Source organism: Paracoccus fontiphilus, assembly GCF_017356265.1.
Classification (GTDB): domain Bacteria; phylum Pseudomonadota; class Alphaproteobacteria; order Rhodobacterales; family Rhodobacteraceae; genus Paracoccus; species Paracoccus fontiphilus.
Genome location: NZ_JAFNAW010000014.1, coordinates 1 through 54623, shown reverse-complemented (window position 1 = coordinate 54623; position 54623 = coordinate 1). Strand labels below are relative to the sequence as shown.

Sequence of the window (54623 nt, the reverse complement as noted above, 5' to 3'; positions counted from 1 at the left end):
ATCGGGACGCGCATCACCTCGCGCTTCATGATGAAGGCGCGGCGGGGAACGGCATGGGCGATGACAAGGATGTCGAGGAAGCACTGGTGCTTGGCCGCAACGATGCAATCCCCGGTGGGCGGCGTGCCGCGGATCTCGCAGGACACGCCCAGATGCAGGCGTGCGGCCCACAGCATGTAGCCGATCCAGCGCGTCGCCACCCGGTTCGCGCCCGCGCGGCCGTGCCGCAGCAGGACCGGCAGCCCCGCCAGCCCGATCACGACCGTCGCCAGCGCCACGTGCAGATAGTAAAGGCCGTTCTGGACGTATTGCCAGACCGTCAGGGGGCCTGGAACGGGCGATGCCGCCCGGCCGGTCATCGCACGGCCCCCAGCATCGTCAGGGCGGCCCAGCGGGTCGCGAAAAAGCCCACGGCGGCGGCGATCACGGGGATCAGCAGCGGCAAAAGCCAGCCCCAGCCCTGGAAGCCGAGGCCGGTCAGGAACCCGCCCGCCGCGCTCATCCCCGGCAGCATGGCAATGCCCGCCATGCCGCACAGCGTGCCGACGGTCGCGCCGATCGCGGCGCGCTTGGTGAAGCGGCGCACGAAGGCCGTGGCGATGGTGATGTCGCGCGCCCCGATCAGGCGCAGCACGCGGATCACCTGCCCGTTCGCCGCAAGCGCCGCCTTGGCCGCCAGCGTGATCATCGACGCCGAGGCTGCCCCGATCAGCAGCAGCGACACGATGCCAAGCACCCGCAGCCGGTTCGCCGCCGTGACCAGTGGACGGCGCCATTCGGTGTGATCGTCCAGAACCGCACCGGGCGCCTCGGCCTGCAGGCGCAGGCGCAGTCCCTCGGCATCGAAATCCTCGCCCGCGACAGGCAGTTCGATCAGCGAGGGCACGGGCAGCGCATCGACCGGCATGTCGGGGCCGAACCAGGGGACCAGCAGATCGGCCACCTCGTCGGACGGCAGCAGGCGCGGCTGGCCCGCCCCCGGCGTGGTCGCAAGCACCTGCATCGTGGCCTGCGTCGCCGCGGCCTGCTCGTCCATCGGCGCGCTGACGCGAACCGTCACCGATCCCGCCAGTTCGCTGGACCAGCGCTCCGCCAGACGTCCCGTCGCCAGCGCCAGCGCCAGGGCGAAGACCGCCAGGAAGGCCATCGCGCCCGCCGAAAACAGCGTCAGTTGCGCGGTAAAGCCCGTGGGCGGCACGATCCGGTTGCCCGCCCCGCCGTCGCGCATCAGGCCCTGCCACAGCGCCCCGAGGTTCAGCGCGCGAAAATCACGTCCCTTCACAGATCAGCCCCCGCCAGATGCAATGTCCCGCCCGCGATGCGCAGCACGCGCGCCGCCACCTGCGCCTTGGTCGCGCGGATCAGGTTCAGGTCATGGGTCGCGACCAGAACGGTCTTGCCCGACTTGTTCAACTCGATCAGCAACTGCATCAGCCGCATCGACATGTCCCAGTCCAGGTTGCCGGTCGGCTCGTCCGCCAGCACCAGGTCGGGCGACATGATCACCGCGCGGGCCAGCGCCGCGCGCTGGCGCTCGCCCCCCGACAGCGAGGGCGGCATGGCGCGGGCGTGCTGCGACAGGCCCACCCAGCCCAGAAGGTCTCGCAGCGCCTCCATGTCCACCGGCTGCCCCGATACCGTCAGCGGCAGGGCCACGTTCTCGGCCACCGGCAGGTGGTCCAGGAACTGCGTGTCCTGATGCACGACGCCCACGCGCAGGCGCAGGTCGGCGATCGCGTCGCGCGAAAGCTGCCCCACATCGTCGCCAAAGGCCGTCATCTGCCCCGTGGTCGGCAGCAGGTCGGCATAGCACAGCCGCAGCAGCGTGGTCTTGCCCGACCCGGACGGCCCGGTCAGGAAATGGAACATGCCGGGCTGCAGGCTCAGCGTCATGTTCGACAGCAACTCGGCACCCCCGTGATAGCCGAAGCCGACATCCCGCATCTCGATCAAGCGCCACTCCCTCGTTCTTTCGTTGCCCGGCTTGGAAGGCGGGCCTGCGCTTGATAGAACAGCCACAAGGCGAATGCGAGGGGGTCGGGATGGCGGAAATACGGTTGGTCTGTCCGGGTTGCGCCGCGGAATACCGCGTCCCCGAAACCGCGATCCCCCCCGAGGGCCGAGAGGTCGAGTGCAGCGGCTGCGGCAATGTCTGGGTTGCCACGGCCCAGCCCGCACGGACCGCGCTTGCCGGTTTTCCGGCCCTGGCACCGACCGAGGTCCCCGCCGACCTGCCCCGGCTCAGCCGCCGCCTGCCCGATACCGTGCTGGATATCCTGCGCGACGAGGTCGAGCACGAGCGCCGCGCCCGCGCCGCCGAAACTGGCACGACTCCCCCGGCGGCAGGGCCCGCCGCCCCGCCGCGCCCGGTGGCCGATCCCGAATGGCCCGCGACGACCATCACCCGGCATGTCGATTCCCGGCCAGCCGGGACAGCGTCGACGATGCCGCCACCGCGCCCGGTGGCCGAGGCCCCTGCCCGGCCGCCCCGGCAGGTCGCCCCGGAACCCGTCAAGCCCCTGCCCAAGTCCCTGCCCAAGCCTGAAAATCCCTCGGCCCAGGAGAAGCAGGCATCGCCTGTCGAACGGCCCTCGCCCTCCACTCCTGTTCAGGCGCCCGCCGTCCGGCGCGCACGCGCCGGCTATGCCGCAGGCTTCAGCCTCGCGGCGTTGCCGGCTGCCGCCTGCGTGGCGCTGTATCTGCTGGCCCCCATACTGGCCGACCGGGGTGCCTTCGGCGAAAGCCTGATGCAGCTTCGCGGCCAGGTGGACGAGGCGCGGCTGTGGCTGCAGGACCGCGCGCGTCCCTGACCCGCTGATCAGAACCGGTCCAGCAACCGTCCCAGATAGTCGCGTTCGTCCTGGGGACGGTCCGGCTGGCCGCTGCGGCGGCGGATTTCATCCAGCAGATCGCGCGCCCGTCGGGCCGGATCGGCGCCCTCGGCCAGGGGGTCGCCCCCGGCGATGACGTTGCCATTGCCGTCGCGCTGGCGCCCCAAGGGGTCCAGCGCCGGACGCTGGTCATAGGCCTGCCCCTCGCCCGCGCGGTCGCCGCCGCCGGATTGCTGGCCTTCCTGTCCCTGCTGCTGGCCTTGCTGGCCCTGCTGGCCCTGGCTTTGCCGGTTCAGCATGTCGCCAAGCGCCCGCATCCCCTCGCGCATCGATTCGATGGCGTCCGCCTGGCGCTGCAGGGCGCCGCCGGTATCGCCCTCGCGCAGGGCGCGTTCGGCATCCTCCATCGCGCGGCCCGCCTCGTCCAGCTGCCGGCGCGCCTGGTCACCGCCTTCGGAGCCCTGGCCAGGCAGCAGGCCCTGCTGCTGGCCCAGCTCCTCGCGCAGCTGCCGCTGGCGATCGGCCAAGCCTTGGGCATTGGGCGAAGGCTGGCCCATCTGGCCCTGGCCGAACTGGTCCTGCATGTCGCGGAACGCCTCGTCCGACAGGCGCTGCTGCTCGCGCAGGGTATCGGCCAGGCGGTTCATCGGCTGGTTGCCGCTGCTGCCTTCCTGCCCTTCGCCGCCCTGCGACTGGCGGACCTGCAGGTTTTCCATCATCCGGTTGAACTGTTCCAGCAATTCCTGGGCCTCGGCCATGCGGCCCTCGTTCATCAGGCGCTGGATCTCGTCCATCATCTGCTGGATCTGGTCGCCCGTGATCTGCTGGCCCTGCTGACCCTTGGTGAACCGCTCGGACGGGTCCTGCTGCCCCTGCTGGGCCAGCATGTCGGTATAGGCATCCGTCGCCTCCTTCAGCTCATCCATGAGGCGCTGGATCTCGTCGGGGCTGGCGCCGTTGCGGATCGCCTCGGACAGCTTCTGCTGGGCCTGGCGCATCCGTTCCAGGGCATCCGACAATCCCCCGTCCTCAAGCTGGATGGCAGCCTGCCACAAGGCCTCGGCCAAGTCGTCGCGCGCCTTGTCCGTCAGGGGATCGCCTTCCAGCAGGGTCACGGCGCCGCGCAGCTGCAGATACAGCGGCTGCTCGACAAAGCCTTCGGGCGCCCAGGTCACGGCGCGCAGGATCTCGGCGCTGCGCCCGGCATTGTCGCGCGACCACAGCAGGTCGCGCCGCATCTCGATCAGGGCGGCGGCCATGGGGTCGAAGAACCGCCGTCCCGGCAGCACCGTGCGCATGGGAGCGGCCTCGCCCACCTGCTCGATCCCGTCCAGGGCGCGCAGGCTGACGCTGACCGGCAGGTTCGCCCAAGGGTGGCGGGACAGATCCTCGGTCAACTGGCCCTTGATGTCCTGCCGATTGCCTTTCGGCATGGGCAGGGCCAGTTCCACCGGCTGGCGCGGCTCGGGTTCGATGGCAAGGCCGAAGCGGCGGTCGATGGCGTCCAGGTCCAGCGCAATCACTGCCTGGCCCGACGCGACGCCGTGGTCGTCCTCGGCCTCGAAATCCTGGACCATCCTGCCGTCCGCGCGCCGCACGGGTGCGGCCCCGGCGCGGATCGCCGGAGCGTTATCAGGCAGCACCGTCACGTCGAAGAGACGGCCCGCGACCTCGATGGCGCCTGACTGCTCGGCCCGGAAGCCGGGCGCCTGGGGATCGGCGGCCGTTGCGGGACCGATATCCTGCGTCACCGACGCCCCCTCGCCGTAAAGGCGGAAGGTGACCGCGCTTCCCTTCGGCAGTTCCAGCACCTGCCCCTCGGCCAGGGCGTTGAGATAGATCGTCAGCCGGCGCGTATAGGCCGGGGGCTCCGCCCAGCCTTCCCAGCTTGGCCCGGTCGGCACCGGGTCGGCGAAAAGGGGCCTGGACACGGTGGCGGCCAGCGCCTCTATCCCCTGCCCCATCTGCGCCGCGCCGCCAAAGACCAGCGCCATCACAAGCGCAACCAACCCCGCCAGCCGAAGGGCAAAGGGGTCGCGCCGCGCCAATCCTGCATCGGGGCGAACCGCGCGTGCCCGCGCCGCGCGCGCCTGCATCTGCGCCAGATGCGCCTGCCACAGGGCGCCCTCCCCCCCGATGGCCGCCCGGTCGGACAGCGCCGCCAGTGGGCGCCCGGGCAGGGTGCGATCCAGCCGATCCACGGCATCGGCCATGCGGGTGCGGCGAAAGCGCATCCCGGCCCGGATCGCGGTCCAGACAAGCCCCAGCAGGACGGCGCCGGCCAGCCAGGGCAGCACCGGCACCGGCACCGCTGCCACGATGCCCAGCGCGAAGGCGGCAAAGACCAGCGCCAGCACGGTCGCCAGCGGCCAGAAGGCCCGCGCCGCCTGTTCCCACACCATTCCCCAGCGGGTCAGGTGCAGGGCACGGGCGACAGGCCCCTTCTTCGTTGTCCAAATACCCTCGGGGGTCCGGGGGCCGACAGCCCCCGGCTGCGACGTCACATCGGAGTGCCGCGTCAAAGCCATTCCGGGATGCTATCCCGGGCCAGCATTTCCTCAAACGTCGGTCGCGCCCGGATGACGGCGAAGTGATCGCCGCTGACCAGAACCTCGGGCACCAGAGGTCGGGAATTGTATTCCGAGGCCATCACGGCCCCGTAAGCTCCCGCCGAACGGAAGGCGATCAGGTCGCCTGCCGCCATGTCGGGCAGATGGGCACCCTTCTGGAAGGTGTCGCCCGATTCGCAGACCGGACCCACCACGTCGAAGGGCCTGACCGGCGCGCCGACCGCCGGTTCGCGGACCGGCACGATGTCGTGATGTGCCCCATACATGGCCGGGCGCGCCAGATCGTTCATCGCGGCATCCACGATCAGGAAATCGCGACCCTCGCCCTTCTTCACATAGATCACTTCGCTGAGAAGGACCCCGGCATTGCCGACGATGTTGCGGCCGGGCTCGATCTCGATCTCGCAGCCCAGATCGCCCACCGTCTCGCGGATCACCGCGCCGTATTCGAGCGGCAAGGGCGGGGCATTGTTGTCGCGGCGGTAGGGAATGCCCAGGCCGCCGCCCAGATCCAGCCGGGTGATGGCATGGCCGTCGGCCCGCAGCACGCTGGTCAGGTCCGCCACCTTGGCATAGGCCGCGCGATAGGGGTCGAGGTCGGTCAACTGGCTGCCGATATGCACGTCCACGCCCACCACCTGCAATCCGGGCAGGCGTGCTGCCTCGGCATAGACCTCGCGCGCGCGGGCGATAGGGATGCCGAACTTGTTCTCGGACTTGCCCGTGGCGATCTTCTCATGGGTCCTGGCGTCCACGTCCGGATTCACCCGGATCGCCACCGGCACCGTCGCGCCCATGCTGGCAGCCAGGGCAGACAGCGCGAGCATCTCGGGCTCGCTCTCGATGTTGAACTGGCGGATGCCGCCTTCGATGGCCTGGCGCATCTCGGCCATCGTCTTGCCGACGCCGGAAAAGACGATCCGGTCACCGGGCACGCCCGCCGCCTTGGCGCGCGCGTATTCGCCGCCCGAGACCACGTCCATCCCGGCGCCCAGATCGCCCAGCAGCTTCAGCACGGCCAGGTTGCTGTTGGCCTTGACGGCAAAGCAGACCAGGTGGTCCGTCCAGTCCAGCGCCTGCCGGAACAGGCCGAAGTGCCGTGTCAGGGTGGCTGCGGAATAGACATAGACCGGCGTGCCGACAGCCTCCGCGATGCGCGACAGGGGCACATCCTCGGCGCAAAGCTCACCGTCACGATAGTTGAAGTGATCCACCTACAGCTCCGTGATCACGCCCATGGTGGCGTGCCCGGAAATCGAGACATTGGATTTCGGCGCGGTCTTGGGCGCCGCAGGCCGTTCGGGCGGGCCATCGACGCCGCAGGCCGCCACGGCCATCACCGCCAGAATTGCAATCCGTTTCATGCCAGCTTTCCTTTCCAGCGGTTGATCTGCGCGCGCACCTGATCGGGCGCCGTGCCGCCATAGCTTTGCCGCGACGCGACCGAGTTGTGAACGCCCAATACGCCGAAAACCTTGTCGGTGATCCCCGCATGGACCCCCTGCATCTCGGCAAGCGAAAGGTCGGGCAGGTCGCAGCCCTTCTTCTCGGCCAGGGCCACCAGCGAGCCGGTGACATGATGGGCATCGCGGAACGGCAGGCCAAGCTCTCGCACCAGCCAGTCGGCCAGGTCCGTCGCGGTCGAGAAGCCCGCCGACGCGGCAGCCTCCATCCTGTCGCGGTTGGCGGTCAGGTCGGACAGCATCCCGGTCATCGCGGCCAGGGCCAGCATCAGGCTGTCGGCGGCATCAAAGACCTGCTCCTTGTCTTCCTGCATGTCCTTGGAATAGGCCAGCGGCAGGCCCTTCATCACCGTGAACAGCGCGACCGTCGCCCCCAGGATGCGGCCGATCTTGGCGCGGATCAGCTCGGCGGCGTCGGGGTTGCGCTTCTGGGGCATGATCGACGACCCGGTGGACCACTTGTCCGACATCGACACGAAGCGGAACTGCGCGGACGACCAGATCACCAGTTCCTCGGCCAGCCGCGACAGGTGGACGGCGCAGATGGAGGACGCCGACAGGAACTCCAGGGCGAAATCGCGATCCGACACCGCGTCCAGGCTGTTGGCCATGGGGGCATCGAAGCCCAGCGCCTGCGCGGTCGCGTGGCGGTCGATGGGATAGCCGGTTCCCGCCAACGCCGCCGCGCCCAGGGGCGATTCGTTCATCCGCCGCCGCGCGTCCTGGAAGCGCGACAGGTCGCGCCCGAACATTTCCACATAGGCCATCATGTGGTGGCCCCAGGTCACCGGCTGGGCGGTCTGCAGATGGGTAAAGCCCGGCATCACCCAGTCCGCCCCCGCTTCGGCCTGCGCCAAGGCGGCGCGGATCAGCGCCTGCAGCGCGTCGATCGCCGCATCGCACTGGTCGCGCACCCACAGGCGGAAGTCGGTCGCGACCTGATCGTTGCGCGACCGCCCCGTGTGCAGGCGGCCTGCGGGCTCTCCGATGATCTCCTTCAGCCGGGCCTCCACATTCATGTGGATGTCTTCCAAGGCGGTACGGAAGGGGAAATCGCCCGCCTCGATCTCTGACAAGACGGTGAGCAGGCCTTCCCTGATGGCGTCGGCGTCGCTAGTGCTGATGATGCCCTGCGCGGCAAGCATCGCCGCATGGGCACGGCTGCCCCGGATATCCTGGGCGTAGAGCCGCCGGTCGAATCCGATCGAGGCGTTGATCGCCTCCATGATCGCGTCGGGACCTGCGGCGAAGCGCCCGCCCCACATGCTGTTGGCGGAATCCTGTTGCGGCCGGTCGGTCATTCTCGCGTCCTTCGGAGGTCTCATGCTGCGTTCCGCCCTGCTTTATACGGCACTGCTTTTCGGTGCAAACGCCGCCTTCGCGGGCCCCGTTGACTGGCAGGCCGCCAAGGACGAGGGCCTGGTCAAGCTGGTCCCGATCGAGGAACCCGGGCCCGTGTCGGACATCGAGTACACCGATCCCGACGGCGGCACCCACCGCCTTGCCGACCACAAGGGCAAGGTCGTGCTGCTGAACTTCTGGGCCACCTGGTGCGCCCCGTGCCGCGAGGAAATGCCCTCTCTGGACGCCCTGCAATCCGAGATGGGGGGCGAGGATTTCACCGTCGTCCCCATCGCCACCGGCCGCAACGCGCCCGAGAAGATCGACAAGTTCTACGAGGAAACCGGGTTGAAGAACCTGCCCGTCCTGCTGGATCCACGCCAGCAGCTTGCCCGCGGCATGGGCGTGGTGGGCCTGCCGGTCACGGTGCTGATCGACCGCGACGGAAACGAGGTCGCGCGCCTGCTGGGCGAGGCCGACTGGACCAGCGAACCCGCCAAGGCCGTCATCCGCCAGCTTCTGGCCGACTGAGCGGGGCATGGCGGTGGCAGGTGGTGACATGGTCGTTCACCATGCCCGTCGCCTGCATGAAGGCATAGGTGATGACCGGCCCGCAGAAGGTGAAGCCGCGCTTCTTCAGCGCCTTCGACATGGCCGTCGATTCGGGCGTGGCGGTCGGCACCTCGGCCATGCTGGCGAAATGGTTCTGGATGGGCCTGCCGCCCACGAAGGCCCACAGGAAGGGGGCAAAGCCCTCTTGCGCCTGGATGTCCAGGTAAAGCCGCGCGCCCTTCACGGTTGATTCGATCTTGCCGCGATGACGGATGATGCCGGGGTTCTGCAGCGCGCGGTCGATGCGCGCGGCGTCCCAGCGGGCCACCCGCTCGGGGTCGAAGCCCTCGAACTCCTCGCGGAAGGCGTCGCGCTTGCGCAGGATGGTGATCCAGGACAGGCCCGCCTGAAAGCCGTCAAGCACCAGCTTTTCCCACAAGGCGCGCCCATCATATTCCGGCACGCCCCATTCGGTGTCGTGATAGGCGACATAAAGCGGATCGGTCCCGCACCAGGTGCAGCGGCTGGTCATGAAGCGTTAAACCTTTATCCAGAAATCCCTGCCCGTTTACCGCGAATTAGGCGATTGTCGCCATAACGGCCGTGACCGATTTGCGTAACGAGGGGCAGACGTGACCGACGCGAACCCGCCCGCCAAGGGCTCTCCGCTGCAATATGCGATGGACCAGCAAAGCAGGCTGACCCTGCCGCTGGTCCGGAATGCCGTCGAAAAGGGCAACGGGGTTCTGGCCTTCCAGCCTGTCGTTCAGGCGGAGCGGACCAACCGCCCGGCCTTTTACGAGGGGCTGATCCGCATCATCGACGAATCGGGGCGCATGGTGCCCCTGCGCGACTTCATGCCGGTGGCCGAGACTACGGAACTGGGGCGGCAGATCGACTGCCTGTCGCTGTCGCTGGGCCTGCAGGCCCTGTCCGAGGAGCCTTCCTTGCGGCTGTCGATCAACATGTCGGCGCGATCCATCGGCTATCCCGCCTGGATGCAGATCCTGCGCGACGGCGCCGCCGCCGACCCGCAGGCCGTGGAACGACTGATCCTGGAGATCACGGAAAGCTCGGCCATGGACATGCCGGACGAGGTCAAGTCCTTCATGCGCGAGGTGCAGCGCCATGGAATCAGCCTGGCGCTTGACGACTTCGGCGCGGGCTACACCTCTTTCCGGTACCTGCGGGATTTCTGCTTCGACATGATCAAGATCGACGGTCAGTTCATCCGCGAGATCTCGACCCATCCGGACAATCAGGTTCTGACGCAAGCCCTGATGTCGATCGCGCATCACTTCGACATGTTCACGGTGGCCGAAATGGTCGAGACCGCCGACGATGCCAGCTTCCTCATCGACAGCGGCATCGACTGCCTGCAAGGCTATTACTTCGGGGCGCCGACCATTGCGCCGCCGTGGAAGTCACCTCCGTCGGTTGCGCTGCGATAGGGCGGACTGCAACCTTTGGCTGATGTGCTTGACGCCACGACACGAACCCGCATCCTGTCCTCGATTCGCCAGCTGTCTGGCCTCAAGGGAAGGAGCCCGCCATGACCAAAGCCGTAATCGTTTCCGCCGCCCGCACTCCGGTCGGCAGCTTTCTGGGATCATTCGCCAACATTCCGGCGCATGACCTGGGCGCTGCCGTCCTGAAGGAGGTCGTGGCCCGCGCCGGGATCGATCCCGCCGAGGTCGACGAGACCATCCTGGGCCAGGTGCTGACCGCCGGCCAAGGCCAGAACCCTGCCCGCCAGGCTCATATCAAGGCCGGCCTGCCGCAGGAATCCTCTGCCTGGCTGATCAACCAGGTCTGCGGTTCCGGTCTGCGCACCGTCGCCCTGGCGGCCCAGCAGGTGATCGGGGGCGATGCCCGGGTGGTGCTGGCGGGCGGTCAGGAAAGCATGTCGATGTCGACCCACGCCGCCTATCTGCGCGCGGGCCAGAAGATGGGCGACATGCAGATGGTCGACACGATGATCCGCGACGGGCTGTGGGACGCCTTCAACAACTACCACATGGGCACCACGGCGGAAAACGTCGCGCAGAAGTGGCAGATCAGCCGCGACCAGCAGGACGAGTTCGCGGTCGGATCGCAGAACAAGGCCGAGGCGGCGCAGAAGGCGGGCCGCTTCGACGACGAGATCGTGGCCTACACCGTCAAGACCCGCAAGGGCGACACGGTGGTGGACAAGGACGAATACATCCGCCACGGCGCGGCCATCGACGCCATGCAGAAGCTGCGCCCGGCCTTTTCCAAGGACGGATCGGTCACGGCGGGCAACGCATCGGGCCTGAACGACGGCGCGGCGGCGGTGATGGTCATGACCGAGGAAGAGGCGAACCTGCGCGGCCTGACGCCGCTGGCCCGTATCGCGTCCTGGGCCACGGCGGGGCTTGATCCGGCGATCATGGGCACCGGCCCGATCCCGGCCAGCCGCAAGGCGCTGGAAAAGGCGGGCTGGTCCGTCCAGGATCTGGATCTGGTCGAGGCGAACGAGGCCTTTGCCGCCCAGGCCTGCGCCGTCAACAAGGACATGGGCTGGAACCCGGACATCGTGAACGTGAACGGCGGCGCCATCGCCATCGGCCACCCGATCGGCGCCTCGGGCTGCCGCGTCCTGAACACCCTGCTGTTCGAGATGAAGCGCCGGGACGCCAGGAAGGGCCTTGCCACGCTGTGCATCGGCGGCGGCATGGGCGTCGCGATGTGCATCGAACGCTAGGCAAAATGGCGCGCAATGATGTTGCGCGCGAAAAACTTGCCTTGTAGCAATATTTCAAGGCGGATCATTCGAGGGGGAAGATCAATGTCCAAGGTTGCACTTGTCACGGGCGGGTCGCGCGGCATCGGCGCGGCAATTTCCAAGGCGCTTCAAGAGGCCGGCTATACGGTCGTCGCCACCTATGCGGGCAACGATGACGCCGCAAAGGCCTTTACCGAGGAAACCGGGATCAAGACCTACAAATGGTCGGTCGCCGACTATGACGCCTGCGCGGAAGGCATCAGGAAGATCGAGGAGGAGGTCGGTCCCATCGCGGTGCTGGTGAACAACGCGGGCATCACGCGGGACGCGATGTTCCACAAGATGACGCCCCAGCAGTGGAAAGAGGTCATCGACACCAACCTGACCGGTGTCTTCAACATGACCCATCCGGTCTGGTCGGGGATGCGCGACCGCAAGTTCGGGCGGATCATCAACATCAGCTCGATCAACGGGCAGAAGGGTCAGGCGGGCCAGGCGAACTACTCGGCGGCCAAGGCGGGCGACCTGGGCTTCACCAAGGCGCTGGCCCAGGAAGGCGCGCGGGCCGGCATCACCGTCAACGCGATCTGCCCCGGCTACATCGCGACCGAGATGGTCAAGGCCATCGACGAGAAGGTGCTGAGCGAACGCATCATCCCGCAAATCCCGGTGGGCCGCCTTGGCGAGCCCGAGGAGATCGCGCGCACCGTGGTGTTCTTGGCCTCCGACGACGCGGGCTTCATCACCGGATCGACCATCAGCGCGAACGGCGGCCAGTTCTTCGTCTGACGGCGCCGCGACAAAAGACCACGGCCCGCGCGGATCGCGCGGGCCGTTTCAAATACGTCACCGTTCAACGGGTCAGTGGGACAGTCGGGATATTTCTTCCTTGAGACGAAGTTTCTCGCGCTTCATGGCCTTGATCTGTGTATCGCTGGAACCAGGGCTTCTTTGTTCTCTTTCAACGGCTTCGGACAGCACCTGGTGTTTCTTGCGCAGTTCCTCGACGTGGGAAGCAACCGACATCGCGTCCTCCTGTATAGGTTGAGTCGAACAGGGGGATTGCAGCACAGGCTTTCGATTCTGTCACGAGACTTTTGCAAACAGAGCCGTGAGCGGTGCACCCTCGCGAAGAACCGCCGATGCCGCTTGCGTCAGGTCCTCGCGGTCGCCCGGATGGGCCGGTTCGCGGTGCATGACAAAGGGCGCCAGAAGGCGCAGCGGGCCCCTTCCGCCCTTCCGTGCCTGAACGATCACCCGCCCCGCCTCTCGCCCCGCGCGGCCCGCGACGGGCAGGATTGCAACCGCCCCGGCGCGGCCTGACAGCGCAGCCAGGATCGCGTCCAGCCGGTCGGCCTTCTGGATCAGCGTCATCATGCCGCGGGGCCTCAGCCGGCGCAGCGCCGTGTCGATCCAGGCGGCCAGGGGCGTGTCCTCTTGTCGGGCGATGGCGCGGCCATCGTCGGGCGCGGGGGTGCCGCCCAGGAAATAGGGGGGATTGGCAATCACATGGTCGAAACCCTGCGCCCGAAGCGCCACGGGCGGATCGGCGACGTCGCCCACAAGAACCTGCATCGCGATGCCGTTCGCCGCCGCGTTCCGCCGCGCCAGATCCGCGTAGTCCGCCTGGGCCTCCAGCCCCGTCAGGTGCAGGCCGGGCACCCGCCAGCCCAGGCACAGGCTGGCCACCCCTGCCCCGCAGCCCAGTTCCAGCACCGACTGCCCCGCAACCGCCGGGCAGGCCGCCGCCAGCATCACCGCATCGGCGCCCGACCGGAAGCCGCGCCGGGGTTGCGCCGCGCGCAGACGCCCGTCCAGGAAGCCGTCATCCGACAGGTCACTCATCCAGGCCGGCATCACGCAGGATGGCGCGGGCCATGAACTCGTGGCGGTCCGCGACCATCAACCGCTGCGGCAGGATGCCCAGCGATCCTTCCAGCACGCTCATGTGCTGGTCCATCGGAAAGGCTGGAATCCCCTCGTCCTCCAGCAGGCCCAGGGCGCGGGACAGGCGGACGGGATCGTTGCTGCGGAAAAGCTCTTTCATGAGCGAAACGCTAGGGGGCGGTTGCGGAATTGTCGAGGGCGTGGCAAGGGACAGGCGCGGCAACGGGGGTCAAGGCCATGGGTGTGCAGGAAAGCGTCCAGAAACCGCTGGACCGGCTGGCAGAGGCGCTTGGCGCCGAGATGGAGGCGGTCAACGCCTTGATCCGCGCGCGGATGACCAGCGAACACGCGCCCCGCATCCCCGAGGTGACGGCCCACCTGATCGAGGCCGGAGGCAAGCGGCTGCGGCCGATGCTGACGCTGGCCGCCGCGCGGATGCTGGATTACGCGGGCCCTTATCACATCCATCTGGCCGCGACGGTGGAATTCATCCACACCGCGACGCTGCTGCATGACGACGTGGTCGACGAAAGCCGCCAGCGGCGCGGGCGCCCGACGGCCAACCTGCTGTGGGACAACAAGTCCAGCGTGCTGGTGGGCGATTACCTGTTCGCCCGCAGCTTCCAGCTGATGGTGGAACCCGGCAATCTGCGCACGCTGGAGATCCTGTCCAACGCCGCCGCCACCATCGCCGAGGGCGAGGTGCTGCAACTAACCGCTGCCCAGGACTTGCGCACCGACGAGGCAATCTATCTGAAGGTCGTGCGCGGCAAGACCGCCGCGCTGTTTTCCGCCGCGACCGAGGTTGGCGGCGTCATCGCGGGCGCGCCCGCCGATCAGGTGCAGGCGCTGTTCGATTACGGCGACGCGTTGGGGATCGCCTTCCAGATCGTCGACGACCTGCTGGATTACGGCGGCGCGACCGAAACCATCGGCAAGAACGTCGGCGACGATTTCCGCGAACGCAAGCTGACCCTGCCGGTCATCAAGGCGGTGGCGAAGGCCACTCCCGAGGAACGCGCCTTCTGGTCGCGCACCATCGAGGCTGGCGACCAGCGGGACGGCGACCTGGAACACGCGCTGTCGCTTCTGGCCTGCCACGGGGCGATGGAGGCCGCGCGCGCGGACGCCCTGCGCTGGTCCGCCACGGCCAGGTCCTCGTTGGCCAAGCTGCCGTCGCATCCGATCCGCGACATGCTGTCGGATCTGGCCGATTTCGTGGTCAGCCGGGTCGCGTGATCCCGCCCCGCAGGGGCAGGCCGCGATGCGACCCGCCCCCTCTCCGGGAAGAGACCGTGAAATGCGCAGAAACGGTGCAGCAGGCGATCGTCGGCCTGCCCATGACCTTTGATCGCCAATTCAGGGGTTTCGCCGCAAGCCATGCACGGCAGACGGGTGCCGAAGAAACACGGCCTGCCTGCATTTCGCGCGGCCAAGGCCAACGCAGCCCATAAATCGGGCAATCCCTGTCTGACCCTTGCCTTGGCCTGCCTGAAGCCTGTGCAAGCGCCGCAAAGCCCCCCATCAGAAGGCATCGGCGGCGCGTCCGGTGCCGCATTGAAGGGGAATCGATGATGAAAAGGGCTGCTCCCTTTATTGCCGCCGCCGCGATGCTGATCGCGGCACCCAGTTTCGCGCAGGATGCCGCCGTCGCGGTCGAGGCCGCCGCGCCGGTGCCGGACAAGGGCGACACGACCTGGATGCTGATTTCTGCCATCCTGGTGATGATGATGACGCTGCCGGGGCTGGCGCTGTTCTATGGCGGGCTGGTGCGCGCCAAGAACATGCTGTCGGTGCTGATGCAGGTGCTGACCGTGTTCAGCATGATGGCGATCCTGTGGGTGGCCTTCGGATACTCGCTGGCCTTCACAGGCGCGGGCACCGCCGAGGACGTGACGGTCTTCACCCCCTACATCGGCGGGCTGTCCAAGATGTTCCTGGGCGGCGTCACCACGGCGTCCAACGTGGAAGGCTTCAGCGCGGGCGTCGTGATCCCGGAACTGTCCTTCGTGATCTTCCAGATGGCCTTTGCCTGCATCGCCTCGGCGCTGATCGTGGGCGCCACGGCGGAACGGCTGAAGTTTTCGGCGATCCTGCTGTTCGTGGTGATCTGGTTCTTCTTTTCCTACATCCCGATGGCCCACATGGTCTGGTGGTGGGGCGGCCCCTCGGCCTATGACGCGCCCTCGGGGCTGCTGTTCAGCCACGGCGCGCTGGACTTCGCGGGCGGCACCGTGATCCACATCAACGCGGGCGTGGCGGGCCTGGTCGCGGCCATGGTCGCCGGGCCCCGCATCGGCTACAAGAAGGAACTGCTGGCCCCGCACAACCTGTCCTTCACCCTGGTGGGCGGCTGCCTGCTGTGGATCGGCTGGTTCGGCTTCAACGCCGGGTCGAACCTGGAGGCCAACGGCCTGACCGCGCTGGCGATGATCAACACCGCCGTCGCCACCGCCGCCGGCGTGCTGGCCTGGTCCTTCGGCGAATGGGCCTTCCGTGGCCATCCCAGCCTTCTGGGCGGCATCTCGGGCGCCATCGCGGGCCTGGTGGGCATCACCCCGGCCGCCGGTTTCGTGGGCCCCATGGGCGCCATCGCCATCGGCCTGATCGCGGGCCTTCTGTGCATGTGGTTCGTGATCAGCATGAAGCCCCGGATGCGCATCGACGACAGCCTGGACGTGTTCGGCATCCACGGCATCGGCGGCATCGTCGGCGCGATCCTGACGGGCGTCTTCGCGGCCCCGTCGCTGGGCGGCACGGGCGTGTTCGACTACGGCGCGAACGCCGTGGCTGAATTCTCGATGGGCGGGCAGGTCTACAACCAGACGCTGGGCGTGGTGATCGCCATCATCTGGTCGGGCGTGGTGTCCTTTGTCGCCATCCACATCGTCAAGGCGCTGATCGGCCTGCGCGTGGCCGACAACGACGAACGCCAGGGCCTCGACATCACCACCCATGGCGAGAACGCCTACAACTGAGGCTTCCCGCAGCAACGGAAAGGCCCGGCGCGAACCCGCCGGGCCTTTTTCCTGTGCAAATCACGGATTGGTCACCCCAATTCCCCCCCGGCGATTCTTCGTGTAGGGTGGCGCGCAATTTGGCCGCTGAACGGCCACGGGCAGAAACGCAGGCATCCGACGCATGAAACGACCGACCGGCACCCCGAAGCGCACGGGCCGCAGCCCCGTTGCCGACAAGCGCAGCCCCGCGCCTGCCGAGCAGACATCGAAGGTGCGCCGCCACAAGGCGCCCGTCCGGCGCGGAAACGTGGTCGTGCGCACCGTCGCGGGCACCGTCGGCCTGATCTGGCGCATCCTCTGGGGATCGGTCTGGCGCCTTGCCATGGTCATGGTCCTGATCGTCGGCGCCGCCACCGCCTATTTCTACGCCTCGCTGCCAGAACCCGAGGCGCTGTTCGACGCCCGCGCCCGCGGGTCCGTCACCATGCTGGACAACGACGGCAAGGTCTTTGCCTGGCGGGGCGAGACCTATGGCGCCGTGACCAGCGACAAGATCGCCCCGGTCCTGAAGGAAGCCGTGATGGCGACCGAGGACCGGCGCTTCAACTGGCACCTGGGCGTCGATCCGATCGGCATCGCCAGCGCCATCAAGATCAACCTGGCCGAAGGGCGCGGCCCGCTGGAAGGCCATGGCGGGTCCACCATCACCCAGCAGGTCGCGAAGCTTCTGTGCCTGGGCGACACCTTCGACCCGATCCGCTGGAAGAACGAGGCCGAGTTCGAACAGGACTGCCGCGTCACCTCGCTGTGGCGCAAGATCAAGGAGGTCCCCTATTCCTTCGCTCTGGAGGCCAAGTATTCCAAGGACGACATCCTCAACATCTACATGAACCGCTCGTACATGGGCGGCGGCGCGCGCGGCTTCGAGGCCGCGACCCAGCGCTATTTCAACAAGCCCGCATCGGACGTGAACGCGTCCGAGGCCGCGATGCTGGCGGGCCTTCTGCAGGCGCCCAGCTATTTCGCGCCGACCGCGAACCTCAAGCGGGCGCAGGAACGCGCCAGCGTCGTGCTGGGCCTTATGGCCGAGGAAGGCTACCTTTCCCCCGCCGAGGCCGAGCAGGCGCGCGCCAACCCGGCCCGCCTGTCGCAGGCGGCCGAGGCACGGGCGGGCGGCTATTTCGCGGACTGGGTGATGGAATCCGGCCCCGGCTTCCTGACCAGCGAAACGACCGAGGACGTGACGATCCGCACCACCTTCGACCCCCGCATCCAGACGGCGGCCGAACGCGCGCTGAAGCGGATCTTCGACGAAAAGGTCAGCGACAACAGCAAGGCCGAGGCCGCCGTGGTGGTCATGTCCGCCGACGGCGCCGTGCGCGGCATCATCGGCGGGCGCGACACCACCGTGAACGGCGCCTTCAACCGCGCGGTCCAGGCCAAGCGCCAGACCGGGTCCAGCTTCAAGCCCTTCGTCTATGCCGCCGCCCTGGAGGCGGGCTACGGTCCCGGCGACCGGGTCGAGGACGGCCCGTTGACCATCCGCATCCCCGGCGGCAAGCCCTGGTCCCCGCAGAACTACACCCGCCGCTATTACGGCAACGTGACGCTGACGACCGCGCTGAAGCAGTCGTTGAACACCGCGACGATCCGCCTGCAGGAAACCGTAGGCCGCGGCGAGGTGCGTCGCATCGCCCATGACTTCGGCATTGTCAGCAACCTGACCACCAGCCCCTCGCTGGGCCTTGGCGCGTCGGAAGCCACGCTGATGGAACTGACCGGCGCCTATGCGGGCATCCGCAACGGCGGCACCTCGGTCGCGCCCTACGGCCTGGTGGAACTGCGCATCGCGGGCGACGACCAGCCGCTGATGGGCCAGTCGGGCGGCATGGGCCAGCGCGTCATCAGCCAGCGCGCGGCGGGCCAGTTGATCTACATGATGCAGCAGGTCATCGACAGCGGTACCGGCGGACGCGCCAAGATGGGCTCGCGCCCGGTGGCGGGCAAGACCGGCACCACCAGCAGCTATCGCGACGCCTGGTTCGTGGGCTTCTCCGAACAATATGTGGTCGGCGTCTGGATGGGCTATGACGACAACACGCCCTTGAAGGGCGTCACCGGCGGCGGCCTGCCCGCCGAGATCTGGCAGGCGGTCATGACCGACATCCACGAGGGCCTGCCGGAACTGCCCTTGTCCACGGTTTCCCCGGACGGCAGCGGCATCTTGCTGTCGAACGAAGGGGCGCCGAAGGTCGTGACTTCGGGATCGGCCGACGATCCGCTGGCGGCGGCGCTTGCGGGTGCGGTCAATTCGGCCAGTCCGGGCAATCAGGGCGGCGCCCCCGCGCAGGTCACGGCGCCGCAGACGCCCGGCGAAAGCAGCACGGCAACGTCAGATGACGCATTGAGCCAGGCGTTGAACGGGATATTGGGCGGGAACTGACAAAGCCGCCCAATTTAACTAAAAGTCGAAGTTGTCTTTTCCTGCATCCTGTTGACGAAAGGCGCTTTTCTGTCAGCATGACGCCGATCTTTCCATTTTGACAATGTGGGAAACTTCGGTGACGACATTCAGAATCGCGGCGCAGACAATCCGCTTCCGCGACATCGACGACGATGCAAGCTCGATCATCTCGGTCAAGGCGGGCGCCTTGTCCGCCTTCGTCAACAGCGCAAGCGCCAGGTTCAGCTATGCGCCCCTGCCCGGATACCCGGGGGACGACTGGCCGGACGTGTCCGTCAACCTGCCCTCGGAACTCCAGCTTACGGATGACAAGGGGCGTCTCATCGACCTTGGCAAGACCCACGCCTTTCTGGGAAGCGTCGTCTATGACGGCCGGCAAAGCACCTTCCTGTTCATCGAGGAAGAGATTTCGGGCATCACCTACGATGGATACATGATCCACCTGGGAGGAGACCCGCTCCCGACGTTCAGGACCGTCATGGATGCGACGAACTTCCTGTACTCGGCCTCGCTGAGCCGCGTGACGAGCGGCCCTTTCGCCCCCGGTCGCGATATCGCCTTCTCTGCCATCCCCGGCAGGCAAGTGACCGAGAATGATCGCCTGCTCGGGACGCTTGACCAAGATGATTTCTTCGGCGGCACGGGCAACGACACCCTGCTTGGAAACGGCGGCAACGATGCGCTCGACGGGGGCGCGGGACATGACCACCTGGATGGCGGGGCGGGGAATAACGTCCTGCGAGGAGGAGCGGGGCACGACACGCTGCTGGGCGGGGCGGGTCAGGACAGCCTGTTCGGCGATGCCGACAACGATCTGCTGACCGGGGCCGTGGGCAACGATCGCCTTGACGGCGGCGCGGGCGCCGACACGATGCGCGGCGGCACGGGGAACGACATCTATCTGGTCGATCATGCCCGGGACCTGGTGGTCGAGGCGGCAAGCCAGGGCATCGACACGGTTCATTCCCGCGTCACCATGCAGTTGTCCCCCCATGTCGAGAATCTTGTCCTGACGGGACAGGCCGCCATCAACGGAACGGGCAACGCGCTTGCCAACCGGCTGACGGGACAGGCCGGGGCCAACCAACTGACCGGCGGGGCCGGGAACGACGTCCTGAACGGCATGGCGGGTCAGGACACGGTCAATGGAGGGGCCGGCAGCGATATCCTGTATGGCGGCATGGATGCGGCACGCGATGTCTTCGTCTTCAATACCGTTGCCGACAGTGCGGCAGGTGCCGGCCGCGATCGCATCATGGACTTCCGGCCGGGGGTGGATGACATCGACCTGCGCGCGCTGGATGCCGAAAACCGCATCGCCGGTAATCAGGCCTTCGACTTTTCCGGCGGTACGGCGGACGCGAACGCTGTCTGGTTCGTCAAGACGGGCGCAGGCCTGATCCTGCGGGCGGACGTGAACGGGGACAGGCTGGCCGACTTCGAGATCGCGCTGACCGGCCAGGGCAGCCTGACCGAAAGCGACATCCTGCTGTGATCCGGCGCAGGCGGCCTAGCCCGCCGCCTGCAGATCCGCAGTCAGCGCCGCCAGATCGCCCCGTCGGGACGTCAGCATCGCGGCGATCTCGGCGCGTTCGCTGGCCAGCATGTTCACGCCCTCGATGATGATGTTGAAGAACCTGTCGCGGCCCGACTTGTTGGACACGTGCCACTCCACCTCCATCGGGGCGCGGCCGTTCAGATGGGCGACCGAGGTGACGGCGAAGAAGCTTTTCAGCGGGCGCGCACCCGTCACCTCGATCCTGGAGCCGATGAACTCGCGGAACCGCTTGCCGTACTTGCGGCCGATATAGCCCTGGAACGCCTGGGTATAGGCGGCAAGCGCGCCGGGGTCGGCCTGCCGGGCGGCGGGCCCCAGGGCAGAACGGGCAATCACGTCCACATCGGCATAGCGCACGAAGATCGACTCGAAGTCGCGATACATCCGCGCGGGAGGCTGGCCCGAGTTGATGACCTGGTAGACCTCGCCCAGGGCGGTGTCGATCAGCGCGCGCGCCTGATCGGCGTCAAGCGCCCAGCCGCGCAGGGGCGCCAGCGTCAGCGCGGCGGCGCCGGCCAGCAGGAAGCCGCGCCGGTCACTCGGCATAAGGGTCGATGGCGTCATCCGCGCCGGCGGCGGCATATGGGTCAATGGCGGTCCCCCCTTCGTTCAGTTCGTGGCGGCGATGCATCAGGTAGATCAGCCGCAGTTGCGCATAGCTATCCGCACTGTCCTGCAGAACGCTATCCACCGTGTCCCCGAAACGCGCCCGCTCACCAGCTTTTGAGGCCACCCGTAGGCCAAAAGCCGCCCATGCCGCGTCCCGGTGCAGCAGGTGATACAGGGGGTCGATCAGCAGATCCACCACCTTGCCCGCCGCGTCGCGCTGGGTCGAGGGACCAAGGACGGGCAGTTCCAGATAGGCTCCCTCGGGCACGCCCCAGACGGCCAGGGTCTCGCCGAAATCGGTGTCGTGCTCGGGCAGACCGAAGTCGCTGCCGGCAGGATCGAGCAACCCGCCGATTCCCAGTGTCGTGTTGACCCCAAAGCGGAAAAAATTCTTGATCGCCGGTTCTGGGCGGCCCTGCAGCAGGCTGTTGGCGATCTTTCCGGGCAAAGACAGGTTGCTGCCCGCATTGATCACCAGGTCCATCGCCCCCGGTTCGTTTGACGCGTCGTCCTTGTCCGAAACAAGCCGGGCGATCGGGCCGATCACCCGGCGGTCCACCTCCTTGTTGAAGGCATGGACGCGACGGTTCTGCGCCTCGTAGGGGTCGTTGACTTGGATGCCGTCCTGCATCACAGGCTTCGACGCGCAGCCCGCCAGGGCCAGACAAAGGGCAAGCCGGGCGGCAAGGGACAAGGGATGCAAAGGATATCCTAACCTTTTTTTTGGATAGTGCGGTATAGGACCGTGCGGAATTCGACGGGTGGCTCTCCGCATAATGGGGCGCAAGACCACGGGCAAGCGGCCCAGGACGAGGATGGACAAGATGAGCAAACAGCCAGCATTCGTGGACGGTGCCCGGGAATTGCGCAGGGCGCGCGCGGCAGGCCTGCCGCTGTTCGCCGCCGTGGCGCTGTTCTCGGCCGTCGTGAACCTGCTGATGCTGACGGGACCGCTGTTCATGCTGCAGGTCTATGACCGGGTGCTGGCTTCGCGGTCGGTCGAGACGCTGACGGCGCTGTTCGTGCTGGTGGTCTTCCTGTTCCTGCTGATGGGGTTCCTGGACTTTGTCCGCAGCCGGGTGATGCAGCGCGTGGCGGCCCGCTTCCAGGACCAGATGGAGGGGCGCGTGTTCACCGCCGCGCTGCGCGAGGGGGCGATCTCGGGCGACGAATCGGCCGCCGCCGCCAGCGGGATGCGGGATCTGGATTCGGTGCAGCGGCTGATTTCCTCGCCCGTGCTGCTGGCGGCCTTCGACTTGCCCTGGGCGCCGCTGTTCCTGGCGGCGGTCTATATCTTCCATCCCCTGCTGGGCGTTGTCGCGACGGTGGGCGGCGCGATCCTTGTCGTCACCACGATGGCCAACCGCTCGCTGACCAAGGCGCCGTTGCAGCAATCCACCGTCGCTTCGGCGCAGGCGCAGCGCATGGCGGACCTTTATCGCGACGAAGGCGAGGTGATCGGCGCCCTGGGCATGCGCAGCGCGACCTATGCCCGCTGGCGCAAGGCCCGGGCCGAGGCGCAGGAGCAGGCGGTGCGGGGCGCCGACCTGTCCTCGGGCTTCACGGTCTTTTCGAAAAGCTTCCGGCTGTTTCTGCAAAGCGCGATGCTGGCCATGGGCGCATGGCTGGTGCTGCAACAGGCGGTGACGCCCGGCGCCATGATCGCCAGCTCCATCATGATGGGCCGGGCCCTTGCGCCGGTCGAGCAACTGGTCGGCGGCTGGCCCGCCGTGCAGGCGGCGCAGGACGCCTGGGACCGGCTGGCCCGGCTTCTGTCCCGCCAGCCGGCGCAGGTGACCCATACGCCCCTGCCCCGCCCCGAGGCGACGATCGAGGTGCGCAACCTGTCCGTCGCCCCTCCGGGCCAGAACGTCGCGACCTTGCGCGGCGTGTCCTTCGGGCTGGCGCCGGGCCAAGCTCTTGGGGTGATCGGGCCGTCGGGCGCGGGCAAGTCCACGCTGGCCCGTGCGCTGATCGGCGCCTGGCCGGTCGGTGCGGGATCGATCCGGCTGGGCGGGGCGACGCTGGACCAATATGACCCCGACGTCCTGGGGGCCCTGATCGGCTATCTGCCGCAGCAGGTCACGTTGTTCGACGGCACCATCGCCGACAACATCGCCCGCCTGTCGCCCGAACCCGACCCGGCGCGCGTGGTCCGCGCGGCGCAGGCGGCGGCGGCTCACCAGATGATCCTGGATCTGCCGCAGGGCTACGACACGCGGATCAGCCAGGCGACGGGGCGGCTGTCTGGCGGGCAGATCCAGCGGATCGGACTGGCCCGCGCGCTGTATCCCGACCCGGTTCTGCTGGTCCTGGACGAGCCGAACTCGAACCTCGACAACGAGGGGTCGATGGCGCTGAACGCGGCGATCCGGCGCATCAAGGCGCAGAACGGCTGCGTGATCATCATGGCGCACCGGCCCGCCGCGATCAACGAATGCGACCTGCTGCTGGTGATGGAGCAGGGAATGCGCCGCGCCTTCGGGCCGCGCGACAAGGTCTTGCAGGAAATGGTGCAGAATTCGGCGCAGATCATGAAATCCCAGGAAACCGGCCGCACGGGGGGCGTGTCATGAGCGACGAGACGAAAAAGCCCGAGGGCGAACAGAACCCCGCGCCGCGGCCTTCCGGCATCCAGACGGGAATCCTGTCCAGCCGTATCGGCGCCCCGATCGAGGGGCCGATCGCAGGCCCCGCGCGGAAGCCTGCCGCCCCGGCGCAGCCGGCGCCTCCGGTCCAGCCGCCCTCGCCCCCGTCGCCGCCGAAGCCGATCGCGCCGCCTGATCCGGGTCGCTGGTCGGTGCGCGGCGCCATGATGGCGGGACTGGTGGCCATCGTGGTGCTGCTGGGCGGCTTCACGCTGTGGGCGATGCAAAGCCGGATCGCCGGTGCCGTCGTCGCCTCGGGCCAGGTCGAGGTCGAGCAGCAGCGGCAGGTGGTCCAGCATCCGGACGGCGGCGTGGTCGCGGAGATCCTTGTCAAGGACGGCCAGACGGTCGAGGCGGGCGAGCCGCTGATCCGGCTGGACGGCAACCTGCTGCGCACCGAACATGCCATCGTCGAGGGGCAGTATTTCGAGATTCTCGCCCGTCGCGGCCGGCTTGAGGCCGAGCGCGGCGATGCCGAGGCCATGGAGTTTCCCGCCGACCTGCTGAGCGCGGCCGAAGGGAACCCGGATCTTCAGGCCCTTGTCGACGGTCAGCGCAGCCTGTTCGAAACCCGGCGCGACACGCTGCGCCAGTCGATCGAGCAACTGGAAAAGCAGTCCGAACAGGTCCGCCAGCAGGTGGACGGCATCGACGCGCAGATCGTGGCCCTGAACCGCCAGCGCGAGTTGATCGGCGAGGAGTTGGAGGACCAGCAATCTCTGCTGGACCGGGGGCTTGCGCAGGCGTCCCGCGTGCTGGCGCTGGAACGGGAGGCCGCGAGCCTTGACGGCCAGTTGGGCGAACTGAAGGCCAGCCGCGCGGCGGCCGAGACGCGGCAGACCGAACTGGACATCCAGCGCCTGCGCCTGGGCGCCGAACGGCGCGAGGAGGCCGAGACGGAACTGCGCGACCTGGGCTATCGGGAACTGGAACTGGCCGAGCGCCGCCGCAGCCTGATCGAGCAGATCAACCGCTTGGACATCCGCGCGCCCGCGGCCGGGGTCATCTACAACATGCAGGTGACGACGCCCCGGTCGGTCATCCGCCCCGCCGACCCGGTGCTGTATGTCATCCCTCAGGATCGCCCGCTGGTCGTCAGCGCGCGCCTGGCCACGATCAACGTCGATGAGGTGCAGGTGGGCCAGCCGGTGGTGCTGCGGTTTTCGGCCTTTTCCTCGCGCACGACGCCGGAAATCGACGGCGTGCTGGGCCGGGTGTCCGCCGACGCGCTGATCGACGAGGCGACGCAGATGCCCTATTACCGGGCAGAGGTGACGATCCCCGCCGATCAGCTTGCCAAGCTGGGAGACTTGGCCCTGATCCCCGGCATGCCTGTCGAGGTGTTCATCCAGACGGGCGAGCGCAGCCCGATGGCCTATCTGCTGAAGCCTTTGGCGGACTATTTCAACCGGGCGTTCCGGGAAAGCTGAAAAGAAGTGGGGGCTTCGCGCCCCCACGCCCCCGCGGGATATTTAGGCCAAGATGAAAGAGGCGGTCACTTCTTGCGGCGCCGCTTGGTGGCGCGCTTGATTTCGGCCAGCCGCGACTTGGTGGACATGCGCTGCAGGCCGCGGCCGCGCCTGCCTTTCTGCAGACCGCGTGGCAGCGGCTGGCCTTCCAGTTCCAGCAGGTCCAGCGTCAGCCCGCCGGTCATGGGGATCGCCTCGGCCAACCTGACGGTGACGCGCTGGCCAAGGCCGATCTCCAGCCCGGTGTCGCTGCCGACCAGCATCTGCGCGTCGGGGTCGAAGTGGAAATACTCCTGCCCGATGGCGCGGATCGGCAGCAGCCCGTCGGCACCGGTCTCGTCCAGCTTGACGAAGGCGCCGAACTTCTGGACGCCGCTGATCCGGCCCGTCATTTCGGTCCCAACGCGTTCCGACAGGAAGGCCGCCAGATAACGGTCGGTCGTGTCGCGTTCGGCGGCCATGCTGCGACGCTCGGTTTCGCTGATATGGGTCGCCGTTTCCCCCAGCCGGTCCATGTCCTGCGGCGACAGCCCGTCCTTGCCCCAGCCATGCCCGCTGATCAGCGCTCGATGCACGATCAGGTCGGAATAGCGCCGGATGGGCGAGGTGAAATGCGCGTAGGATTTCAGCGCCAGCCCGAAATGGCCGAAGTTTTCCGGGTGATAATAGGCCTGCGTCATCGACCGCAGGGTCGAGATGTTGATGAGTTCGTCGAAATCCGTGCCCTCGGACTGGGCCAGCAGGCGGTTCAGGTGGCTGGTGTGCAGCACCTGCCCCTTGGCCAGCGTGAAGCCCGAGGCCTGGGCGACCTCGCGCAGGGCGTCGATCTTTTCCAGGCTCGGCTCCTCGTGGACGCGGAACAGCAGGGGGCGCTGGCGGCGGGTCAGTTCCTCGGCGGCGGCGACGTTGGCCAGCACCATGAACTCCTCGATCAGCTTGTGCGCGTCGAAGCGTTCCCGGAAGTTGACCGACTTGACGCGGCCGTCCGGGGTCAGTTCGATCCGGCGTTCCGGCAGGTCCAAGTCCAGCGGCTGGCGGCGGGCGCGGGCTTCCTTGAGCAAGCCATAGGCGTGCCACAAGGGACGGATCACGCTGTCCATCAGCGGTTCGGTCTGCGCGTCCGCGTTGCCGTCCGCCGCCGCCTGGGCCTGTTCATAGGCAAGCGACGCGCGGCTGTGCATCATCCCGCGGTGGAAGTTGTGGCTGATCTTGTTGCCCTGGGCGTCCAGTCGCATCCTGACCGCGATCACCGGACGGTCCACGCCTTCGTGCAGCGAACAGAGGTCCGCCGACAACGCCTCGGGCAGCATGGGGACCACGCGGTCGGGGAAATAGGTGGAATTGCCGCGCAGCCAGGCTTCCCGGTCAAGGGCGGAACCGGGGGTGACGTAGTGGGCGACATCGGCGATGGCGACCCAGATGGTCGCGCCGCCGTCCTCCTCGACATGGGCGGCGACCGCGTCGTCATGGTCGCGCGCGTCCGAGGGGTCGATGGTCACAAGGGGAAGGTCGCGCAGATCCTCGCGGCCTTTCATCGTGGCGGGCTTCCGTCCCTCGGCTTCCTCGATCACGGCATCGGGGAAATCGTCGGGAATGCCGTGCTGGTGGATGGCGATCAGGCTGACCGCGCGAGGGGCGGAAGGATCGCCCAGCCGCTCGATGATCCGCGCGGTGGGCAGGCCCATGCGGCCCTTGGGACCGATCTGTTCGGCCTGCACCAGTTCGCCATTCTGCGCGCCCTGGGTCGCATCGGGGCGGACGCGCCACTCCTTGTCCTGGCCCTTGTCGATGGGCACGATCCGGCCCCCTTCCGCTTCCTTGCGGAAGATGCCGGTGATGCGGTGCGGGGCTGCAGTGATGCGGCGGATCAGGCGGGCCTGGTACTGGTAGTCCTCGCCATGAACCTCGACCAGGCGGCCCAGGAAGCGGTCGCCGCGGCCAAGCGCCGGGTCGCTTTCGCGGGGGGCGTAGTGGATGCGCGGCATCGGGCCTTCGCCGTGCCATTCCATGGGCCGCGCGAACAGGTCGCCCGAACCGTCGGGCGGCAGCAGTTCCAGTACCGTAACCGGGGGCAGGCGTTCCGCGTCGAGGTAATGGCGGCGGCGGCGTTCCAGATGGCCCTCGCCCTCAAGCTCCTTCAGGAGGCGCTTCAACTCGATCCGTTCGGCGCCCTTGATGCCGAAGGCCTTGGCGATGTCGCGCTTGGAATTGGCGTCGGGATGTTCCGCGACCCATTCCATGATCTGTTCCTTGCTGGGAAGCTGGCCCATCGCGCAAATCCTTCAAAGGTCGCGGGTCATGTCACGATGCGGGATTCCGGCATCGTCGTAAACCGGGCCATGCGCGGCGAAACCCAGCTTTTCGTAAAAACCCAGCGCATGGGTCTGCGCGCCCAGCTTGGCCCGCGTGACGCCCGGCTGGTCGCGCAGCACGTCGAGCGCCGCGCGGATCAGCGCTGCGCCAAGCCCGGTGCCGCGCGCCGACGCCAGCACGCAGACGCGGCCGATCTTGCCCGTGTCGCCCATCAGCAGGATGCGCGCGCTGCCCACAGGCCGGTCGTCCTGCCAGGCCAGCAGGTGGATCGCCTGGTCGTCCTGGTCGTCCATCTCCTCGAACTCGGACACGCCCTGTTCCTCGATGAACACGGCGCGGCGCAGGGCGTGGCAGGCGGCAAGGTCGGTGGTCCGTTCGATCTTCATTCGAAATATTTTTCCAGAATCCGCTGGTAGATGGTCTTGAGTTGCCGGACCTGCGCCACGGGCACGCGTTCGTCCACCTGATGCATATAGGCACCGACCAGGCCGAATTCGACCACCGGGCAGTGGTTCTTGATGAAGCGCGCGTCCGAGGTGCCGCCCGTCGTGGACAGGACCGGCTGGCGGTTGGTTTCCTGCGTGACCACGCTGCGGACCAGATCCACGAAGGGGCCCGGCTGGGTCAGGAAGGCTTCGCCCGTGACATAGGTTTCCAGGGTCAGCGCGACACCCGTCGCCTGGGTCACGCGGGCGGCCCGGGCGGTCAGGTCGGATTCGAGGCTGGCCGCCGTGTGCAGGTCGTTGAAGCGGATGTTGACCACGGCGCGCGCCGATTCCGGGATCACGTTGGATGCCGGGTTGCCGCAGTCGATGCTGGTGATCTGCAGCCCGGTGGGGTCGAAGTGATCGGTCCCCCGGTCCAGCGGCGCCGCGATCAGGTCGTTCAGGTATGCCGTCAGCGCGTGAAGCGGGTTCTTCGCCTTGTGCGGATAGGCGGCGTGGCCCTGCACCCCCTTGGCGGTGACGGTGAAGGTCACCGACCCGCGACGGCCGATCTTCATCATCTCGCCCATGATCTCGGGGTTCGAGGGCTCGCCCACGATGCAGGCGTCCATGCGTTCCCCATTGGCCTCCATCCAGTCCAGGATCGCGGTGGTGCCGTCTCGGGACGGCCCTTCCTCGTCCCCGGTGATGGTCAGGATCACCGCGCCGTCCGGGGGCGTCTCGCGCACGAAGTCGATGGCGGCGGCGGCGAAGGCCGCGACGGCGGACTTCATGTCGGTGGCGCCCCGGCCCCAGATGATGCCGTCTTCCACATGGCCGCTGAAGGGCGGGTGGGTCCAGGAACCCAGGTCGCCGGGCGGCACGACATCGGTATGGCCGTTGAAGCCGAAGGTCCGCGCGCCCTTGGCGCCCCATCGGGCGAACAGGTTGGGGGTGCCGTTGCGGTCGACGCGATGGACCTCGAACCCGGCATCCGCCAGCAGGTCGCCCAGAAGGACCAGGGCGCCCGCTTCCTCGGGCGTGACGGAGGGGCAGCGGATCAGGCGGGCGGTCAGGTCGGCGGCGTCGGTCATGGGCTCATATCCAATCGGGAAGGGCGCGGCGCGCAAGGTTCAGGCCGGTGATCACCAGCAGGATCAGCGTCCAGCGACGGAACTGGACGACATTCATGCGGTCCTGCAAGGCAAAGCCCGCCAGCATCCCCCCGAAGGCCGGGACGCACAACGCCGCCGACAAGGGAATGGTCTGTGCGTTCAGGATGCCCGAGGTCATGTGCGCCACCGTCAGCCCTGCCGCGCCGAGCAGGAAGACGACGCCCTGCACGCGGACCTGTTCCTGCTTCTCGATGCCCAGCGACAGCAGCAGCACGACCAGCGGCGGCCCCCAGATGCCCGAGACGCCGCCGTAAAGCCCGCCGATGATGCCGGTCGCGACCTCGGCCCGGCGGCGATGGTGGATGGGCAGCGTCAAGGGCTTGCCTGCCAGTTGCCACAGGGAAAAGGCCAGGATCGGCAGGCCCAGAAGCGCATACATCAGTCCCTGCGGAATCTGCCGGGCCAGCCCCGCCGACACCATCAGGAAGACCAGCACCATGGCGATGTGCCAGCGGAAGTTGCGGACGGATTGCAGCGCCGCCGCCGGGCCCTGGCGCAAGGCCTGGTGGATGTTCGTGGTCAGCACCGGCAGGATCAGCGCCGCCAGCGCCGTCTGCGGCGGCAGGATGGAGGCAAAGGCCGAGGCCATGATCAGCGGCATGGCGAACCCGATGGCTCCCTTCACGAAGCCCGCAAAGGCCGTGACGGCGAAGATCGTCCAGAATTGCCAGGGATCCAGTCCAAACATGGCGCGCACGCTAACCGTCCGGCGGGCAAATGGAAATGCCGCCCGGAAAATAAGCGGTCGGACATTTTCGTTCTTGCGGTGGTTGGTTCGCGCATAATTGTTGCTCTGCGGCTGCGAAGGTGCTAGGGATGCTGCAATGCCGCAAGGGATCGCATCATGAAAGACATGCCGCATCAGATCGACGCCGTTCTTGTCGAACTGGCCGGGTTGCAGGCCCGCGTTACCGAAGCCCTGCGCGCCATGGTCTCGCCCGGCGGCAAGGTCGATGCCGAAGCCTTGGAACGGCACCAGCACGCGGCCCACACCCTGTCATGGCTGGCGACCTATGTCGAATCGCTGCGCCAGCTTGCCTCCTGGTCCGGCCGCGTGGGCGGCGAAATCGAGGGGCTGATCGCCCGGATCGGCTTTGGCGAATACCTGACCCAGATCGCGGGCGGCATCCCGATGAGCCAGACGGAATTCGCCCGCCTGTCGAATCTGGGCGTGGACTGGCAGCCCTCGGACGCCGCCCACGCCCTGATGGCGGGCAACACGGCCGATGTCCGCGCCCGGCTGGCCGCGCTGCTGGCGGACGCCAAGGGCAGCGCGACCTTCGGGGCGACGGGCCTTGATGAGGATCTGGAGATGATCCGCGACCAGTTCCGCCGCTGGGCCGACGACAAGGTGGTGCCTCATGCCCACGGCTGGCACCTGCGGGACGAGTTGATCCCGATGGAGATCATCGCGGAACTGGCCGAACTGGGCGTCTTCGGCCTGACCGTCCCCGAGGCGTTCGGCGGCCTGGGCCTTTCGAAGGCCGCCATGGTCGTGGTCAGCGAGGAACTGTCGCGCGGCTATATCGGCGTGGGTTCGCTGGGCACCCGCAGCGAGATCGCCGCCGAACTGATCCTGACCGGCGGCACCGACGCGCAGAAGGCCCATTGGCTGCCCCGGCTGGCGTCCGGGGAAATCCTGCCCACGGCGGTGTTCACCGAGCCCAACACCGGCAGTGACCTGGGCAGCCTGCGCACCCGTGCGGTCCTGGACGGCGACACCTGGACTATCACCGGCAACAAGACCTGGATCACCCATGCCGCACGCACCCATGTGATGACGCTGCTGGCCCGCACCGACCCCGACACGGCCGACTATCGCGGGCTGTCGATGTTCCTGGCCGAAAAGACCCCGGGCACGGACGAAGACCCCTTCCCCACCCCCGGCATGACCGGCGGGGAAATCGAGGTTCTGGGCTATCGCGGCATGAAGGAATACGAGCTTGGCTTCGACGGGTTCCCCGTGCGCGCGGAAAACCTGCTGGGCGGCGTCACCGGCCAGGGCTTCAAGCAGCTGATGCAGACCTTCGAATCCGCGCGCATCCAGACGGCGGCGCGGGCCATCGGCGTGGCGCAGAACGCGCTGGAACTGGGGCTGCAATACGCGATCGACCGCAAGCAGTTCGGCAAGCCGCTGATCGCCTTTCCGCGCGTGGCCGACAAGCTGGCGCTGATGGCGGTCGAGATCATGATCGCCCGGCAACTGACCTATTTCAGCGCCTGGCAGAAGGATCACGGCCACCGCTGCGACCTGGAGGCGGGGATGGCCAAGCTTCTGGCCGCGCGCGTGGCGTGGGCCAGCGCCGACAATGCCCTGCAAATCCACGGCGGCAACGGCTTTGCCCTAGAATATCCCGTCAGCCGTGTGTTGTGCGATGCACGCATCCTCAATATTTTTGAGGGTGCCGCCGAAATTCAGGCCCAAGTGATCGCCCGGCGGCTGTTAGGCTGATCGCGTTTCGTCTAGGGTGCTGCAACCAAAGCGGTTTTGCCGCATTCCCCCTTCGACGATCGCCCAAGGAGCCCTTCATCATGTCCCGCCTTGCCCGATTTGGCACATTCGGCGTCCTGACCGCCGCAGCCCTTGCCCTTGCCGCCTGCGAACCGACGGCGCCCGTATCGCCGGACGACCGCGGATTCATCCCGGGCGGCGACTATGCCCTCGTCGGCATGGATGGCGCGACCGTGCCGCTGCGCAACATGACGCTGACCATCGCGGAAAGCAGCGTCTCGGGGCGCGGCCCCTGCAACGGCTATGGCGCCAAGAACAACGCGGAACTGCCGCTGGTCGCCTTGTCGCCCCTGCAAAAGACCAACGTGCCCTGCGGCAAGAACACCACGATCGAGAACCGCTTCTTCTCGGTCCTGCAATCGGCGACCGAGATGGAATACTACGGCGGCGTGCTGAAGGTGAAATCGCCCCAGACCTGGCTGATCTTCGAACGCGGCGTGACCGGGACGCAGGCCCAGGTCACGGCGGTCGATCAGGCCCGCGCCGGTCAGTAACCGTCCCGATCAAGGATGATTTGGCGACCGGCCGCGCACCAGCCGGTCCACAAGACGCTGGCGGGCGGCCGGAACGGGGCGGCCCACCAGTTCGCCGGCAAGCCTGGCATTCAGGAAATGCCCGGTGATCGCCAGCCCCTCGGCCAAGCCTCGCCCACGATTGTCCCCTGCCCCGCCCAGGATGCCCGGCAGCGGCAGCAGGCGGTCGGCCCATTCGCCTGCCCCCGCGCGGCTGACGGCGCAGCCCGATCTTGGACTGACATAGGCCAGCCCGTCCTGCGCCCCCGTCACGGCGCAGGATGTCAGGTCCAGCCCGAAGCCCATCTCCTCCAGCAGCCGGATCTCCCACCCCAGGTAATCCGAGCCCCAGTCTTCGCCGCCTTCCATCAGGTCCAGCAGGCGTTCCGTGTCGCGCGACAGAAGCGGATGCGGATCGCGTTCCGGCAGCGCGAAGACCAGCAGCGAACAGACCGCGTTCAGCCCGGCAAGCGCCAGCGGATCGGCCATCAGCCCCGACCGCAGGCGCAGGGGTTCCACGGCGAAGGTGCCAAGCTGGTCGTCGCGCCGCGCCCGCCAGCGCAGATCCAGCCGCGATCCCGGCTGCAGCATCGCCGCGCGCCTTTGCGACACGCCCCCCGGCACCAGACCGGAATGGCGACCGTGAAGATCGGTCAGCACGTCCAGGATCACCGCCGTCTCGCCATGCGGGCGGCGGGCCAGGACCGTGCCTTCGGCCTGCCACTCCATTCAGGCGGGGGGCAGGGTCAGAGACCCGTCGGCGGCCAGCGGCCAGAAGGGATTGGTGGCGATTTCCCAGACATGGCCGTCGGGATCGGCGAAATAGCCGGAATAGCCGCCCCAGAACACCGTCTGGGGGCGCTTCAGCACCGTCGCCCCCGCATTGACGGCCGCCTGAAAGACCGCATCGGTTTCCGTGTCGTCGGCGCAGTTCTGCGCCAGCGTGACCGCGCCCGTGCCCAAGGTCGCGCCGGGCCGGCCCTGATCGGCGGCAAGGTCGGCGCGCCCGAACAGGGCCAGCACCGCGCCGTTCATCTGGTAGAAGGTGACGCCGGGCTGCGAGCTGCCATGGGGCGTCCATCCCCAGCCCTCGTAGAATTGCCGCGCCCGCGCCATGTCGGCCACGGCAAGCGTGACAAGCGTGATGCGCTGGCGGGACAGGGTCATGCGGCCTCCGGCTGGTCGGGCCAGCTTGGCACGCGCCATGCGCCCTGCCAAGTCAGGACATCGCCCGGCGCCGCGCCCCCGCCCCGCGCAGCATTGACAGGGTATAGATCACCAGCGCCGCCCAGATCATCGGGAAGGCGATCATCTGCGCCGCGCCGAAGGGCTCTCCGAAGATCAGCACGGCGGTCAGGAAGATCATCGTCGGCGCGATGTATTGCAGGATGCCGATGGTGGACAGGCGCAACTGCTTGGCCGCCGTGGCATAGCAGATCAGCGGCACGGCGGTGACGGGGCCGCAGCCGATCAGCAGCAGCGTGTCGGTCAGGCTGCCCGTGGCGAAATGCGACTGCCCGCAGGCGGCCAACCAGACCACATAGGCCAGCGCCAGGGGCGCCAGCAGCAGCACCTCCAGCGTGAATCCCTGGGTCGGACCCAGCGGCAGGCTTTTCTTGCAATAGGCGTAAAAGCCCCAGGTCAGCATCAGCCCGATCGCCACCAGCGGCAGGCGGCCCAACTGAACGGTCAGCACCACCACCGCCAGCGAGGCGAGCGCGATTGCCGCGACCTGCGCCCGGTTCAGCCGCTCGCGCAGCAGCGTCGCGCCCATCAGGATGCTGAACAGCGGGTTGATGTAGTATCCAAGCGCCGCGTCAAGCGCGTGGTCATTGCCCACCGCCCAGACATAGATCATCCAGTTCACGGAAATCAGCGCGGCGGTGATCATCGCCATGCCCAGCAGGCGCGGCTGGCGCAAGGCCGCCATCACCTCGGCCGAGCGGCGCTGCCATAGCAGCACCACAAGCGCGATGGGCAGCGACCACAGGACGCGATGGGCGATCACCTCGGACGGGGGGACATGGGCCAGCTGCTTCATGAACAGCGGCAGAAAGCCCCACATCACATAGGTGGCGATGGCCAGGATCAGGCCGGTCAGGGAATCACCGGATGGAGTCGCGTTCTTCATGCCTGATTGCATAGGCTGCAAAGGCAACCCGCGCCAGATGGATCACGCAAGCCCCGGCTCGTCCAGCAGCGTGCGGCCATCGCGGCTTTCGATCTCGATCACCCACAGGTCGGGATCGAAGCCGCGCTGGCGGGCGATGGCCCCGTCGACGTCAGCGTCAGCCCCCTGCGCCAGCACCCGCCAGGGGCGGCTGTCGCTGTCGAAATCCCATTCGCGCCCGTAAAGCGCGGCGGTGCCGTCCAGATGCGCGCATTTCACCAGAACCGCGCCCGCCGTCCCGTCGCCGCGCGCCGTCACATAGGCGGGAATGTTCGCCATCCCCAGGCGCGCCAGATAGGCCGCGACCCAGATGCCGGTCGCGAGCCGGGGTTCAGGCATCGCCGTCGCGGAAATCGAGGCCCATCTCGTTATACCGTTCGGCCTCGTCCAGCCAGTTCTCGCGGACCTTCACCTGCAGGAACAGGTGGACGCGGCGGCCCATGAATTCCTCAAGCTCGGCACGGGCGGCCTGGCCCACGGCCTTGATCGTCTCGCCGCCCTTGCCCAGCACGATGCCCTTGTGGCCGGGACGGGCGACATAGACGATCTGATCGACCTTGGCCGACCCGTCCTTGCGTTCTTCCCAAGCCTCGGTTTCCACCGTCAACTGGTAGGGGATTTCCTCGTGGAGGCGCAGGGTCAGCTTTTCGCGGGTGATCTCGGCCGCGATCATGCGCATGGGCAGGTCGGCGATCTGGTCCTCGGGGTAGAGCCAGGGGCTTTCCGGCAGCGTCGCCGCCAGCCAATCCCGCAACTGCTCGCAGCCGTAACCCTTTTCGGCGCTGATCATGAAGGTGTTGACGAAGGGATAGGCCGCGTTCAGCTCTGCCGACAGGGCCAGCAGGGTTTCGGCCTTCACCCGGTCGATCTTGTTGATCACCAGGGCCACGGGGGTCTTGCTGTCCAGGCCCTTAAGCGAATCGATGATGGCGGTGACGCCGTCGGTCAGGCCGCGATGCGCCTCGACCAGCAGCAGGATGATGTCGGCATCCGACGCCCCGCCCCAGGCGGCGGCGACCATGGACCGGTCCAGGCGGCGGCGCGGGCGGAAGATGCCGGGCGTGTCCACGAAGACGATCTGCGCGGCATCATGCATGGCGATGCCCCGGATGCGGGCGCGGGTGGTCTGGACCTTGTGGGTGACGATGCTGACCTTGGCGCCCACCATCTGGTTCAGCAGCGTGGACTTGCCTGCATTGGGTTCGCCGATCAGTGCGACAAAGCCCGCGCGGGTCGGGCCGGAAACGTCGGGGGTGGTATCGGTCATGCGCGGCCCTCCAGCCGGTCCAGCAGCGCCTGGGCGGCCGCCTGTTCGATGCTGCGTTTGGTGCCCGCGCCCTTGGCCTGGGCCTGCTGCCCATCGGCCAGGCGGGCGGTGATCAGGAAGACCGGCGCGTGGTCGGGACCGCTGCGTTCGGTTTGTTCGTAAACGGGTGGCGGCATGCCCTGAGCCTGCGCCCATTCCTGAAGCGCGGTCTTGGCGTCGCGGGGATCGTCGGCCAGCGTTTCCAGGCGATCCGACCAGTGGCGCAGCACGATCCGGCGCGCGGCCTCGAACCCGGCGTCCAGGTAGACGGCGGCGATCACCGCCTCCATCGCATCCGCCAGCAGGGCTTCCTTGCGGCGGCCGCCCGACATCATCTCGGACCGGCCCAGCTTCAGCACCTCGCCCAGGCCGATGTCGCGGGCGATGGCGGCGCAGGTCTCTCCCCTAACCAGCGCGTTGTAGCGGGGGGCAAGCTGGCCCTCGCTGGCAGAGCGGTCGGCGTCGAACAGCGCCTCGGCCATGACAAGGCCCAGCACACGGTCGCCCAGGAACTCCAGCCGCTGGTTGTCGGGCCGCGTCGCCGTCGCAATCGAGCCATGGGTCAGCGCGCGCACCAGCAGGTCTGGCTGCCCGAAGTCGTGTCCAAGGCGCGCCATGAAGGCGCGGATGTCGGCGCCCGGTTTCATGGGAACGCCTTCACTCCACCGCCCTGAAGAAGCGGTCGGCCCGCCAGGTCCAGAAATACAGAAGCGAACGCCCGGCGGACGAGAACATGATCCGGTCGGCGCGCCCGATCAGGTATTCGGCGGGCACGAAGCCCAAGCCGCCGATTTCCTGCGGGAAGCGCGAATCTTCCGAATTGTCGCGGTTGTCGCCCATGAAGAAATACTGGCCTTCGGGCACGGTGAAGGTGGGCGTGTCATCGGCGAATGCGCCATCCGCAATGTTGAGGATGTCGTGGCCGCGCCCGCCCGGCAGGGTTTCGGTGAAGCGCTGCTTGATGCAGTCGCCGCCTTCGGGCACCGGGTCGTTCACGCAGCGCGGGATCAGCCCCTGCGGGCCCTGCTGTTCCTTGGTCTCGACAAAATCGCTGCCCGGGGTGACGGGCACTTCCTGGCCGTTGATCCACAGGCGCCCGCCCCGCATCTGGATCGTGTCGCCCGGCAGGCCGATCAGCCGCTTGATGAAATCGACGCCGCGCGTGGGATGGCGGAACACGACCACGTCGCCGCGCTCGGGTTCGGAATCCAGGATGCGACCCGAGATCGGGCACAGCGCGAAGGGGCAGGAATACTGCGAATAGCCGTAGGCCATCTTGTTGACGAACAGGAAGTCGCCGATCAGCAGCGTGTCCTTCATCGACCCGGACGGAATCCAGAAGGGCTGGAAGAACAGCGTGCGGAAGATGCCCGCGATGACAAGCGCCCAGAAGACGGTCTTCACCGTCTCCCAAATGCCTTCCTTCTTCTTGCCCGCCGTGCTGTCGGCCATTGTGTCGTCCTTCGTCATGGAGCGCGGGCGAATGGCCGCATTGGGGCGCTCTAGGCCACCAGAGGGCGGCAAAGTCAAGATTGTGAGGCGTGCGGCCGGGCCTCGATCACCACGAAAGCCTGCGCCCAGGGGTGATCGTCGGTCAAGGTGACGTGAACGATGGCCCGATGCCCCGGCGGCGTCATCCGCGCCAGCCGGTCGGCGGCCCAGCCCGTCAGTTCCATCACCGGCTGGCCCGAGGACAGGTTGGCGACCGCCATGTCGCGCCAGCTGATGCCCATGGCCAAGCCGGTGCCCAGCGCCTTGGAACAGGCCTCCTTCGCGGCCCAGCGTTTCGCCAGCGTGCCCGCCTCGTCCTTGCGGCGGGCGGCCTTGGCCAGTTCGGTGGGCGTGAAGACGCGGTGGCGGAAGCGATCGCCGAAGCGGTCCAGCGTGCCCGCGATGCGGTCGATATTGGCCAGGTCGGTGCCGATGCCGAGGATCATGCGCCCATCCGGCCCGTCGGGGTCATGGGTATTTGGACAACGAAGAAATACTCGGTCACTTCCGGACCTCGGTCGTGATCCGGCCGCTTTGCTGGTCGATCGTCACGGACAGCCGGTAGTCGCCGCCTTTGGGGGCAAGATCGGTATGGTGTTTTGCGGGCATGGTCAGGGTCAACCCGCGCTGCGGGTGGTAGTTTGCCTGACGGGCCGCAAAGTCGAGGCCGTAGAAGCCCATCCCGTCCGCGCCGATGACGCGGCATTGCCGAAAGCCCAGTTCGTCGCGGGGCGGGCTGATGACGACCAGCTTCAACGCCCCGCCCGCGGGTTCGACCATGTCCAGCAGCGCCAGGCGGATGTCGCCATTGGCATAGGTGGCGATGTTGTCTTCCCACGGTTCGGCAATGGCATCGACACGCTCGGCGTCGCCGTAGGGCTTCACGTCGATCTGCTGCGCCTGCACGGGGGCGGCAAGCAGGGCAAGGACGGCAAGGTGGCGGATCATGCCCGCGCCTCGTCCATGCAGCGGCGCATCTTGCGGATCGCCTCGCCCAGGCCGGTGAAGACCGACTCGGCGATCAGGAAGTGGCCGATGTTCAGTTCCTTGATCTGCGGGATGGCGGCGATGGGGCCAACGGTGTCGAAGGTCAGGCCGTGGCCCGCATGGACCTCCAACCCCAAGCTGTCGGCCAGGCCCGCGCCTTGGGTCAGGCCCACCAGTTCGGCGTCGCGTTCGGCGTGGCGGCCCTCGGTGTCGAGGTCGCAATAGGCGCCGGTGTGCAGTTCCACCACCGCTGCGCCGATGCGGGCGGCGGCCTCGATCTGGGCGGGGTCGTGGCCGATGAACAGCGACACGCGGCTGCCTGCCTCGCGCAGCGGCGCGATGTAGTCGGCCAGCATCGCCTCGTTACCGACAACGTCCAGGCCGCCTTCGGTTGTCCGCTCCTCGCGCTTTTCGGGCACGATGCAGACGGCGTGGGGACGGTGGCGCAGGGCAATGACCTGCATCTCCGCCGTGGCGGCCATTTCCAGGTTCAGGGGCAGCGTCATGTTCGCCATCAGCGCGTCGATGTCGGCGTCGCTGATGTGGCGGCGGTCTTCGCGCAGATGGGCGGTGATGCCGTCGGCGCCTGCGTCTTGGGCGATCCGGGCGGCGCGCAGGGGGTCGGGCCAGGGCGTGCCCCGCGCGTTGCGGATGGTTGCGACGTGATCGATGTTGACGCCAAGACGCAGCATGGTTCCCCCGAGACAGTTTCGCGGCAGTCTAGCGGGGCGCAGGCAAGGGTGCCAGTTCCGTCGCGACCGCCCACCAGCCATGCTGTTTCAACGCCGTGGCGGCAATCCGGGCTCGGCCGGCGCTGTCGTAAAGGCCGAAGCAGGTCGCCCCCGACCCGGACATGCGCGCGAAAGCGGCCCCGCTGGCGCGCAGGGCGTCCAGAACCTGCCCGATCGGGGGCGCGATGGACAGGGCGGCAGGCTCCAGGTCGTTGCGCGTGCCCGCCAGCCAGGACGCCAGGTCGGCAAGACTGGCAAGGTGCGGGACGGGCGGCAGGGCCGGATTGTCGCGCCGGTCCATGGCGGCAAAGACCTGCGGCGTCGGCACCGCCACGCCCGGATTGACCAGCACCAGCGGGATGGTGGGCAAGGGCGGCAGGGGCGTGACGATCTCTCCCACCCCCTGCATCCGGGCGGGGGTCGAGGTCAGGCAGACCGGCACATCCGCGCCCAGCCGTTCGGTGCCCGGGGGCAGCGCATGGCCCATGCGGGCCAGCCCGCGCAGCACCGCCGCCGCATCGGCCGAGCCGCCGCCGATGCCGGAGGCGACCGGCAGGTTCTTGGTCAGGATGATGCTGGCCTTACCGCCCGCAAGCCGCGCCGCGCGCAGGCACAGGTTGTCGTCGCCGACAGGCAGGCCCGGCGCGAACGGCCCCTCGATCCGCAGGGACAGGGGGCCGGGTTCCAGCGTCACCACGTCGCCCACCCCGGCGAAAGCCACCAGCGAATCCAGCAGGTGATAGCCGTCCGCACGGCGTCCGGTGACATGCAGCGCAAGGTTCAGCTTGGCTGGCGCGGCCTCGATGACAGGGGGCATCGCCTAGTTCGCGGCGGCCTGCGGCGCGGGCGCGGGGGTTTCCGGCGTTCCCGCCGCCGCTTCCTCGGCCAGGACGGCGTCCAGGCCCCTGTCCAGCTTGGCGCGGATCCGGTCGGGATCGACGTCGTCGGTCTCGGTCGGCTCCAGCGACAGGGCGCGGCGCCACTGGATCTCGGCCTCGCGGTGGCGGCCGACCTTCCAGTAGATGTCGCCCAGGTGGTCGTTGACCAGCGGGTCCTGCGACATGGTCAGGATGGCGGCCTCCATGGGGGCCACCGCCTCCTGGTAGCGGCCCAGCCGGTAATAGGCCCAAGCCAGCGAATCGAGGATATAGCCGTCCTCGGGAGACAGCTCGACCGCCTTCTGGATCAGCGCCAGGGCGCGGTCCAGATTCTCGTTCCGGTCGATCCAGCTGTAGCCCAGATAGTTCAGCAGGCTGGCCTGCTCGGGGCGAATCTCGATGGCGGCCAGGAAATCGGCTTCGGCGCGGTCGAACTGCTTGGACCGTTCCAGCGCGATGCCGCGCGCGTAAAGGGGGAACCACCGCGCATCGGCGGGCGCATCCTCGAGAAGCGCCAGGGCCTTGTCATAGGCGGGCACGGCCTGGGCGAACTTTTCCTGCTGGCGCAACAGGTCGCCAAGGGCGATCCACGCCTGGGGCAGGTCGGGATAGGCGGCGGTCAGCGACAGGGCGGCCTTGCCCGCCTCGTCCGTGCGGCCCGCGCGGGACAGCGTGTCGATGCGCGCCAGTTCGGCGGCGGGACGCATCTGGCCCATGCGGCGCAGCGCGTCGAATTCGGGTTCGGCCAGGTCGAACTGCTGGCGTTCCTGCAGGATCTGCGCGGCCATCAGCCGCGCCTCGGCGGTGTCGGGCGACAGCCAGACGGCCAGCCGGGCATGGATCAGCGACAAGGGCTCGGGGTCGGCGCTGGAGGCCAGGGCCGAGGCAAAGGTCAGGAAGACCTGCGCGATGCCGTCCGCAGGCGTCTTGACCACGTCGAAGGCCACGGGCTGCTTGGCCTTCAGCCAGTCGCGCAGCGCCAGAAGCTGCGGCTCGGCCTCGATGCCGGGGATCGCCTCGATCATGGCGACGGCTTCGTCGCGGCGTTCAAGCTGGGCAAGGATCTGGGCGCGGGCGGCAAAGCCCAGGATATGCGCGCCGGTGGTTTCATCGGCCAGCAGCGCCTCGGCCCCCTCGTAGTCGCCGACCAAGGCCCGGGCCAGCGCCAGGTGATAGTTCACCATCGGCGCGACGCCGTCCAGCTTGGCCAGCCGCTCGAACTCGGCCAGGGCCTCGGATGCCTTGCCGGCGCCCAGAAGGCCCCAGCCCCGCAGCATCCCGGCCAGCAGGTCTGCCTCCGACTCCATGTCGGTGGGGGTGCCGACATCGGCCAGCAGCCCTGCCCAGTCGCCCCCATGGACCAGATTGGCACGATGGATCAGGCGCGACAGTTCGGTCGGCTCGCCATCGCTGCCGATGCGGTTGGCAAGCTGGACCGCCCGGTCGATCTCGCCCGCCGACACCAGCGCGACCAGGGCGCTGTCCTGCAGGAAGCGGTCCTGCGGATCATGCGCCACGGCCTGCACGAAAAAGCGCGCGGCGGCCTGGAAGTCGTTTTCCACCGTCGCCATGCGCGCGGCCAGGAACGGTCCGGCAAGGCCGAAGGTCAGCGGCGCAGGGTCGGAGGCTGGCGCCTCGGCCTCGGGCGCGGCGGCCGGGGTGTCCCCCTCGGGGCGCGGCTCGGGCCGGTCCTGGGCCTGCGCAGGCAGCGACAGCGCCGCCAGAAGGGCAGCGATCAGGGGCAGATTCGGACGGGTCAGGGTCAAGGGTTCCATCCCGGAGATCACAAAATCGTTGCAACCGACCCTAGCGCGACGCCGGACAGGGGGCAACGCCAGCGCCCGCCCCTCCGATCACATATTCGGGTAGTTCGGCCCGTCTCCGCCTTGGGGCGTGGTCCAGACGATGTTCTGCGACGGGTCCTTGATGTCGCAGGTCTTGCAGTGGACGCAGTTCTGGAAGTTGATCACGAAGCGCGGGCCGTTGGCCTCCTCGACCACCTCGTAGACCCCGGCCGGGCAGTAGCGCTGCGCGGGCTCGGCATATTCGGGCAGGTTCACCCGGATCGGCACCGTAGGGTCCTTCAGCTTCAGGTGGCAGGGCTGGCTTTCCTCGTGGTTGGTGAAGGAGAACGCCACGTTGGTCAGCCGGTCGAAGCTGAGCTTGCCGTCGGGCTTGGGATAGTCGATGGGCTTGAACTTCGCCGCCTTGCCGGTGGCCTCGGCATCCGTCTTGCCGTGCTTCCAGGTCCGCAGGATGTTGCGCCCGGTCAGACCCGCCCCCCACATGTCCATGCCGCCAAGGACCAGCGACGGCCATAGCCCGTAGCGCGACCAGGCCGGCTTGACGTTGCGGACCTTTTTCAGGTCCTGGCCGATCGCGCCCGTGCGCACGGCGGTGTCATAGTCGGTCAGCCGGTCGCCCTCGCGCCCTGCGGCAATCGCCGCCGCCGCCGCCTCGGCAGCCTCGATCCCCGAGATCATGGCGTTGTGGTTGCCCTTGATGCGCGGCACGTTGACCATGCCCGCCGAGCAGCCCAAGAGCACGCCGCCGTTGAAGCTCAGTTCCGGCAGCGACTGCCAGCCGCCCTCGCTGATCGCGCGCGCGCCGTAGGAGATGCGCTTGCCCCCCTCCAGCAGCTCGGCCACCATCGGGTGGTGCTTGAAGCGCTGGAACTCCATGTAGGGATACAGATACGGGTTCTCGTAGTTCAGATGCACCACGAAGCCCACCATCACCAGGTTGTCCTCGTAGTGGTAGATGAAGCTGCCGCCGCCGGCGTTCTTGCCCAGGGGCCAGCCCATGGTGTGGACCACCCGGCCCTTCTGGAACTTCTCGGGGGCGACCTCCCAGATCTCCTTCATGCCGAGGCCGTATTTCTGCGGCTCGTGGCCGTCCGACAGCTTCAGGCGGTTGATGATCTCCTTGGCCAGCGACCCGCGCACGCCCTCGCCGATGAAGACATACTTGCCGTGCAGCTCCATGCCGGGCTCGTAGTGCGGGCCGGGCGTGCCGTCCGACTGCAGCCCCATCTCGCCCGCGACCACGCCACGCACGCGATCACCGTCCCAGACGACCTGGGATGCCGCCATGCCGGGGAAGATCTCGACGCCGAGCGCCTCGGCCTGTTCGGCCAGCCAGCGGCAGACGCTGCCCATCGAGACGATAAAGTTGCCGTGGTTGTTCATCAGCCGCGGCATCGGCCAGTTGGGCACCCGCACCTGCCCCGCCTCGCCCAGGACATAGAAGTTGTCGTCGGTCACCGCGGTGCGGACCGGGGCACCCTTGTCCCGCCAGTCGGGGATCAGCCGGTCCAGCCCGACCGGGTCCAGCACCGCCCCCGACAGGATATGCGCGCCGACCTCCGAGCCCTTTTCCAGCACCACCACAGACAGGTCCGGGTCGATCTGCTTGCATCGGATCGCCGCCGACAGGCCCGACGGACCCGCCCCCACGATCACCACGTCATACTCCATCGCCTCGCGTTCGATCGGTGTCGTGTCGGTCATGGCGCGGCTCCCCCTTGCTGGCTTTGTCAGGATGTAACGGTTCTGCCGCATCGCGGCAATCCTGACGCGACGGCCAAAAACTGCCATCCTCACCGCGCGCGGGCTTGCAAAGACGCGGCATTCTGGGGCACGTTGCCGACAACAAGGCCCACGCCCCTGCCATCCGAATGGCAGGGGCGTTGCCTTAGCAGTTGACGATAACCGCATCCCGCAACGGATTGCATCCCGCAGAGGATTGGGCAGCGATGGACAAGATTCCGATGACCCGCAGCGGCTTTGCCGCGCTGGAACGCGAACTGGGCGAGCTGAAGTCGAAGGAACGTCCCGCGATCATCCGCCAGATCGCCGAGGCGCGCGAGCATGGCGACCTGTCCGAAAACGCCGAATACCACGCCGCCCGCGAAAAGCAGGGCTTCATCGAAGGCCGCATCAAGGAGCTGGAATCGATCCTGTCGCGGGCCGAGCAGATCGACACCTCGAAGCTGTCGGGATCGGTCAAGTTCGGCGCCATCGTCAACCTGGTGGACGAGGATACCGACGAGGAGCGCACCTACCAGATCGTGGGCGAGGCCGAGGCGGATATCGAGCGCGGGCTGTTGAACATCCGCTCGCCGCTGGCCCGCGCCCTGATCGGCAAGGACGTGGGCGACAGCGTCGAGGTCACGACGCCGGGGGGTCAGCGCAGCTACGAGATCCTCGCGATCCGCTACGAGTGAAGACGATGTCGCTGGTCGCACGGATCGCCACCCTGGCCCAACGGGACGCCATCACCACCACCGGCATCGTGCTGAGCGGTGTCTGGCTGTTCCTGGTCGCGCTGTTCTGGCTGCTGGCCCCGGGCGGCGAGGGTGCCCAGGGCGGCATCATCCGCCTTGCGGTCATCATGGCGACGATCCTGCCCCTGGCGCTGATCTGGCTGGCGGTCAGGACGGCGCGGGCCATTGCCGTGCTGCGGGCCGAGGCCGAGGATCTGCGCCAGCGCCTTGGGCAGTTGCGCGACATGGCGACCACGCGCGGCGCCCCGCCACCCCGCGCCGCGCCGGAAGCCGAGGTGATCGGAGAGCCGGAACCGCAGTCTCGCGCGCCCGTTCCCGCTGCTCGGCCCGCGCCGCGCCCTGCCGAGGCCCGTCAGACCGCCCCGCGCGCCGCCGAACCGCCGGCGCCGGAAATCGACGCGGAAACGCTGATCCGGGCATTGAACTTTCCCGATGGGCCCGATGATTCGGTGGCGATCGCCGCGCTGCGCCTGGTGCTGCAGGACGGCGATCACGCCCGCGTGCTGCGCGCCGCGCAGGACGTGGTGACGCTGCTTGCCGGCCAGGATCTCTACATGGACGACCTGCCGCCCGAATCGGCCCCCGTCGGGACCTGGCGCCGCTTTGCCGAAGGCGCGCGGGGCAGCGCGGTGGCGGCCTTGGGGGGCATCCACGACCGGCAGGCGCTGGACACGGCCGCGGCCCTGTTGCACCGGGACGAGATCTTCCGCGACACCGCCCAGCATTTCCTGCGCCATTTCGACGCCATGCTGACGCGGCACCTGCCGCAGATGGACGACGCGCAGATCGCCGTCCTGGCCGAAACCCGGTCCGCTCGCGCCTTCATGCTGCTGGGCCGGATCGCCGGGGTCTTCGGCTGAACGGCACGGCGCAGGATCAGACCGGCCGGCGCAGGATCGCGACCGGCCCGGACCAGGGCCAGCCATAGCGTCCGCGCCCGATCTCGACAAAGCCGGCAGCCGCATAGAAGGCCATCGCCGAACGGTTGCGCAGGGCCACCTCGGCCCGCAGGCCGGGGCGGCCGGACCCAAGGGCAAGGGCCGCCGCTTCCTGCAGCAAGGCCCGGCCGATGCCCTTGCGCGGGCAGGCCACGACGATGCCGTCGATGACCAGATCGGCCGTGGGCGGCGCGGACCTGAACAGCAGCCGCGCCAACAAGGGCAGATCGGCCAGCAATCCGCCATCCTGGTCGCGAAACCCCGCCACCCCGCCCAGAAGGCCGTCGGCGCCGATCGCCGCGATGCCGTGGCATGGCCGGATGCGGGGCGTCATGGCCCCCGCCCCCGGCACGAAGGCCCGCCCCCACAGGCGCGCCGCTTGGGCCAGATGCCGGTCGGGAATGGGAGTCGTGATCTGCACCCGGCCTTGCCACTGATTGCGCGTCGTGCAAAGCAAGGTGCCGCGATCCCGTCCGAAGCGAAAGCCCCATGTCCCCCACCCCCCTTCCCCGTCCCGCGACCCGGCAGGCCCTTGCCGAAGACGGCTCCTCGCGCACCGTGCGCGAGGCGTTCTGGCGCGGCACCATCCAGTCGCTGCCCTTCCTGGTGGTCATGGTTCCCTTCGGCCTTCTGTTCGGGGTCGTGGCGCTGGAAGCGGGCCTGGATGTCGCGCAGGCGATGGGCTTCTCGATCCTGGTGCTTGCGGGGGCATCGCAGTTCACCGCCGTCCAGCTTCTGGGGGACAATGCGCCCACGATCATCGTGATCCTGTCCTGCCTGGCCGTGAACCTGCGGATGGCGATGTATTCGGCCTCGCTCGTGCCGTGGCTGAGGGGCGCCACGACCGCGCAAAAGGCAGGCATCGCCTATGCCCTGGTCGATCAGAGCTATGCGCTGTCCATCCAGGAATACGAGCGCAACCCCGGACTGGGGCTTCCGCAGCGCCTTGCCTTCTTCGCGGGGGTCGTGGCGGTCGTCTGCCCGTCCTGGATGGTGTCGTCCTGGGTCGGCGCCACGCTGGGCCAGGCCATTCCGGACGACATCGCCCTGGATTTCGCGATGCCGATCACCTTTCTGGCGATGATCGCGCCGATGCTGCGCACCCCGGCCCACATGGCGGCCTGCTTCGTGGCGGTGCTGGCGTCGCTGGCGCTGGCGGGCCTGCCGTCGGGCCTGGGTCTGCTGATCGCGGCCCCCCTGGGCATGGTGGCCGGCGCGCTTGTCGAGATCGCGGCCGAGCGGAGGGCGCGGGCATGACGAACGGGACATCCGACGCGACCGTCTGGCTGGTGATCGTGGTGCTGGGGATCGGCACCTTCCTGATCCGCTGGTCCTTCCTGGGCGCGCTGGGCAACCGCGACCTGCCGTCCTGGGTGCTGCGGATGCTGCGCTACACGCCGGTCGCGGTGCTGCCCGCCCTGGTCGCGCCGCTGGTGGTCTGGCCGGCGGCGACCGGGGGCCAGCCCGATCCGGCGCGGATGGCCGCCGCCATGGCAACCGTGGCGGTCGGCCTGCTGACCAAGAACGTGATCCTTGCCATCCTTGCGGGGGCGATCACGCTGTTCGGCCTGCTTTACATGTTGTAGCCGACGATCTGCCCGTCCTTCTGGCGCAGCAGCACGTCGTGGTTGTTGGCCGGATCGCCGTCCATGTGGCGCTTGGACTGCACGCCCGGCAGCGTCAGGAACCAGTTGCGCAGCCGGATCGGGCTGAAGCCGGTCGGCGCGTTTTCAAACCCCGGCACGCGGCTCAAGGCCTTGCCGGTGTTCACCGCGCAATAGCTTTTGGGCGACGCGCCCTGCGTCTCGACCGACCGGATCGCGGCATCGGCGACTTCCCGGCTGACAATCACGGTATCCTCGGCCACCCAATAGGTCTTGCGGGCGTGGTAATCGAGATAGAAGTTCTTGAAGTTGTCGTTGATGCCGTACAGCACGTCGTTGCGTTCGGGAATGCGCGGATGCTGCCAGCTTCCGGCCGGGTCATAGACGACGCGCTGGCTGCCGTTGATCATCAGCCCCGAATGCCCGCCCTCGCCGCGCGGAATGCCGATCACGGTCAGAAGCGTGATCGACGGCGGTTCCGGCGAGACGAAATAGGCGGCCCGCAGTTCCTCGTCGGAATCCCAGACTTTCTGCGCGCCGCAGGCAGCCAGGGCGGCAGGCAGCGTCGCTGCCAGGAAGACCCGTCTTTTCATGAGAATGATGTCCCGATCAGCTGTTGACCAGAGCCATGAAGATCAGAACCAGGATCGACAGGATCGCGACCCAGGTGGCGAACTTGATGAAGCCCGCGAAAGTGCGCTGCTGTTCCGTGATGTCCATGGTGCCGATCTTGTGCTCGGTGATCTCGTGGTGATGCGTGGCCATAGCCCGTTCCTCCTGTCCGCTTTGCCCTTGCGATAACTGATCCCGCCTGTCCTGTCACGCCCCCCACAGCACGGCGTCATCCTGTTGTCCCACGGCCGTCACCACGCCCTGCTGCCGCAGGTGGTTCACATGGGCGACCGCCTCGACCAGGGCCAGGCCGAATTCGGGCGCGCCGATGCGCCGCTTGAACAGGATGTCGAAGCAGCCGACCGCCGTTCGCGGGCCGCCGCGCAGGGCGGCGGTCATCCGGTCCAGCGCCCCGTGGTGGTTGTCGATCAACTGCCGCAGCCGCGTGGGCAGGCCCGTGAAGGGCAGCTTGTGACCGGGCAGCACCAGATGGCGGGCCTGCGCCAGTTCCAGCATCCGGGTGCAGCTTTCCAGCCATTCCCCGACCGGATCGGCCTCGGGCTCGGTCGGATAGACACCCAGGTTGGGCGAGATCGAGGGAAGCAACTGGTCGCCCCCGATCACCAGCCCGTCGTCCAGCGACCAGAAGGTAGCATGACAGGGCGCATGGCCGTGACCCATGGCGATGCGCCAGCGCCGGTTGCCGAAGGAGACCTGCTGGCCATCCACCAGCCGCGTGAAGCCAAGCGGCAGCGGATGGACCACGTCGGCGAAGTTGAACGGCCGTTCCGCCGCGCGCTGGGCCAGCAGGTCGGCAGGCATCCCGGCCCGGCGCCAGAATGCCAGCGCCTCGGGGCTGGCGCGATCCTGCCGGTCCAGGACCAGCATCCGCGCGGTCAGCCAGGCGGTGCGGCTCATCATCAGTTCGGCACCGTCGCGCGCGATGAACCAGCCCGCCAGGCCGATATGGTCGGGGTGGTGATGCGTGCCGATGACGCGCCGCACCGGGCGCCCCGCCAAGGGACCGGCCAGCAGCGCGGCCCATGTCTCGCGCGAGGCGGGCGTGTCGAAGCCGGTATCCACCAGCGTCCAGCCGTCTCCCTCCTCCAGCGCATAGACATTGACGTGATCCAGCGCCATCGGCAGGGGCAGGCGCATCCACAGGACGCCCGGCGCGACCGTCACGGCCTCGCCTGCGGCGGGCGGGGTGTCGAACGGATAGGCGATCACGAGGCGGAGTCGCCGGCAAGCGCTGCGTCGCTGATGCCCGCCAGGTCGTCCAGACCCGCCAGGGCCTCGGCCAGGTCGGCGGCATGGCGCGGCAGCACGCGGGCCATGAACACGCGGGCCAGAGCCTGATGCGATTCGCCGCCCGCCTGCACGGCGCGCAGGTGGTAAAGCCCCCCCAGCACCCGCGCAAATGCCGTCAGGAAGGGAACCGCGCCCGCAAAGCGCGCCGGCAGGTCGCGGTCAAGCAGCGCCTGCGTCGCCTCGCGCAGCGTTTCGGACGCCTGCCACAACTGGTTCGCCCATTGCGGATGGTCGGCCTGCGCAAGCTTGGCGCCGTCCGCGACCTCGTCCAGCAGGCGCAGGGCGGCGTCGCCTCCGTCCGACAGCTTGCGGCCGACCAGATCCATGGCCTGGATGCCGTTGGTGCCTTCGTAGATGGGGGTGATGCGCACGTCGCGCAGATACTGGGCGGCGCCCGTCTCCTCGACATAGCCCATGCCGCCATGGACCTGGATGCCGATGTCTGCCACGCGGCAGCCGACATCGGTGCCATAGGCCTTGGCGATCGGGGTCAGGAAAGCCGCGCGGGCGGCATGGACCCCATCGCCCGAGGCGCTCGCCATGTCGATGGCGGTGGCGCAGGCCAGGCCGATGGCGCGGGCGGCAAAGACCTCGGCCCGGGCCGTGGCCAGCATCCGGCGCACGTCCGGGTGCCCGATGATCGGGCCCATCTGGTTGCGGTCGGCGGCATAGGCAACGGCCTGCTGCAGCGCCGCCTCGGCCACGCCGACGCCCTGCATCCCCACGCCAAGACGGGCGCAGTTCATCATGGTGAACATCGCGGCCATGCCCTTGTGCGGCTCGCCGATCAGCCAGCCCGTCGCGCCCTCGAAGCTCATGACGCAGGTGGGGCTGCCGTGGATGCCCATCTTTTCCTCAAGGCTGACGACCTTGAGGCTGTTGGCGACCCCAGGCCTGCCGTCCGCGTCGGGGATGAACTTCGGCACCATGAACAGGCTGATGCCCTTGGTCCCCTTGGCACCGTCGGGCAGGCGGGCCAGCACGGCGTGGCAAACGTTTTCCGTCACGTCGCTGTCGCCCCAGGTGATGAAGATCTTCTGCCCGGTGATCCGATAGGTGCCGTCGCCGTTCGGTTCCGCCTTCGTGACCAGCGCGCCCACGTCGCTGCCCGCGCCCGGCTCGGTCAGGTTCATGGTGCCCGACCATTCGCCGGAAATCAGCTTCGGCAGGTACAGCGCCTTCAGCTCGTCGCTGGCATGATGCTCCAGCGCCTCGATCTGGCCCTGGGTCAGCAGCGGGTTCAGCTGCAAGGCCAGGCAGGCGCCCGACATCATGTCGGCCACGGCCATGTTCAGCGCCTGCGGCAGGCCCATGCCGCCATGGTCGGGACCGGCCGCCAGCCCGATCCAGCCGCCCTCGGCGATGGCCCGGAACCCCTCGGCATAACCGGGCGAGGACCGGACCCGGCCGTTTTCCAGCACCGCCGGGCTTTCGTCGCCGCTGCGGTTCAGCGGCGCCAGCACGTTGGTGGCAAGCTTGCCCGCCTCGGCCAGGATGGCGGCGGCGGTTTCCGGCGTGGCTTCCGCGAAGCGCGCGGTCTCGGCAAGGTCGCGGAACGGCACGACATGGTTCAGGATGAAGTCGATCTGCGCGACCGGCGCCTTGTAACTCACGTGAACACCCTCCCTCGGCGCCTTGGCAATCGATTGCGGCGCGATTATCAAATAACCTTTCGGCCATCTTAGAAGGCTGGAGACAAGGCTCAACCGAAACCCGGCGTCACGGATGCGGACCGAAAGACTGTTGCCAGACCAGATGGGCATGGCGCGCGCGGCACTCCTGCTGGCGGCGGGCCAGGTCGTGGCCATCCCGACCGAGACGGTCTACGGCCTGGCGGGCGACGCCCGCAGCGGCACGGCGGTGGCCGCGATCTACGCGGCGAAGGGCCGCCCGTCCTTCAACCCCCTGATCGTCCATGTCCCCGACCTGGCCGCCGCGCGCGCCATCGCAGACCTCACCCCCGAGGCCGAGATGCTGGCCGCGGCCTTCTGGCCGGGCGCGCTGACCATGGTGCTGCCCTTGCGCGCGGATGCGGGCATCGCGTCCTTGGTGACGGCGGGGCTGTCAACGGTGGCGATCCGCGTGCCCGCCCATCCCGTCGCGCAGGCGCTGCTGCGGTTGACCGGCCCGCTGGCCGCGCCGTCCGCCAATGCCTCGGGCCGGATCAGCCCCAGCAGCGCCGATCACGTCCTTGACCCCGACGGCGGCCTCGATGGCCGCATCGCCGCCGTGCTGGATGCCGGCCCCTGCCCCGTGGGCCTCGAATCCACCATCGTCGGCTGGCCGTCCGGCCGCGCCACCCTGCTGCGCCCCGGCGGCGTCCCGGCCGAGGCCATCGCCGACCGCCTCGGCCACGCCCTGGCGGACCATCAGGCCGACCCTTCCGCACCGAACGCGCCGGGGCAACTGACCAGCCATTACGCCCCGAACGCCGCGCTGCGCCTGAACGCCGCCGATCCCCTCCCGGGCGAGACCCACCTCGCCTTCGGTGCGCCCGGTCCCTTCAGCCTGTCCGACTCCGGCGACCTGGCGCAGGCCGCGGCCCGCCTGTTCGACACCCTGCGCCGCGCCGACCGGGAAGGACGCCCCATCGCCGTGGCCCCGATCCCCGACCATGGCCTCGGCGCGGCGATCAACGACCGCCTGCGCCGCGCCGCCGCCCCGCGGGACCAGGTCTTCTCCGTTGCCGAAATACCCCGGGGGGAGTCCGAAGGACGGGGGGCGGCGCCCCCCTGCCCCCCTTACAGCCCCAGCGACCCATAGACATTGGCGATCCTCCGGATCGCCACGACATAGCCCGCGGTGCGCATGTCATCGACCCTGGGGTTCGACATCCACACGTCCTTCATCTTCTTGAAGGCCTCGCGCATGGTGTCGTCCAGGCCCGACCGGACCAGGTCCAGCTCGTCCGCGCCATGCAGGAAGGCCTCCTTGAAGCCCCGCGCCAGTTCGAAGTTGGTGCCCGTATCCGCCGAGATCCGCTCCAGCTCCTCGACCAGCATCCGGGCGCGGGCCTCCTCGTGGCGGCGTTCCAGCCGGCCCAGGCTGATCTGCGACAGGTTCTTGACCCATTCGAAATAGGAAACCGTCACGCCGCCCGCGTTGGCATACATGTCGGGGATGATGACGATCCCCTTGCGCTTCAGGATCTCGTCGGCATCGGCAGTGACGGGACCGTTCGCGGCCTCGATGATCAGCTTGCAGCGGATGCGCTCGGCATTGCCCTCGTGGATGACGCTTTCGACCGCCGCGGGGATCAGGATGTCGCATTCATCCTCAAGGGCGGAAAGGCCGTTCTCGCGGTAATCGCCGCCCGCAAAACCCTTGATGCCGCCGGTCGCGCGGATATGGCCGCGCAGCGCGTCGATGTTGATGCCCTGCGGGTTCGAGATCGCCCCGTCGCGCTCGATCACGCCCGTGACAAGGGCCTTGTCCTCGGCCGACAGGAACTGCGCCGCGTGATAGCCCACGTTGCCCAGGCCCTGCACGATCACCCGCTTGCCCGCAAGGCCCCCTTCCAGCCCGGCCTTCTTCATGACGTCCGCGTGGCGGAAGAACTCGCGCAGCGCGTATTGCACGCCCCGGCCGGTGGCCTCGACCCGCCCCTCGATGCCGCCGGCATGGCGCGGCTTGCCGGTGACACAGGCCTTGGCGTTGATGTCGTCGGGATGCAGACGCTTGTAGGCATCGGCCATCCAGGCCATCTCGCGTTCCCCGGTCCCCATGTCCGGCGCCGGCACGTTCTGCGACGGGGAAATCAGGTTCCGGCGCGACAGCTCATAGGTGAAGCGCCGGGTGATCCGCTCCAGCTCGTCCTCGTTCCAGGCGCGCGGGTCGATGCACAGCCCGCCCTTGGACCCGCCGAAGGGAACCTCGACCAGGGCGCATTTGTAGGTCATCAGCGCGGCCAGGGCCTCGACCTCGTCCTGGGTCACGTCCAGCGAATAGCGGATGCCGCCCTTCACGGGCTCCATGTGTTCGGAATGGACCGACCGATAGCCGGTGAAGGTATGGATCTGGCCGCGCAGACGCACCCCGAAGCGGACGGTATAGGTCGAGTTGCAGACCCGGATCTTTTCCTCCAGGCCGGGCTGCAGGTCCATCATGGCCGCCGCATGGGTGAACATCCGCTCGACCGAGTCGCGGAACGAGGTATGGGGGATCGTCATCGGCTTCTCCTGACATCTGACGCCGGTTGGTGACGAAGGGGAAGCTATGCCAGCCGGACGCCGGGTGCCAAGGCCGATTTGAACAAAAATAAGGCATTCGCGCCAAACCCGGCGCCTGCCTGTGGCACCCGGGCACGCCCGCGCCGCGCGTGCTGAGGACCGTGGTTGCGCAATCAGGGATTGATCGCCCCCGCCAGAATGCTACGAATAGCCAATCTGGATGGAAGAGATGCCGGGAACTCAATCCATTAGCCAAGGTCGCAAATTCGGGCAGGTGGTCAAGGGTGCCGCGGCCATATTCCTGCGCGACGGATACATGGGGGCCAGCGTCGATGACATCGCGCAGGCGGCGCGGGTTTCCAAGGCGACGCTCTACAGCTATTTCCCCGACAAGGGGCTGATGTTCCAGGAAGCCATGCGGGCCGAGGTCGCCCGCCTGCGCTTCACCCTGGACATCGACCCCGGCGCAGGCCCCGACCAGGGCATTCCCCGGATCACGGTCCGCATTGCGGCCTGGATGACCGACCCGCTGCATGTCGGCCTTTATCGCGCCCATGTGGCCGAGGCGACGCGCTTTGCCAGCCTGTCCAAGAACTTTCACGGCACGCAGTCCCGGCTGCTTCGCGATGCCATCGCCCCCCATCTGTCCCGCTGGGCCGAAGGCGGGCTTCTGGCGATCGAGGACGCAAACCTCGCGGCCGAACAACTGGTCGCCTTGTCGGGCATGGGCCTGCGCGACCACATGCTGCTGGGCAAGCCCCGGGCCGCGATCGACGCCGCCGCCGCACAGGCGGCAGCCCTTTTCCTGCGCGCCAATGCCCCGGAACCCCGCCAGGCCATGCAGCGCGGCATCCGCTCGCGATGATGAAAACGTGACCCGCGCGGCGCCTTTGCAACCCTCGGCCCGGGCTGTATCATCTTCCGCGCAAACCCGCGACAGACGGGCTTTTCGAGGGAACCACGGACAATCATGAAAACCACGACGATCCTGTCAACATGCCTTGCGGCTGCCCTTGTGTCCGGCTGCATGACGCCCGCGCCCGCCCCGGCGCCGGTCCCCGCGCCCGTCGCCTATGTGCCGCCGGCCCCGCAACCGGCGGTGGGCGTGGCCGGGCTGACGGAACGCAAGCCCGACCTGTGCGGCGCCAGCCAGAACTACGCGTCGGCCATCGGCCAGCCGGGCAGCATCATCCCGACGCTGGGCGTGACCAGCGAATACCGGGTGGTCGAATATCGGGGCATCGAGCCGCAGGACTACGTCCCCAGCCGCGTCGTGTTCCGCCTGGATGCGGCAGGCATCATCACCAACGTCGACTGCGGATGACCATCATGAACGCCAGAACACTCGTGCTGGGGCTGACGGCCGCCACCATCCTTGCCGCCTGCGAACCCATGCCGGCCCAGCCGCTGCCCGACACGCCGCCCGATACCTGCAACGCCTCGGCCTATCAGGGACTGGTGGGCCAGCCCGTCGCGGTCCTGGGCGCCATGACCTTCCCCATCGGCACCCGCCAGATCGGCCCAGACGATGCGGTGACCTCCGACTTCAGGCCCGACCGCCTGAACATCGAATACGGCCGCACCGGCCGGATCGAAAAGGTCAGCTGCTACTGATCCCGCCCCAGGGCGGCGCCCGGCCGCCATTTCGGCATTGCCACGCGGACGGCGGGCTGTCACCATCCTGTCATGATGGATGCAGGCCCGCCGTTTCATGCCACCCCTGATCGCGTCGTCTTCGACCGGGCGGAACTGTCGCTGATCCTGTCGGTCTATGGCCGCTTCGTCGCGGCGGGCGAATGGCGCGACTATGCCATGTCCTTCCTGCGCGACGCCGCCGTCTTCAGCGTCTTCCGCCGCGCGGCGGAACATCCCCTTTACCGGATCGAGAAACGCCCCCGCCTGCGTGCGGCCCAGGGCGCCTATGCCGTGATCGGCATGGATGGCCGCATCCTGAAGCGCGGGCACGACCTGGCCCAGGTCCTGCGGGTGCTGGACAAGGCGCTGATCCGCGCGGTCGACTAGAGCATGTCGCGGGCATCGAGATTCAGGATTCCCAGCTAGCCTATGATGTGCTTCCCTTCTGCTGAGGCAGGTATGGGGGGTCTG

58 protein-coding genes (1 of these 58 running past the window's edge) are annotated in these 54623 nt (G+C 68.1%); 22 read left to right on the top strand and 36 right to left on the bottom strand.

Going from position 1 to position 54623, the window contains the following annotated elements; translation table 11 throughout:
• The 3 genes in view from J0F76_RS07410 to J0F76_RS07400 are tightly spaced (at most 50 nt apart) and all read right to left on the bottom strand, a layout consistent with a single transcriptional unit that may run on beyond the window.
• Window positions 1-359 carry the beginning of a lysophospholipid acyltransferase family protein gene (locus tag J0F76_RS07410; protein ID WP_207467356.1) on the bottom strand. The gene continues 430 nt to the left of window position 1, outside the view, so 359 of the gene's 789 nt are visible here — the first part of the coding sequence; the start codon lies at window positions 357-359; its stop codon lies off the left edge, out of view.
• Window positions 356-1228 carry a cell division protein FtsX gene (locus J0F76_RS07405; protein ID WP_207467392.1) on the bottom strand — a complete coding sequence of 291 codons (873 nt, stop codon included), beginning with the start codon at window positions 1226-1228 and terminating at the stop codon, window positions 356-358. Before J0F76_RS07405 ends, J0F76_RS07410 begins: the two co-directional genes overlap by 4 nt.
• A gap of 50 nt (window positions 1229-1278) precedes the next feature.
• Window positions 1279-1953 (bottom strand): cell division ATP-binding protein FtsE, encoded by a 675-nt coding sequence (locus tag J0F76_RS07400; RefSeq protein ID WP_207467354.1) that lies wholly within the window; start codon window positions 1951-1953, stop codon window positions 1279-1281.
• An 89-nt stretch (window positions 1954-2042) separates the two neighbouring features.
• Here J0F76_RS07400 and J0F76_RS07395 point away from each other — a divergent pair, with 89 nt between their 5' ends.
• Window positions 2043-2810, top strand: a complete 768-nt coding sequence (locus J0F76_RS07395) for a zinc-ribbon domain-containing protein (protein ID WP_242690049.1) — start codon at window positions 2043-2045, stop codon at window positions 2808-2810.
• Window positions 2811-2818: 8 nt separating this feature from the next.
• Here the strand turns inward: J0F76_RS07395 and J0F76_RS07390 are convergent, their stop codons facing one another.
• Genes J0F76_RS07390 through argH form a run of 4 tightly spaced genes read right to left on the bottom strand, consistent with a single transcriptional unit; the run spans window position 2819 to window position 8165 of the window.
• Window positions 2819-5359, bottom strand: coding sequence for a DUF4175 domain-containing protein (locus J0F76_RS07390; protein ID WP_341351566.1), 2541 nt, complete (start codon window positions 5357-5359; stop codon window positions 2819-2821).
• Complete coding sequence (gene lysA, locus J0F76_RS07385) at window positions 5350-6615, bottom strand: diaminopimelate decarboxylase (protein ID WP_207467352.1); 1266 nt, start codon at window positions 6613-6615, stop codon at window positions 5350-5352. The genes J0F76_RS07390 and lysA overlap by 10 nt, the downstream gene beginning before the upstream one ends.
• A complete protein-coding gene (locus tag J0F76_RS07380; protein WP_207467350.1) occupies window positions 6616-6765 on the bottom strand; it encodes a hypothetical protein in 150 nt (49 codons plus the stop codon).
• Window positions 6762-8165 (bottom strand): argininosuccinate lyase, encoded by a 1404-nt coding sequence (gene argH, locus J0F76_RS07375; protein WP_207467348.1) that lies wholly within the window; start codon window positions 8163-8165, stop codon window positions 6762-6764. The genes J0F76_RS07380 and argH overlap by 4 nt, the downstream gene beginning before the upstream one ends.
• Before the next feature lie 22 nt (window positions 8166-8187).
• Here argH and J0F76_RS07370 point away from each other — a divergent pair, with 22 nt between their 5' ends.
• On the top strand, window positions 8188-8736 hold the full coding sequence (locus J0F76_RS07370) for a TlpA family protein disulfide reductase (RefSeq protein ID WP_242690048.1): 549 nt from the start codon (window positions 8188-8190) through the stop codon (window positions 8734-8736).
• Here the strand turns inward: J0F76_RS07370 and J0F76_RS07365 are convergent.
• Window positions 8711-9289, bottom strand: coding sequence for a DNA-3-methyladenine glycosylase I (locus J0F76_RS07365; RefSeq protein ID WP_207467344.1), 579 nt, complete (start codon window positions 9287-9289; stop codon window positions 8711-8713). The two genes, J0F76_RS07370 and J0F76_RS07365, sit on opposite strands and share 26 nt — an antisense overlap.
• Before the next feature lie 148 nt (window positions 9290-9437).
• Here J0F76_RS07365 and J0F76_RS07360 point away from each other — a divergent pair, with 148 nt between their 5' ends.
• The 3 genes from J0F76_RS07360 (at window position 9438) to phbB (ending at window position 12292) form a co-directional block, all read left to right on the top strand.
• Window positions 9438-10208 carry an EAL domain-containing protein gene (locus tag J0F76_RS07360; protein WP_207467386.1) on the top strand — a complete coding sequence of 257 codons (771 nt, stop codon included), beginning with the start codon at window positions 9438-9440 and terminating at the stop codon, window positions 10206-10208.
• A gap of 101 nt (window positions 10209-10309) precedes the next feature.
• The gene (locus tag J0F76_RS07355; RefSeq protein WP_207467342.1) at window positions 10310-11482 is read left to right on the top strand and encodes an acetyl-CoA C-acetyltransferase; all 1173 of its coding nucleotides are present in this window, start codon (window positions 10310-10312) and stop codon (window positions 11480-11482) included.
• 84 nt (window positions 11483-11566) lie between these two features.
• Entirely contained in the window at window positions 11567-12292 is a 726-nt protein-coding gene (phbB, locus tag J0F76_RS07350) for an acetoacetyl-CoA reductase (RefSeq protein WP_207467340.1), read from the top strand.
• A gap of 72 nt (window positions 12293-12364) precedes the next feature.
• On the opposite strand, the gene J0F76_RS07345 is transcribed toward phbB, so the two are convergent.
• From J0F76_RS07345 to J0F76_RS07335, 3 genes are read right to left on the bottom strand one after another with little or no spacing between them, the layout of a single operon-like run.
• The gene (locus J0F76_RS07345; RefSeq protein ID WP_207467338.1) at window positions 12365-12529 is read right to left on the bottom strand and encodes a YdcH family protein; all 165 of its coding nucleotides are present in this window, start codon (window positions 12527-12529) and stop codon (window positions 12365-12367) included.
• A gap of 60 nt (window positions 12530-12589) precedes the next feature.
• Window positions 12590-13348 carry a tRNA1(Val) (adenine(37)-N6)-methyltransferase gene (locus J0F76_RS07340; protein ID WP_207467335.1) on the bottom strand — a complete coding sequence of 253 codons (759 nt, stop codon included), beginning with the start codon at window positions 13346-13348 and terminating at the stop codon, window positions 12590-12592.
• On the bottom strand, window positions 13341-13550 hold the full coding sequence (locus J0F76_RS07335; protein ID WP_207467334.1) for a putative signal transducing protein: 210 nt from the start codon (window positions 13548-13550) through the stop codon (window positions 13341-13343). The genes J0F76_RS07340 and J0F76_RS07335 overlap by 8 nt, the downstream gene beginning before the upstream one ends.
• A 77-nt stretch (window positions 13551-13627) precedes the next feature.
• Here J0F76_RS07335 and J0F76_RS07330 point away from each other — a divergent pair, with 77 nt between their 5' ends.
• From J0F76_RS07330 to J0F76_RS07315, 4 genes are all read left to right on the top strand, one after another.
• The gene (locus tag J0F76_RS07330; protein ID WP_207467332.1) at window positions 13628-14629 is read left to right on the top strand and encodes a polyprenyl synthetase family protein; all 1002 of its coding nucleotides are present in this window, start codon (window positions 13628-13630) and stop codon (window positions 14627-14629) included.
• Window positions 14630-14964: 335 nt separating this feature from the next.
• Complete coding sequence (locus tag J0F76_RS07325; protein WP_207467330.1) at window positions 14965-16368, top strand: ammonium transporter; 1404 nt, start codon at window positions 14965-14967, stop codon at window positions 16366-16368.
• A gap of 163 nt (window positions 16369-16531) precedes the next feature.
• Window positions 16532-18793, top strand: coding sequence for a transglycosylase domain-containing protein (locus J0F76_RS07320; protein WP_207467328.1), 2262 nt, complete (start codon window positions 16532-16534; stop codon window positions 18791-18793).
• 118 nt (window positions 18794-18911) lie between these two features.
• Window positions 18912-20309: a M10 family metallopeptidase C-terminal domain-containing protein gene (locus J0F76_RS07315; RefSeq protein WP_207467326.1), complete on the top strand. Its 1398-nt coding sequence runs from the start codon at window positions 18912-18914 to the stop codon at window positions 20307-20309.
• A 15-nt stretch (window positions 20310-20324) separates the two neighbouring features.
• Here the strand turns inward: J0F76_RS07315 and J0F76_RS07310 are convergent, their stop codons facing one another.
• Window positions 20325-20918, bottom strand: a complete 594-nt coding sequence (locus J0F76_RS07310) for an MlaC/ttg2D family ABC transporter substrate-binding protein (RefSeq protein WP_207467324.1) — start codon at window positions 20916-20918, stop codon at window positions 20325-20327.
• Window positions 20908-21675: an MlaA family lipoprotein gene (locus tag J0F76_RS07305; protein ID WP_242690047.1), complete on the bottom strand. Its 768-nt coding sequence runs from the start codon at window positions 21673-21675 to the stop codon at window positions 20908-20910. Before J0F76_RS07305 ends, J0F76_RS07310 begins: the two co-directional genes overlap by 11 nt.
• Before the next feature lie 130 nt (window positions 21676-21805).
• Between J0F76_RS07305 and J0F76_RS07300 the strand changes: the two genes are divergently transcribed.
• Window positions 21806-23557, top strand: a complete 1752-nt coding sequence (locus J0F76_RS07300; protein ID WP_242690046.1) for a type I secretion system permease/ATPase — start codon at window positions 21806-21808, stop codon at window positions 23555-23557.
• A 236-nt stretch (window positions 23558-23793) separates the two neighbouring features.
• Window positions 23794-25059 (top strand): HlyD family type I secretion periplasmic adaptor subunit, encoded by a 1266-nt coding sequence (locus J0F76_RS07295; protein WP_242690052.1) that lies wholly within the window; start codon window positions 23794-23796, stop codon window positions 25057-25059.
• 65 nt (window positions 25060-25124) lie between these two features.
• On the opposite strand, the gene rnr is transcribed toward J0F76_RS07295, so the two are convergent.
• From rnr to J0F76_RS07275, 4 genes are read right to left on the bottom strand one after another with little or no spacing between them, the layout of a single operon-like run.
• The gene (rnr, locus tag J0F76_RS07290) at window positions 25125-27368 is read right to left on the bottom strand and encodes a ribonuclease R (protein WP_207467316.1); all 2244 of its coding nucleotides are present in this window, start codon (window positions 27366-27368) and stop codon (window positions 25125-25127) included.
• Between the two features lie 12 nt (window positions 27369-27380).
• A complete protein-coding gene (locus tag J0F76_RS07285) occupies window positions 27381-27797 on the bottom strand; it encodes a GNAT family N-acetyltransferase (protein ID WP_207467314.1) in 417 nt (138 codons plus the stop codon).
• Window positions 27794-28930, bottom strand: a complete 1137-nt coding sequence (dapE, locus tag J0F76_RS07280; RefSeq protein WP_207467312.1) for a succinyl-diaminopimelate desuccinylase — start codon at window positions 28928-28930, stop codon at window positions 27794-27796. The genes J0F76_RS07285 and dapE overlap by 4 nt, the downstream gene beginning before the upstream one ends.
• 4 nt (window positions 28931-28934) lie before the next feature.
• The gene (locus J0F76_RS07275) at window positions 28935-29699 is read right to left on the bottom strand and encodes a sulfite exporter TauE/SafE family protein (protein ID WP_207467310.1); all 765 of its coding nucleotides are present in this window, start codon (window positions 29697-29699) and stop codon (window positions 28935-28937) included.
• A gap of 165 nt (window positions 29700-29864) precedes the next feature.
• Between J0F76_RS07275 and J0F76_RS07270 the strand changes: the two genes are divergently transcribed.
• Window positions 29865-31463: an acyl-CoA dehydrogenase family protein gene (locus tag J0F76_RS07270; protein WP_242690051.1), complete on the top strand. Its 1599-nt coding sequence runs from the start codon at window positions 29865-29867 to the stop codon at window positions 31461-31463.
• An 80-nt stretch (window positions 31464-31543) separates the two neighbouring features.
• Window positions 31544-32017 carry an META domain-containing protein gene (locus J0F76_RS07265; RefSeq protein ID WP_207467306.1) on the top strand — a complete coding sequence of 158 codons (474 nt, stop codon included), beginning with the start codon at window positions 31544-31546 and terminating at the stop codon, window positions 32015-32017.
• Between the two features lie 9 nt (window positions 32018-32026).
• Here J0F76_RS07265 and recO read toward each other — a convergent pair whose 3' ends face one another.
• The 13 genes from recO to J0F76_RS07200 all read right to left on the bottom strand — a co-directional run bounded on the left by recO (window position 32027) and on the right by J0F76_RS07200 (window position 43107).
• Window positions 32027-32764, bottom strand: a complete 738-nt coding sequence (gene recO, locus J0F76_RS07260; RefSeq protein WP_207467304.1) for a DNA repair protein RecO — start codon at window positions 32762-32764, stop codon at window positions 32027-32029.
• Entirely contained in the window at window positions 32765-33196 is a 432-nt protein-coding gene (locus tag J0F76_RS07255) for a VOC family protein (protein ID WP_207467381.1), read from the bottom strand.
• Window positions 33197-33254: 58 nt separating this feature from the next.
• On the bottom strand, window positions 33255-34166 hold the full coding sequence (gene rarD / locus J0F76_RS07250) for an EamA family transporter RarD (protein ID WP_207467302.1): 912 nt from the start codon (window positions 34164-34166) through the stop codon (window positions 33255-33257).
• 42 nt (window positions 34167-34208) lie between these two features.
• Window positions 34209-34544 (bottom strand): DUF1491 family protein, encoded by a 336-nt coding sequence (locus J0F76_RS07245; RefSeq protein WP_207467300.1) that lies wholly within the window; start codon window positions 34542-34544, stop codon window positions 34209-34211.
• Window positions 34537-35472: a GTPase Era gene (gene era, locus J0F76_RS07240; protein WP_207467298.1), complete on the bottom strand. Its 936-nt coding sequence runs from the start codon at window positions 35470-35472 to the stop codon at window positions 34537-34539. Before era ends, J0F76_RS07245 begins: the two co-directional genes overlap by 8 nt.
• Window positions 35469-36158: a ribonuclease III gene (rnc, locus tag J0F76_RS07235; protein WP_207467296.1), complete on the bottom strand. Its 690-nt coding sequence runs from the start codon at window positions 36156-36158 to the stop codon at window positions 35469-35471. The genes era and rnc overlap by 4 nt, the downstream gene beginning before the upstream one ends.
• Before the next feature lie 10 nt (window positions 36159-36168).
• Window positions 36169-36963, bottom strand: a complete 795-nt coding sequence (gene lepB, locus J0F76_RS07230) for a signal peptidase I (RefSeq protein WP_207467294.1) — start codon at window positions 36961-36963, stop codon at window positions 36169-36171.
• A 74-nt stretch (window positions 36964-37037) separates the two neighbouring features.
• Window positions 37038-37448, bottom strand: coding sequence for a holo-ACP synthase (acpS, locus tag J0F76_RS07225; protein ID WP_207467292.1), 411 nt, complete (start codon window positions 37446-37448; stop codon window positions 37038-37040).
• A gap of 55 nt (window positions 37449-37503) precedes the next feature.
• A complete protein-coding gene (locus tag J0F76_RS07220; RefSeq protein ID WP_207467290.1) occupies window positions 37504-37950 on the bottom strand; it encodes a hypothetical protein in 447 nt (148 codons plus the stop codon).
• On the bottom strand, window positions 37947-38681 hold the full coding sequence (locus J0F76_RS07215; RefSeq protein ID WP_207467288.1) for a pyridoxine 5'-phosphate synthase: 735 nt from the start codon (window positions 38679-38681) through the stop codon (window positions 37947-37949). The genes J0F76_RS07220 and J0F76_RS07215 overlap by 4 nt, the downstream gene beginning before the upstream one ends.
• Before the next feature lie 28 nt (window positions 38682-38709).
• Entirely contained in the window at window positions 38710-39537 is an 828-nt protein-coding gene (locus J0F76_RS07210) for a 4-(cytidine 5'-diphospho)-2-C-methyl-D-erythritol kinase (protein ID WP_207467286.1), read from the bottom strand.
• 3 nt (window positions 39538-39540) lie between these two features.
• Window positions 39541-41364, bottom strand: coding sequence for a tetratricopeptide repeat protein (locus tag J0F76_RS07205; RefSeq protein ID WP_242690045.1), 1824 nt, complete (start codon window positions 41362-41364; stop codon window positions 39541-39543).
• An 87-nt stretch (window positions 41365-41451) separates the two neighbouring features.
• Entirely contained in the window at window positions 41452-43107 is a 1656-nt protein-coding gene (locus tag J0F76_RS07200; protein WP_207467282.1) for an electron transfer flavoprotein-ubiquinone oxidoreductase, read from the bottom strand.
• Between the two features lie 245 nt (window positions 43108-43352).
• On the opposite strand from J0F76_RS07200, the gene greA reads away from it, so the two are divergent.
• Together greA and J0F76_RS07190 are read left to right on the top strand one after the other, a co-directional pair.
• Window positions 43353-43823: a transcription elongation factor GreA gene (greA, locus tag J0F76_RS07195; RefSeq protein WP_207467280.1), complete on the top strand. Its 471-nt coding sequence runs from the start codon at window positions 43353-43355 to the stop codon at window positions 43821-43823.
• Window positions 43824-43828: 5 nt separating this feature from the next.
• Window positions 43829-44743: a hypothetical protein gene (locus J0F76_RS07190; RefSeq protein ID WP_207467277.1), complete on the top strand. Its 915-nt coding sequence runs from the start codon at window positions 43829-43831 to the stop codon at window positions 44741-44743.
• A 16-nt stretch (window positions 44744-44759) separates the two neighbouring features.
• On the opposite strand, the gene J0F76_RS07185 is transcribed toward J0F76_RS07190, so the two are convergent.
• On the bottom strand, window positions 44760-45242 hold the full coding sequence (locus tag J0F76_RS07185) for a GNAT family N-acetyltransferase (protein ID WP_207467275.1): 483 nt from the start codon (window positions 45240-45242) through the stop codon (window positions 44760-44762).
• A 68-nt stretch (window positions 45243-45310) separates the two neighbouring features.
• Here J0F76_RS07185 and J0F76_RS07180 point away from each other — a divergent pair, with 68 nt between their 5' ends.
• Both J0F76_RS07180 and J0F76_RS07175 read left to right on the top strand, forming a co-directional pair.
• Complete coding sequence (locus J0F76_RS07180) at window positions 45311-46078, top strand: AzlC family ABC transporter permease (protein WP_207467273.1); 768 nt, start codon at window positions 45311-45313, stop codon at window positions 46076-46078.
• Complete coding sequence (locus tag J0F76_RS07175) at window positions 46075-46407, top strand: AzlD domain-containing protein (RefSeq protein ID WP_207467271.1); 333 nt, start codon at window positions 46075-46077, stop codon at window positions 46405-46407. The genes J0F76_RS07180 and J0F76_RS07175 overlap by 4 nt, the downstream gene beginning before the upstream one ends.
• On the opposite strand, the gene J0F76_RS07170 is transcribed toward J0F76_RS07175, so the two are convergent.
• The 4 genes from J0F76_RS07170 to J0F76_RS07155 are packed head-to-tail and all read right to left on the bottom strand — an operon-like array spanning window position 46395 to window position 49961.
• Window positions 46395-47018: a hypothetical protein gene (locus tag J0F76_RS07170; protein WP_207467269.1), complete on the bottom strand. Its 624-nt coding sequence runs from the start codon at window positions 47016-47018 to the stop codon at window positions 46395-46397. The genes J0F76_RS07175 and J0F76_RS07170 overlap by 13 nt on opposite strands.
• Window positions 47019-47034: 16 nt before the next feature.
• On the bottom strand, window positions 47035-47190 hold the full coding sequence (locus J0F76_RS07165; RefSeq protein WP_207467267.1) for an aa3-type cytochrome c oxidase subunit IV: 156 nt from the start codon (window positions 47188-47190) through the stop codon (window positions 47035-47037).
• A gap of 54 nt (window positions 47191-47244) precedes the next feature.
• Entirely contained in the window at window positions 47245-48264 is a 1020-nt protein-coding gene (locus J0F76_RS07160; RefSeq protein WP_341351568.1) for an MBL fold metallo-hydrolase, read from the bottom strand.
• Entirely contained in the window at window positions 48264-49961 is a 1698-nt protein-coding gene (locus J0F76_RS07155; RefSeq protein WP_207467265.1) for an acyl-CoA dehydrogenase family protein, read from the bottom strand. Before J0F76_RS07155 ends, J0F76_RS07160 begins: the two co-directional genes overlap by 1 nt.
• Before the next feature lie 112 nt (window positions 49962-50073).
• On the opposite strand from J0F76_RS07155, the gene J0F76_RS07150 reads away from it, so the two are divergent.
• A complete protein-coding gene (locus tag J0F76_RS07150) occupies window positions 50074-51111 on the top strand; it encodes an L-threonylcarbamoyladenylate synthase (protein WP_207467262.1) in 1038 nt (345 codons plus the stop codon).
• On the opposite strand, the gene J0F76_RS07145 is transcribed toward J0F76_RS07150, so the two are convergent.
• Window positions 51090-52517 (bottom strand): Glu/Leu/Phe/Val family dehydrogenase, encoded by a 1428-nt coding sequence (locus tag J0F76_RS07145; protein ID WP_207467261.1) that lies wholly within the window; start codon window positions 52515-52517, stop codon window positions 51090-51092. The genes J0F76_RS07150 and J0F76_RS07145 overlap by 22 nt on opposite strands.
• A gap of 274 nt (window positions 52518-52791) precedes the next feature.
• Here J0F76_RS07145 and J0F76_RS07140 point away from each other — a divergent pair, with 274 nt between their 5' ends.
• From J0F76_RS07140 to J0F76_RS07125, 4 genes are all read left to right on the top strand, one after another.
• Window positions 52792-53382 (top strand): TetR/AcrR family transcriptional regulator, encoded by a 591-nt coding sequence (locus tag J0F76_RS07140; protein WP_341351565.1) that lies wholly within the window; start codon window positions 52792-52794, stop codon window positions 53380-53382.
• Between the two features lie 105 nt (window positions 53383-53487).
• A complete protein-coding gene (locus J0F76_RS07135; RefSeq protein WP_207467258.1) occupies window positions 53488-53841 on the top strand; it encodes a hypothetical protein in 354 nt (117 codons plus the stop codon).
• A 5-nt stretch (window positions 53842-53846) separates the two neighbouring features.
• Window positions 53847-54131 (top strand): I78 family peptidase inhibitor, encoded by a 285-nt coding sequence (locus tag J0F76_RS07130; protein ID WP_207467256.1) that lies wholly within the window; start codon window positions 53847-53849, stop codon window positions 54129-54131.
• Window positions 54132-54206: 75 nt separating this feature from the next.
• Window positions 54207-54539: a DUF2794 domain-containing protein gene (locus J0F76_RS07125; protein ID WP_207467377.1), complete on the top strand. Its 333-nt coding sequence runs from the start codon at window positions 54207-54209 to the stop codon at window positions 54537-54539.
• Window positions 54540-54623: the final 84 nt, after the last annotated feature.

Bases quoted from the DNA above. Each gene is read 5' to 3' on its own strand.
- J0F76_RS07405 (WP_207467392.1), bottom strand. From the start codon at position 1,228: ATGCGCGACGGCGGGGCGGGCAACCGGATCGTGCCGCCCACGGGCTTT.
- J0F76_RS07395 (WP_242690049.1), top strand. From the start codon at position 2,043: ATGGCGGAAATACGGTTGGTCTGTCCGGGTTGCGCCGCGGAATACCGC.
- J0F76_RS07390 (WP_341351566.1), bottom strand. From the start codon at position 5,359: ATGGCTTTGACGCGGCACTCCGATGTGACGTCGCAGCCGGGGGCTGTC.
- J0F76_RS07380 (WP_207467350.1), bottom strand. From the start codon at position 6,765: ATGAAACGGATTGCAATTCTGGCGGTGATGGCCGTGGCGGCCTGCGGC.
- argH (WP_207467348.1), bottom strand. From the start codon at position 8,165: ATGACCGACCGGCCGCAACAGGATTCCGCCAACAGCATGTGGGGCGGG.
- J0F76_RS07370 (WP_242690048.1), top strand. From the start codon at position 8,188: ATGCTGCGTTCCGCCCTGCTTTATACGGCACTGCTTTTCGGTGCAAAC.
- J0F76_RS07365 (WP_207467344.1), bottom strand. From the start codon at position 9,289: ATGACCAGCCGCTGCACCTGGTGCGGGACCGATCCGCTTTATGTCGCC.
- J0F76_RS07360 (WP_207467386.1), top strand. From the start codon at position 9,438: ATGGACCAGCAAAGCAGGCTGACCCTGCCGCTGGTCCGGAATGCCGTC.
- J0F76_RS07355 (WP_207467342.1), top strand. From the start codon at position 10,310: ATGACCAAAGCCGTAATCGTTTCCGCCGCCCGCACTCCGGTCGGCAGC.
- phbB (WP_207467340.1), top strand. From the start codon at position 11,567: ATGTCCAAGGTTGCACTTGTCACGGGCGGGTCGCGCGGCATCGGCGCG.
- J0F76_RS07345 (WP_207467338.1), bottom strand. From the start codon at position 12,529: ATGTCGGTTGCTTCCCACGTCGAGGAACTGCGCAAGAAACACCAGGTG.
- J0F76_RS07340 (WP_207467335.1), bottom strand. From the start codon at position 13,348: ATGAGTGACCTGTCGGATGACGGCTTCCTGGACGGGCGTCTGCGCGCG.
- J0F76_RS07335 (WP_207467334.1), bottom strand. From the start codon at position 13,550: ATGAAAGAGCTTTTCCGCAGCAACGATCCCGTCCGCCTGTCCCGCGCC.
- J0F76_RS07330 (WP_207467332.1), top strand. From the start codon at position 13,628: ATGGGTGTGCAGGAAAGCGTCCAGAAACCGCTGGACCGGCTGGCAGAG.
- J0F76_RS07325 (WP_207467330.1), top strand. From the start codon at position 14,965: ATGAAAAGGGCTGCTCCCTTTATTGCCGCCGCCGCGATGCTGATCGCG.
- J0F76_RS07320 (WP_207467328.1), top strand. From the start codon at position 16,532: ATGAAACGACCGACCGGCACCCCGAAGCGCACGGGCCGCAGCCCCGTT.
- J0F76_RS07310 (WP_207467324.1), bottom strand. From the start codon at position 20,918: ATGCCGAGTGACCGGCGCGGCTTCCTGCTGGCCGGCGCCGCCGCGCTG.
- J0F76_RS07300 (WP_242690046.1), top strand. From the start codon at position 21,806: ATGAGCAAACAGCCAGCATTCGTGGACGGTGCCCGGGAATTGCGCAGG.
- J0F76_RS07295 (WP_242690052.1), top strand. From the start codon at position 23,794: ATGATGGCGGGACTGGTGGCCATCGTGGTGCTGCTGGGCGGCTTCACG.
- rnr (WP_207467316.1), bottom strand. From the start codon at position 27,368: ATGGGCCAGCTTCCCAGCAAGGAACAGATCATGGAATGGGTCGCGGAA.
- J0F76_RS07285 (WP_207467314.1), bottom strand. From the start codon at position 27,797: ATGAAGATCGAACGGACCACCGACCTTGCCGCCTGCCACGCCCTGCGC.
- dapE (WP_207467312.1), bottom strand. From the start codon at position 28,930: ATGACCGACGCCGCCGACCTGACCGCCCGCCTGATCCGCTGCCCCTCC.
- J0F76_RS07275 (WP_207467310.1), bottom strand. From the start codon at position 29,699: ATGTTTGGACTGGATCCCTGGCAATTCTGGACGATCTTCGCCGTCACG.
- J0F76_RS07270 (WP_242690051.1), top strand. From the start codon at position 29,865: ATGCCGCATCAGATCGACGCCGTTCTTGTCGAACTGGCCGGGTTGCAG.
- J0F76_RS07265 (WP_207467306.1), top strand. From the start codon at position 31,544: ATGTCCCGCCTTGCCCGATTTGGCACATTCGGCGTCCTGACCGCCGCA.
- recO (WP_207467304.1), bottom strand. From the start codon at position 32,764: ATGGAGTGGCAGGCCGAAGGCACGGTCCTGGCCCGCCGCCCGCATGGC.
- rarD (WP_207467302.1), bottom strand. From the start codon at position 34,166: ATGAAGAACGCGACTCCATCCGGTGATTCCCTGACCGGCCTGATCCTG.
- J0F76_RS07245 (WP_207467300.1), bottom strand. From the start codon at position 34,544: ATGCCTGAACCCCGGCTCGCGACCGGCATCTGGGTCGCGGCCTATCTG.
- era (WP_207467298.1), bottom strand. From the start codon at position 35,472: ATGACCGATACCACCCCCGACGTTTCCGGCCCGACCCGCGCGGGCTTT.
- rnc (WP_207467296.1), bottom strand. From the start codon at position 36,158: ATGAAACCGGGCGCCGACATCCGCGCCTTCATGGCGCGCCTTGGACAC.
- lepB (WP_207467294.1), bottom strand. From the start codon at position 36,963: ATGGCCGACAGCACGGCGGGCAAGAAGAAGGAAGGCATTTGGGAGACG.
- acpS (WP_207467292.1), bottom strand. From the start codon at position 37,448: ATGATCCTCGGCATCGGCACCGACCTGGCCAATATCGACCGCATCGCG.
- J0F76_RS07220 (WP_207467290.1), bottom strand. From the start codon at position 37,950: ATGATCCGCCACCTTGCCGTCCTTGCCCTGCTTGCCGCCCCCGTGCAG.
- J0F76_RS07215 (WP_207467288.1), bottom strand. From the start codon at position 38,681: ATGCTGCGTCTTGGCGTCAACATCGATCACGTCGCAACCATCCGCAAC.
- J0F76_RS07210 (WP_207467286.1), bottom strand. From the start codon at position 39,537: ATGCCCCCTGTCATCGAGGCCGCGCCAGCCAAGCTGAACCTTGCGCTG.
- J0F76_RS07200 (WP_207467282.1), bottom strand. From the start codon at position 43,107: ATGACCGACACGACACCGATCGAACGCGAGGCGATGGAGTATGACGTG.
- greA (WP_207467280.1), top strand. From the start codon at position 43,353: ATGGACAAGATTCCGATGACCCGCAGCGGCTTTGCCGCGCTGGAACGC.
- J0F76_RS07190 (WP_207467277.1), top strand. From the start codon at position 43,829: ATGTCGCTGGTCGCACGGATCGCCACCCTGGCCCAACGGGACGCCATC.
- J0F76_RS07180 (WP_207467273.1), top strand. From the start codon at position 45,311: ATGTCCCCCACCCCCCTTCCCCGTCCCGCGACCCGGCAGGCCCTTGCC.
- J0F76_RS07175 (WP_207467271.1), top strand. From the start codon at position 46,075: ATGACGAACGGGACATCCGACGCGACCGTCTGGCTGGTGATCGTGGTG.
- J0F76_RS07170 (WP_207467269.1), bottom strand. From the start codon at position 47,018: ATGAAAAGACGGGTCTTCCTGGCAGCGACGCTGCCTGCCGCCCTGGCT.
- J0F76_RS07165 (WP_207467267.1), bottom strand. From the start codon at position 47,190: ATGGCCACGCATCACCACGAGATCACCGAGCACAAGATCGGCACCATG.
- J0F76_RS07150 (WP_207467262.1), top strand. From the start codon at position 50,074: ATGCGGACCGAAAGACTGTTGCCAGACCAGATGGGCATGGCGCGCGCG.
- J0F76_RS07145 (WP_207467261.1), bottom strand. From the start codon at position 52,517: ATGACGATCCCCCATACCTCGTTCCGCGACTCGGTCGAGCGGATGTTC.
- J0F76_RS07135 (WP_207467258.1), top strand. From the start codon at position 53,488: ATGAAAACCACGACGATCCTGTCAACATGCCTTGCGGCTGCCCTTGTG.
- J0F76_RS07130 (WP_207467256.1), top strand. From the start codon at position 53,847: ATGAACGCCAGAACACTCGTGCTGGGGCTGACGGCCGCCACCATCCTT.
- J0F76_RS07125 (WP_207467377.1), top strand. From the start codon at position 54,207: ATGGATGCAGGCCCGCCGTTTCATGCCACCCCTGATCGCGTCGTCTTC.